Annotated in this window: 50 protein-coding genes and 4 tRNA genes (2 of these 54 cut by a window edge); 43 read left to right on the top strand and 11 right to left on the bottom strand. The window is 68.6% G+C overall.

Annotated elements, in window-relative coordinates; translation table 11 throughout:
• A protein-coding gene (locus EV140_RS06505; RefSeq protein ID WP_130282231.1) for a LacI family DNA-binding transcriptional regulator crosses the window boundary here: on the bottom strand, window positions 1-709 show its 5' portion. The gene continues 344 nt to the left of window position 1, outside the view; only the first 709 of its 1,053 coding nucleotides appear in the window; the start codon lies at window positions 707-709; its stop codon lies beyond the left edge, outside the window.
• Window positions 710-860: 151 nt separating this feature from the next.
• Here EV140_RS06505 and EV140_RS06500 point away from each other — a divergent pair.
• The 3 genes from EV140_RS06500 (at window position 861) to EV140_RS06490 (ending at window position 3,113) form a co-directional block, all read left to right on the top strand.
• A tRNA-Tyr gene (locus tag EV140_RS06500) sits at window positions 861-942 on the top strand.
• A gap of 89 nt (window positions 943-1,031) precedes the next feature.
• Entirely contained in the window at window positions 1,032-1,856 is an 825-nt protein-coding gene (locus EV140_RS06495) for an inositol monophosphatase family protein (protein WP_130282229.1), read from the top strand.
• Between the two features lie 192 nt (window positions 1,857-2,048).
• Window positions 2,049-3,113, top strand: coding sequence for a M23 family metallopeptidase (locus EV140_RS06490; protein WP_130282227.1), 1,065 nt, complete (start codon window positions 2,049-2,051; stop codon window positions 3,111-3,113).
• A gap of 72 nt (window positions 3,114-3,185) precedes the next feature.
• Here EV140_RS06490 and EV140_RS06485 read toward each other — a convergent pair whose 3' ends face one another.
• Window positions 3,186-4,898 carry a glycoside hydrolase family 13 protein gene (locus EV140_RS06485; protein WP_130282225.1) on the bottom strand — a complete coding sequence of 571 codons (1,713 nt, stop codon included), beginning with the start codon at window positions 4,896-4,898 and terminating at the stop codon, window positions 3,186-3,188.
• A gap of 303 nt (window positions 4,899-5,201) precedes the next feature.
• Between EV140_RS06485 and EV140_RS06480 the strand changes: the two genes are divergently transcribed.
• The 6 genes from EV140_RS06480 (at window position 5,202) to EV140_RS06455 (ending at window position 11,303) form a co-directional block, all read left to right on the top strand.
• Window positions 5,202-6,308 (top strand): sugar ABC transporter substrate-binding protein, encoded by a 1,107-nt coding sequence (locus EV140_RS06480; protein WP_241971329.1) that lies wholly within the window; start codon window positions 5,202-5,204, stop codon window positions 6,306-6,308.
• 131 nt (window positions 6,309-6,439) lie between these two features.
• On the top strand, window positions 6,440-8,071 hold the full coding sequence (locus EV140_RS06475; protein WP_198674367.1) for an ABC transporter permease subunit: 1,632 nt from the start codon (window positions 6,440-6,442) through the stop codon (window positions 8,069-8,071).
• Window position 8,072: 1 nt separating this feature from the next.
• The gene (locus tag EV140_RS06470) at window positions 8,073-9,065 is read left to right on the top strand and encodes a sugar ABC transporter permease (RefSeq protein WP_096423131.1); all 993 of its coding nucleotides are present in this window, start codon (window positions 8,073-8,075) and stop codon (window positions 9,063-9,065) included.
• Window positions 9,066-9,102: 37 nt separating this feature from the next.
• Window positions 9,103-11,046 (top strand): glycoside hydrolase family 13 protein, encoded by a 1,944-nt coding sequence (locus EV140_RS06465; RefSeq protein WP_241971328.1) that lies wholly within the window; start codon window positions 9,103-9,105, stop codon window positions 11,044-11,046.
• A gap of 77 nt (window positions 11,047-11,123) precedes the next feature.
• Window positions 11,124-11,195: transfer RNA gene (locus EV140_RS06460), tRNA-Thr, on the top strand.
• A gap of 31 nt (window positions 11,196-11,226) precedes the next feature.
• A tRNA-Met gene (locus EV140_RS06455) sits at window positions 11,227-11,303 on the top strand.
• Window positions 11,304-11,406: 103 nt separating this feature from the next.
• On the opposite strand, the gene EV140_RS06450 is transcribed toward EV140_RS06455, so the two are convergent.
• Entirely contained in the window at window positions 11,407-12,090 is a 684-nt protein-coding gene (locus EV140_RS06450; RefSeq protein WP_130282221.1) for a hypothetical protein, read from the bottom strand.
• Window positions 12,091-12,469: 379 nt separating this feature from the next.
• Between EV140_RS06450 and EV140_RS06440 the strand changes: the two genes are divergently transcribed.
• Genes EV140_RS06440 through EV140_RS06425 form a run of 4 tightly spaced genes read left to right on the top strand, consistent with a single transcriptional unit; the run spans window position 12,470 to window position 15,442 of the window.
• Window positions 12,470-13,411, top strand: a complete 942-nt coding sequence (locus tag EV140_RS06440; protein ID WP_130282219.1) for an aminoglycoside phosphotransferase family protein — start codon at window positions 12,470-12,472, stop codon at window positions 13,409-13,411.
• Between the two features lie 32 nt (window positions 13,412-13,443).
• On the top strand, window positions 13,444-13,893 hold the full coding sequence (locus EV140_RS06435; protein WP_130282217.1) for an FAS1-like dehydratase domain-containing protein: 450 nt from the start codon (window positions 13,444-13,446) through the stop codon (window positions 13,891-13,893).
• On the top strand, window positions 13,890-14,309 hold the full coding sequence (locus EV140_RS06430; protein ID WP_130282215.1) for a MaoC/PaaZ C-terminal domain-containing protein: 420 nt from the start codon (window positions 13,890-13,892) through the stop codon (window positions 14,307-14,309). The genes EV140_RS06435 and EV140_RS06430 overlap by 4 nt, the downstream gene beginning before the upstream one ends.
• Window positions 14,306-15,442 (top strand): UDP-N-acetylmuramate dehydrogenase, encoded by a 1,137-nt coding sequence (locus EV140_RS06425; RefSeq protein ID WP_130282213.1) that lies wholly within the window; start codon window positions 14,306-14,308, stop codon window positions 15,440-15,442. The genes EV140_RS06430 and EV140_RS06425 overlap by 4 nt, the downstream gene beginning before the upstream one ends.
• A gap of 3 nt (window positions 15,443-15,445) precedes the next feature.
• On the opposite strand, the gene EV140_RS06420 is transcribed toward EV140_RS06425, so the two are convergent.
• The 3 genes from EV140_RS06420 to EV140_RS06410 are packed head-to-tail and all read right to left on the bottom strand — an operon-like array spanning window position 15,446 to window position 18,347.
• Window positions 15,446-16,255 (bottom strand): ABC transporter permease, encoded by an 810-nt coding sequence (locus EV140_RS06420; protein ID WP_130282211.1) that lies wholly within the window; start codon window positions 16,253-16,255, stop codon window positions 15,446-15,448.
• Window positions 16,252-17,133, bottom strand: coding sequence for an ABC transporter ATP-binding protein (locus EV140_RS06415; RefSeq protein WP_130282209.1), 882 nt, complete (start codon window positions 17,131-17,133; stop codon window positions 16,252-16,254). The genes EV140_RS06420 and EV140_RS06415 overlap by 4 nt, the downstream gene beginning before the upstream one ends.
• A gap of 5 nt (window positions 17,134-17,138) precedes the next feature.
• Entirely contained in the window at window positions 17,139-18,347 is a 1,209-nt protein-coding gene (locus EV140_RS06410; RefSeq protein ID WP_130282207.1) for a pyridoxal phosphate-dependent aminotransferase, read from the bottom strand.
• Window positions 18,348-18,498: 151 nt separating this feature from the next.
• On the opposite strand from EV140_RS06410, the gene EV140_RS06405 reads away from it, so the two are divergent.
• From EV140_RS06405 to rplA, 5 genes are all read left to right on the top strand, one after another.
• Window positions 18,499-18,571: transfer RNA gene (locus EV140_RS06405), tRNA-Trp, on the top strand.
• 44 nt (window positions 18,572-18,615) lie between these two features.
• A complete protein-coding gene (gene secE, locus EV140_RS06400) occupies window positions 18,616-18,888 on the top strand; it encodes a preprotein translocase subunit SecE (RefSeq protein WP_130282205.1) in 273 nt (90 codons plus the stop codon).
• Between the two features lie 43 nt (window positions 18,889-18,931).
• Window positions 18,932-19,867: a transcription termination/antitermination protein NusG gene (gene nusG, locus EV140_RS06395; RefSeq protein ID WP_130282203.1), complete on the top strand. Its 936-nt coding sequence runs from the start codon at window positions 18,932-18,934 to the stop codon at window positions 19,865-19,867.
• A 96-nt stretch (window positions 19,868-19,963) separates the two neighbouring features.
• Window positions 19,964-20,392 (top strand): 50S ribosomal protein L11, encoded by a 429-nt coding sequence (gene rplK / locus EV140_RS06390; RefSeq protein WP_096423120.1) that lies wholly within the window; start codon window positions 19,964-19,966, stop codon window positions 20,390-20,392.
• Window positions 20,393-20,472: 80 nt separating this feature from the next.
• Window positions 20,473-21,162, top strand: a complete 690-nt coding sequence (gene rplA / locus EV140_RS06385; protein ID WP_130282201.1) for a 50S ribosomal protein L1 — start codon at window positions 20,473-20,475, stop codon at window positions 21,160-21,162.
• A gap of 577 nt (window positions 21,163-21,739) precedes the next feature.
• Here the strand turns inward: rplA and EV140_RS06380 are convergent.
• Window positions 21,740-22,702: an NADP-dependent oxidoreductase gene (locus tag EV140_RS06380; protein WP_338418541.1), complete on the bottom strand. Its 963-nt coding sequence runs from the start codon at window positions 22,700-22,702 to the stop codon at window positions 21,740-21,742.
• A gap of 232 nt (window positions 22,703-22,934) precedes the next feature.
• Between EV140_RS06380 and EV140_RS06375 the strand changes: the two genes are divergently transcribed.
• The 3 genes from EV140_RS06375 to EV140_RS06365 are packed head-to-tail and all read left to right on the top strand — an operon-like array spanning window position 22,935 to window position 25,961.
• Window positions 22,935-23,678, top strand: coding sequence for a response regulator transcription factor (locus EV140_RS06375; RefSeq protein ID WP_130282199.1), 744 nt, complete (start codon window positions 22,935-22,937; stop codon window positions 23,676-23,678).
• Window positions 23,678-25,105: a sensor histidine kinase gene (locus EV140_RS06370; protein ID WP_130282197.1), complete on the top strand. Its 1,428-nt coding sequence runs from the start codon at window positions 23,678-23,680 to the stop codon at window positions 25,103-25,105. Before EV140_RS06375 ends, EV140_RS06370 begins: the two co-directional genes overlap by 1 nt.
• A gap of 10 nt (window positions 25,106-25,115) precedes the next feature.
• Window positions 25,116-25,961, top strand: coding sequence for an NAD-dependent epimerase/dehydratase family protein (locus EV140_RS06365; protein WP_130282195.1), 846 nt, complete (start codon window positions 25,116-25,118; stop codon window positions 25,959-25,961).
• A 32-nt stretch (window positions 25,962-25,993) separates the two neighbouring features.
• Here the strand turns inward: EV140_RS06365 and EV140_RS06360 are convergent, their stop codons facing one another.
• Window positions 25,994-27,430: an NADP-dependent isocitrate dehydrogenase gene (locus tag EV140_RS06360; RefSeq protein ID WP_198674366.1), complete on the bottom strand. Its 1,437-nt coding sequence runs from the start codon at window positions 27,428-27,430 to the stop codon at window positions 25,994-25,996.
• Window positions 27,431-27,778: 348 nt separating this feature from the next.
• Here EV140_RS06360 and rplJ point away from each other — a divergent pair, with 348 nt between their 5' ends.
• Window positions 27,779-28,294, top strand: a complete 516-nt coding sequence (rplJ, locus tag EV140_RS06355) for a 50S ribosomal protein L10 (RefSeq protein WP_096423107.1) — start codon at window positions 27,779-27,781, stop codon at window positions 28,292-28,294.
• Window positions 28,295-28,346: 52 nt separating this feature from the next.
• The gene (rplL, locus tag EV140_RS06350) at window positions 28,347-28,739 is read left to right on the top strand and encodes a 50S ribosomal protein L7/L12 (protein WP_096423106.1); all 393 of its coding nucleotides are present in this window, start codon (window positions 28,347-28,349) and stop codon (window positions 28,737-28,739) included.
• Between the two features lie 71 nt (window positions 28,740-28,810).
• Here the strand turns inward: rplL and EV140_RS06345 are convergent, their stop codons facing one another.
• The gene (locus EV140_RS06345; protein ID WP_130282191.1) at window positions 28,811-29,827 is read right to left on the bottom strand and encodes a LacI family DNA-binding transcriptional regulator; all 1,017 of its coding nucleotides are present in this window, start codon (window positions 29,825-29,827) and stop codon (window positions 28,811-28,813) included.
• Between the two features lie 358 nt (window positions 29,828-30,185).
• Here EV140_RS06345 and EV140_RS06340 point away from each other — a divergent pair, with 358 nt between their 5' ends.
• The 4 genes from EV140_RS06340 (at window position 30,186) to EV140_RS06325 (ending at window position 35,521) form a co-directional block, all read left to right on the top strand.
• Window positions 30,186-31,562 carry an ABC transporter substrate-binding protein gene (locus EV140_RS06340; RefSeq protein ID WP_130282189.1) on the top strand — a complete coding sequence of 459 codons (1,377 nt, stop codon included), beginning with the start codon at window positions 30,186-30,188 and terminating at the stop codon, window positions 31,560-31,562.
• 104 nt (window positions 31,563-31,666) lie between these two features.
• Window positions 31,667-32,650, top strand: coding sequence for a carbohydrate ABC transporter permease (locus EV140_RS06335; RefSeq protein WP_130282187.1), 984 nt, complete (start codon window positions 31,667-31,669; stop codon window positions 32,648-32,650).
• Window positions 32,647-33,603, top strand: a complete 957-nt coding sequence (locus EV140_RS06330) for a carbohydrate ABC transporter permease (protein ID WP_130282185.1) — start codon at window positions 32,647-32,649, stop codon at window positions 33,601-33,603. The genes EV140_RS06335 and EV140_RS06330 overlap by 4 nt, the downstream gene beginning before the upstream one ends.
• Before the next feature lie 46 nt (window positions 33,604-33,649).
• The gene (locus tag EV140_RS06325) at window positions 33,650-35,521 is read left to right on the top strand and encodes an ABC transporter ATP-binding protein (RefSeq protein ID WP_130282183.1); all 1,872 of its coding nucleotides are present in this window, start codon (window positions 33,650-33,652) and stop codon (window positions 35,519-35,521) included.
• Here EV140_RS06325 and EV140_RS06320 read toward each other — a convergent pair.
• Together EV140_RS06320 and EV140_RS06315 are read right to left on the bottom strand one after the other, a co-directional pair.
• Window positions 35,518-36,216 (bottom strand): DUF305 domain-containing protein, encoded by a 699-nt coding sequence (locus tag EV140_RS06320; protein ID WP_130282181.1) that lies wholly within the window; start codon window positions 36,214-36,216, stop codon window positions 35,518-35,520. The genes EV140_RS06325 and EV140_RS06320 overlap by 4 nt on opposite strands.
• A gap of 2 nt (window positions 36,217-36,218) precedes the next feature.
• Window positions 36,219-36,965 (bottom strand): DUF3105 domain-containing protein, encoded by a 747-nt coding sequence (locus EV140_RS06315; RefSeq protein WP_130282179.1) that lies wholly within the window; start codon window positions 36,963-36,965, stop codon window positions 36,219-36,221.
• 77 nt (window positions 36,966-37,042) lie between these two features.
• Between EV140_RS06315 and EV140_RS06310 the strand changes: the two genes are divergently transcribed.
• From EV140_RS06310 to EV140_RS06235, 16 genes are all read left to right on the top strand, one after another.
• Window positions 37,043-38,431, top strand: coding sequence for a cystathionine beta-synthase (locus EV140_RS06310; RefSeq protein ID WP_130282177.1), 1,389 nt, complete (start codon window positions 37,043-37,045; stop codon window positions 38,429-38,431).
• Between the two features lie 8 nt (window positions 38,432-38,439).
• A complete protein-coding gene (locus EV140_RS06305; protein WP_130282175.1) occupies window positions 38,440-39,600 on the top strand; it encodes a cystathionine gamma-synthase in 1,161 nt (386 codons plus the stop codon).
• A gap of 112 nt (window positions 39,601-39,712) precedes the next feature.
• A complete protein-coding gene (locus tag EV140_RS06300) occupies window positions 39,713-40,747 on the top strand; it encodes a LacI family DNA-binding transcriptional regulator (protein ID WP_130282173.1) in 1,035 nt (344 codons plus the stop codon).
• A 368-nt stretch (window positions 40,748-41,115) separates the two neighbouring features.
• Window positions 41,116-41,829, top strand: coding sequence for an L-ribulose-5-phosphate 4-epimerase (locus tag EV140_RS06295; RefSeq protein WP_130282171.1), 714 nt, complete (start codon window positions 41,116-41,118; stop codon window positions 41,827-41,829).
• The gene (locus EV140_RS06290; protein WP_130282169.1) at window positions 41,826-43,499 is read left to right on the top strand and encodes an FGGY-family carbohydrate kinase; all 1,674 of its coding nucleotides are present in this window, start codon (window positions 41,826-41,828) and stop codon (window positions 43,497-43,499) included. The genes EV140_RS06295 and EV140_RS06290 overlap by 4 nt, the downstream gene beginning before the upstream one ends.
• 3 nt (window positions 43,500-43,502) lie before the next feature.
• Window positions 43,503-45,038, top strand: a complete 1,536-nt coding sequence (gene araA, locus EV140_RS06285; RefSeq protein ID WP_130282167.1) for an L-arabinose isomerase — start codon at window positions 43,503-43,505, stop codon at window positions 45,036-45,038.
• Window positions 45,039-45,198: 160 nt separating this feature from the next.
• Entirely contained in the window at window positions 45,199-46,266 is a 1,068-nt protein-coding gene (gene chvE / locus EV140_RS06280) for a multiple monosaccharide ABC transporter substrate-binding protein (RefSeq protein ID WP_130282488.1), read from the top strand.
• Window positions 46,267-46,378: 112 nt separating this feature from the next.
• Window positions 46,379-47,908, top strand: coding sequence for a multiple monosaccharide ABC transporter ATP-binding protein (gene mmsA, locus EV140_RS06275; protein WP_096423681.1), 1,530 nt, complete (start codon window positions 46,379-46,381; stop codon window positions 47,906-47,908).
• A gap of 71 nt (window positions 47,909-47,979) precedes the next feature.
• A complete protein-coding gene (mmsB, locus tag EV140_RS06270) occupies window positions 47,980-49,155 on the top strand; it encodes a multiple monosaccharide ABC transporter permease (RefSeq protein WP_241971349.1) in 1,176 nt (391 codons plus the stop codon).
• A 131-nt stretch (window positions 49,156-49,286) separates the two neighbouring features.
• Window positions 49,287-50,705 (top strand): GH1 family beta-glucosidase, encoded by a 1,419-nt coding sequence (locus EV140_RS06265; RefSeq protein ID WP_130282163.1) that lies wholly within the window; start codon window positions 49,287-49,289, stop codon window positions 50,703-50,705.
• Window positions 50,706-50,960: 255 nt separating this feature from the next.
• Complete coding sequence (locus tag EV140_RS06260) at window positions 50,961-51,539, top strand: HhH-GPD-type base excision DNA repair protein (RefSeq protein WP_130282161.1); 579 nt, start codon at window positions 50,961-50,963, stop codon at window positions 51,537-51,539.
• A 526-nt stretch (window positions 51,540-52,065) separates the two neighbouring features.
• Window positions 52,066-53,295, top strand: a complete 1,230-nt coding sequence (locus EV140_RS06255) for a multidrug effflux MFS transporter (RefSeq protein WP_130282486.1) — start codon at window positions 52,066-52,068, stop codon at window positions 53,293-53,295.
• A gap of 43 nt (window positions 53,296-53,338) precedes the next feature.
• Window positions 53,339-54,004: a phosphatase PAP2 family protein gene (locus EV140_RS06250; RefSeq protein WP_241971327.1), complete on the top strand. Its 666-nt coding sequence runs from the start codon at window positions 53,339-53,341 to the stop codon at window positions 54,002-54,004.
• A gap of 96 nt (window positions 54,005-54,100) precedes the next feature.
• Window positions 54,101-55,381: a saccharopine dehydrogenase family protein gene (locus tag EV140_RS06245; protein WP_130282159.1), complete on the top strand. Its 1,281-nt coding sequence runs from the start codon at window positions 54,101-54,103 to the stop codon at window positions 55,379-55,381.
• 10 nt (window positions 55,382-55,391) lie between these two features.
• Window positions 55,392-56,645, top strand: a complete 1,254-nt coding sequence (locus EV140_RS06240; protein WP_130282157.1) for a D-arabinono-1,4-lactone oxidase — start codon at window positions 55,392-55,394, stop codon at window positions 56,643-56,645.
• Window positions 56,646-56,725: 80 nt separating this feature from the next.
• On the top strand, window positions 56,726-57,499 hold the 5' portion of the coding sequence (locus EV140_RS06235; RefSeq protein WP_130282155.1) for an ABC transporter ATP-binding protein. The gene runs 1,029 nt beyond the window's last position; only the first 774 of its 1,803 coding nucleotides appear in the window; the start codon lies at window positions 56,726-56,728; the stop codon falls past the right edge of the window.

Genomic DNA, 57,499 nt, shown 5'->3' with positions numbered 1-57,499 from the left:
CACCCAGCAACTGCTTGGCCGCCTGATACCCGCTCTCCATCGTGAACACGGCCGGATAGTAGAGCGCGGGGTCGGGTTCGATGCCCGCTTCGCGCAGGGCGAGTTCGTAGCCGTGCCGACGGTTCGTCGGCAGGTGGAACGACAGCTCGCGCTCGACGTCACCGCCGATGTGGCCGATGACACGGTGGCCGAGCGACAGCAGGTGCTCGGTGGCGAGCTTCGTGACGGCGACATCGTCGATGCTCAACGTGGGCACCCCGGGGATCGGCCCGCCCACGCCGACGAGCGGCCGGCCGAGCGCGTGCAGCGAGTCGACCTCCTGCTCGGTGAGTTCCAGGCTGACGGCGAGCACGGCGTCGACGCGTTTGCGCAGCAGGAAGTGCTCGAACACGCTCGAACGCTCGTCGTCGTGGCCCGACAGGTTGTACAGGGTGAGGTCGTAGCCGTACTGCATGAGCCGGCGTTGCGCCCCCTCGATCACCGCGGTGTAGAACCACCGATTGAGAAAGGGCACAACGACACCGACGTTGCGGGTGCGCCCGGTGGCGAGGCTCGAGGCGTCGGCGTTGACGACGTACCCCAGCTGACTGGCCGCGGCTGCGACCTTCTCGCGCGTGCGGGGCGCGACGTGCCCGCGGCCGCTGAGCGCGCGTGACACCGTGGCCGTGGACACGCCTGCGAGTTTGGCGACGTCGTCAATACCGGTCATGGCTGCGCTCTTTTCGAAGGTTTGGGCTCAGACTAACGCGCCCACCCCAGTTTGCAAGCGCTTGCACTCAACTGGTCGTCGCGGACCCTCGCGACCGTATAAACTCATTGCGCGCACCCGGTCGCTGAATACAGCGGACGGGCGCGCGTACGGCGAGTTACCCAAGCGGCCAAAGGGATCTGACTGTAAATCAGCCGGCGTAGCCTTCGGGGGTTCGAATCCCTCACTCGCCACCCTGTGACGGCCCCGCCGCTCGAGACCATCGAGCGCGGGGCCGTTTTCGTGTTGAGCGACGTGGTGCGGTGCCTGGAAGACTGGGCACATGACGTCGCCCGCTCTCGCCCGCCCGTCCGACACTGAGCTGCTTACACTCGCGCTCGACATCGCCTCGGAGGCAGGGCGGATGATCGCTACGGCCCGCGAGGGCACGGTCACCGTCGCCGACCGCAAGTCGTCGTCGACCGACGTCGTTACCCAGGTCGATCGTGACGCCGAGGCGCTCATTCGTCACCGAATCGCGGAGGCGAGGCCTGATGACGCGTTCTTCGGTGAGGAGAGCGGCGGGGGCGAGGGGTCCAGCGGCCTGACCTGGGTCGTCGATCCGATCGACGGCACCGTTAACTATCTGTACGGCATCCCGCACTACGCGGTGAGCATCGCCGTCGTCGAGGGCCCCGCTGATCCGGCGCACTGGATCGAGCGCGTCGGTGTTGTGCTGAACCCGGCCACCGGCGAGACCTTTACGGCGGTGCGCGGGGGTGGCGCGTTCCTCGGCGACCGGGCCCTCAGCATCCCTACGCCGCCCGCGCTCGATCAGGCGCTCATCGCGACCGGCTTTGCGTATGACGCGGAGTTGCGCGGTCGTCAGGGGGCCGCCGTGGCCGCCATGCTGCCGCGCGTGCGCGACATTCGTCGCCTGGGCACGGCGTCGCTCGATCTGTGCAACCTCGCCGCGGGTCGGGTCGATGCGTACTTCGAGCGCACCCTCAACCCGTGGGATCACGCGGCCGGAGGTCTCGTCGTCCAGGAGGCCGGTGGGGTCGTGGTCGGCCGGGGAGGGAACGCGCCGAGCCGCGAGTTTCTGATCGCCGTGCATCCCGACTTGCTCGCGTCTGTGGAAGATCTGCTCGACGAGATCCGGGCCTGATGTTTACTGTCCGGACCCCCAGGTCGCTTCGTAGGCAACCTATGAATCAGGTTCGCGGACTTTTCGTTTCCCGCACAAGCGGTTAGCCTTTACCAGTTCGTGATAAATGGATGCGGTTCTCCGCGCCGTCACGAGCGCCCAGACCCGATCGACACTGACCCGAACGACGCAGAGAAACACCCCACCACCCCCATGACCGATGACCTCACACGGCTGAACGCCTCCCTTGGCGACCCCGCGGCCGCATCGGACGGCGGTTCGGTGCAGCCCTTGACGCGTCGGGAGGCGCGCGCAGCCGAGGGGCACCAGTCGCGTCGGGCACTGCGTGAGGTCGAGGCCGCACAGTCCGCGTTGCGTGGTTCGCGTCGCGCGAGCACGAGCCCCTCTCCGGCGGTGTCGTCATCGGCCCGCCGAGGCGTCGTACCGCGCCCCCCGGCTGGGCCCGTCGCCACGACGACCTCGGCCGTTCCCGGAGCGTCCGCGGTGCCGCTGCGCAAGCGCGTGGCCCGCAAGGTCTTCCCGCCGATCGTCATGGCAGCGGCCGCGGCACTCATCATCGGCACGTCGGTTCCTTCCAGCGTTCTCGGCGACCCGAACGCCCCCGCGGCGACCGCGTCGCTCGGAGAGGTCGCGAGCGCCCTCGACGCCGGTGCCGTTATCGAGACGGGTGCCAGCCGGGCCGCCACCGACGCCCCCGAGGCTCAGGTGCTCTCGGCCGCGTCTGACGATGCCAGCGCTCTGCCCGTCGCCAGCCGCGACGACTGGAGCGTCACCTCCTACGCCGAGATGATGCGCCTGCGGTACGGCAACCGCACCTTCGCCTACGCGACGACCGGTGCGGGCGCCGTGCGCTGGCCCTTCCCGTTCGCCGCCCCGATCAGCTCGGGCTTCGGCAGCCGCGCCGCTCCCTGCTGGGGCTGCTCGAGTTACCACCAGGGCCTCGACTTCGTCCCCGGCTATGGCACCGCAATTCAGGCCATCGCCGGCGGCACGGTCACCCTCTCGCAGCAGGGTGGCGGCTTCGGCAACCACGTATACATCGACCACGTGATCAACGGGCAGCGCGTCACGAGCGTCTACGCCCACATGGTGTGGGACTCCTCCCCGCTGCGCGTCGGTGACACCATCGAGGCGGGCGATTTCGTCGGACTCGTCGGATCGAGCGGCATCTCGACCGCTCCCCACCTGCACTTCGAGCTGCACCTCGACGGCGTCCCCGTCGACCCGTACGCCTGGCTCATCACCAACGCCTCGTAGCGCACCAGAACGAACAAGCCCCGGATGCGCGCTCAGCGCTTCCGGGGCTCGTTGCGTCGCTGCGCGGTCGCGCTAGCTCGCCGCCCGCAGCCAGACGGTGGTGTCGGTCGGCACAGCACGGCAGTCAAGTGGACCGCTGGTGAGCAGCACCTCGCCGGCCGGAAGCTCGATCGCGCCCTCACTGAGGTTGGCGATCACAACGACGTCGCCGGTGCGGAACGCTACCGCGTCGTCGCCGAGGTCGATCCACGAGACCGACCCTTCGCCGAGGCGCAGTTCCGCCCGCAGGGCCAGAGCGCGACGGTAGAGCTCGAGCGTCGAGCTGGGGTCGCCCTCCTGCGCGTCGCGCGCGATGGCGCTCCACTCGGTGGGCTGGGGCAGCCAGCTTTCGCCGGTCGCGTTGAAGCCGAACGCGGGGGCGTCGGCCTCCCACGGCAGCGGAACGCGGCACCCGTCACGGCCGTAGACCTCGCCGTTCGTGCGGTGGAACGTCGGGTCTTCGCGCACGTGGTCGTCCAGCTCGATGACCTCGGGCAGGCCCAGCTCCTCACCCTGGTACAGGTACGCGCTGCCGGGCAGGCTCAGCATGAGCGCCGTCGCGGCACGCGCTCGCTTGAGGCCGAGCACCTCGTCTGGCTTGTCCTCCGACGCCGGGCCGATGCCGCTCGCGGGGGCGGCCGCGTGCACGGTCAGGCCGAGGCGGCTCGCGTGGCGCACGACGTCGTGGTTGGACAGCACCCACGTGCTCGGGGCGCCGACATCACCGAACGCGGCAATCGACTCGTCGATGACGGTGCGAAGCTTCGGAGCCTCCCACGGCGTCGAGAGGTAGCTGAAGTTGAACGCCTGGTGCATCTCGTCGTCGCGCACCCACAGGGCGGCACGGCTGAGCGGCTCGACCCACGCCTCGGCGCACAGAACGCGGTCGCCGTCGTACTCGGCGAGAACCTTGTGCCAGTCGCGATAGACGTCGTGCACGGGAGGCTGAGCCCAGTAGGGCACCTCGTCGGGCTTCATCATGGCCTCGGCGAGGCTCTCGCCCTCCTCCGGCTCGGGCACGTCGGGCAGTCCGTCTGCCTTCATGAGGCCGTGGGCGACGTCGACGCGGAAGCCGTCGGCCCCGCGGTCAAGCCAGAACCGCAGAATCTCGCGGAAGCGCTCCCAGACCCACTCGTTCTTCCAGTTGAAGTCGGGCTGCGTCGAGTCGAACAGGTGGAGGTACCACTGGCCGGGCTCGCCGTTCGCCTCGGTCACCCGCGTCCAGGCGGGGCCTCCGAAGATCGACTGCCAGTTGTTCGGGGGCAGCTCGCCGTTCTCACCCTTGCCCTCGCGGAACATGAAGCGGTCGCGCTCGGCGGAGCCGGGGCCGGCGGCCAGTGCCTCCTGGAACCACACGTGCTCGCTCGAGCAGTGGTTCGGAACGAGGTCGACAATGACCCGCAGGCCAAGCTCGTGAGCCCGTTCGCGCATCCGATCGAAGTCAGCGAGGGTGCCGAACAGCGGGTCCACGTCGCAGTAGTCGCTGACGTCGTACCCCGCGTCGTTCTGCGGCGAGCGGAAGAAGGGAGACAGCCAGACCGCGTCGACGCCGAGAGCGGCAAGTGAGTCGAGACGCTCGGTGATTCCGGCGAGGTCGCCGATGCCGTCGCCGTTCGCATCGGCGAACGAGCGCGGATAGATCTGGTAGATGACGGCGGTGCGCCACCACTCTTTACCCGGCTGGGATGCACGGGCGTGCGACACGCGCTCGGGCGCGCCAGTAGGGCTCAAGGTTTCATTGGGCATGCGGCCACGATACGCGAAAACGCTGACTGTGGAAACGGTTCCACGTGGTGGAAGCGTTTCCAGGCTTCCAGCATTCTTTCAGCGAGTGGTCGCGGAGCGTCCGCAAAAATCCATGGTTGTGGGGATTCAGCGGAAGTGCTATAACTGTAAGCGCTTGCAATCCGCGAGCGCATCAAGAGAATGGCCTCTTGGCGACGGTGACCGTCTGCCACAGGCAGACAGCACCGGCAGCGCGCCGGCGAGGCCGAGCCCGCCGACCCCACGACCGCCCCCGAAACCCCCGCGGCGTCGAGCACGCTGACCGTGTGGGTCGACGCTGACCGCGCCGGAGTCCTGGAGGACATCGCCGCTCAGTTCGAAGCCGACCGCGGTGTTGCGGTCGAGCTCGTGACGAAGGACTTCGGCGCGATCCGCGACGACTTCATCACCCAGGCCCCCACCGGCAACGGCCCCGACGTCATCGTCGGTGCGCACGACTGGCTGGGCAAGCTCGTGCAGAACGGTGTTGTTGCGCCGCTCGAGCTGGGCGACGCCGCCGGCGACTTCCAGGACGTCGCGATCACGGCCATGAGCTACGAGGGCCAGACCTACGGTCTGCCCTACTCGGTCGAGAACATCGCGCTCATCCGCAATGTCGACCTCGCCGCGGAGGCTCCCGCCACCTTCGACGAGATGATTGCCGCCGGCGAGGCCTCCGGCGCCGAGTACCGCTTCCTCGTGGGTCTCGACCCGAACGCGGCCGACCCGTACCACCTGTACCCCTTCCAGGCGTCGTTCGGTGCTCCGGTGTTCGAGATCACCGCTGACGGCACCTACGACCCGACGACGCTCGCCCTCGGCAACGAGGGTGGCGAGCAGTTCGCCACCGCGCTCGCCGCGTGGGGTGCCGACGGCATCCTCAACACGAACATCTCGGGTGACATCGCCCGCGAAGAGTTCGTCGCCGGCAAGTCGCCGTTCTTCCTCACCGGGCCCTGGAACCTTCCGGCCGTGAAGGAAGCAGGCATCAACTACGCGATCGACGCGATCCCGTCGGCCGGTGGCGAGACCGCCTCGCCGTTCGTCGGCGTGCAGGGCTTCTTCGTCTCGTCGCGCAGCGAGAACACCATCGCCGCCACCGAGTTCCTCGTGAACTACATCGGTAGCGAAGAGGTGCAGACCGCGCTGTACGAGGTCGGTGGCCGCGCCCCGGCGCTGCTGAGCGCCTTCGAGGCCGCGCAGGGTGACGCTGACGTTGCCGCGTTCGGTGCCGTCGGTGCCGACGGCGTCCCGATGCCGAACGTTCCCGCGATGGACGTCGTGTGGAGTGACTGGGGCTCGACCCAGGTCGCCATCATCAACGGCCAGGGTGACCCGGTTGAGCTGTGGCGCGCGATGGTTGCGAGCATCCAGGAGAAGGTCGACGGCTAAACCCCGAGACCGCAGGTGACAAGCGAGGCCCTTCGCGAGCATCCGCATCGCGGAGGGCCTCGCTGCACCGTCGCGGTGCCGACCGCGGTCGGCACCGCGCCACACCCTCCTGTGCAGTGAGACGAGGAACGATGAGCAACACCACTCCCGGGACGGACCAGCCGGTCGTCACGCCCCCACCCCGTACCCGCGGCGGCGGAATCCCCGCCCGCGTCATGGCGACCAACTCGAGCAACAGCCTGCGCGGCTGGGCGTTCAAGATCGTGTTGCTCGGCCTCGTCGACTCGCTCGCCGTGTTCGCCATGTTCGTCCTGTTCATGCAGGAGTCGTGGCTCATCTTCGGCATCACGCTCGCCGTGACCCTCGTCATCAACTGGATCTACCTGCGGCCTGGGGGCCTGCCCGCCAAGTACCTGGCGCCGGGCCTGCTGTTCCTCGCCGTGTTCCAGATCTTCGTCGTCGTGTACTCGGGCTACATCGCCTTCACGAACTACGGCGACGGGCGGAACGGCACGAAAGAGGATGCGATCGCAAACATCCAGCTCACGTCCCTGAACCGCGTGCCCGACTCTCCGACCTTCCGCCTCCAGGTGCTGGAGCAGGGCGGCGACTACGCCTTCCTCGTGACTACCCCGACCGGCGAGGTGTTCCTCGGCAGCCCCGATGAGCCGCTCGCACCGGCCGGCGGCGCCGAACTCGACTCGACCGGCAAGGCCGTCGCCGTCGACGGCTACACCTCACTGAGCTTTGCCGACCTGCTCGCCAACCAACGCGCCATCACGACCCTCTCGGTGCCGTTCAGCGATGACCCGGCCGACGGGGCGCTACGCACCCCGGACGGTTCGAACGCCTACCTCTATCTGTCGGCCCTCGAATACGACGAGGCCACCGACACCTTCACCGACGCGGCCGGAGTCATCTACCGCGACGGAGGCAACGGCGCTTTCGTCAACGACGATGGCCGCGAGCTGATCCCCGGCTGGACGATCAATGTCGGTTTCGACAACTTCGTGAAGGCGTTCACGAGTGACAACATTCGCGGGCCGCTCATCAGCGTCACCATCTGGACCTTCGCCTTCGCGATCCTCTCCGTCGCGACCACGTTCGCGCTCGGACTGTTCCTCGCGATCGTGTTCAACAAGCCCGGCATGAAGGGCAAGAAGGCCTACCGGCTCATCATGATCCTCCCGTACGCCTTCCCCGGCTTCCTCTCGGGGCTCGTCTGGCTCGGGTTGTTCAACCAGGACTTCGGGTACATCAACCAGGTCTTGTTTGGCGGGGCGAGCATCCCGTGGCTGACCGATCCGTGGCTGGCGAAGATCAGCGTCTTGACGGTGAACCTGTGGCTCGGCTTCCCCTACATGTTCCTCATCTGCACGGGGGCGCTGCAGTCGATTCCGGAGGAGCTGACGGAGGCCGCCACCGTCGACGGTGCCAAACCCTGGGCCGTGTTCCGACTCATCAAGTTCCCGCTGCTGCTCGTATCGGTCGCGCCGCTGCTCATCTCGAGCTTCGCGTTCAACTTCAACAACTTCAACATCATCTACATGCTGACGGGAGGCGGTCCGCGCGACGTCACCGCCGGCGTGGATGCGGGTGCCACCGACATCCTCATCACGCTCGTCTACAAGGTGGCGTTCGGCGCCGGAACCGGCCGCGACTACGGCCTCGCAAGCGCCTTCGCGATCCTGATCTTCATCATCGTCGCGACGGTGTCGATCATCAGCTTCCGCCAGACCAAGGCCCTCGAGGAGTTGAACTGACATGACGAACCCCTTCAACCCGTCCGATGGCCAACAGATCGGCGCGCGCCTCAACCCGGCAGTCGCCGGGGCGGCGACCACCGTCGCGACCGCGCCGTCCGCTGACCGGCCGCACACGAGCATCCCGGAGCGCCGCAAGCGCGGCTTCCTCTTCTGGGCCCGTGACACCGGGTGGCGGCACCTCATCGGCATCGTCATGCTCGTCTTCGCGGCGTTCCCGCTGCTGTACGTGCTGTCGGCCTCGCTCAACCCCACGGGAACGCTGGTCGGCTCGAACGTGCTGTTCCGCACGATCGACTTCGGCAACTACGTCGAGCTGTTCCAGCTGCCGCAGCAGCCGTACGCCGCGTGGTTCCTGAACACGATGATCATCGGGCTCACGACCGCGGTCGGCACCGTCTTCCTCGGGGCGCTCGCCGCGTACGCCTTTTCGCGGATGCGCTTCACCGGCCGCCGGGTCGGCCTGCTGACCCTGCTGCTCGTGCAGATGTTCCCGCAGCTGCTCGGCGTCGTCGCCATCTTCTTGCTGCTGAGCGGAATCGGCGACATCTTCCCGCAGATCGGAATCGGCACCCAGGCCGGCCTGATCCTCGTCTACCTCGGCGGCGCGCTCGGCGTGAACACCTATCTCATGTACGGGTTCTTCAACACCGTGCCGGTCTCGATCGACGAAGCGGCGAAGATCGACGGCGCGAGTCACGCGCGCATCTTCTTCACGATCATCCTGCGCCTCGTCGCGCCGATCCTCGCCGTGGTCGGGCTACTGTCGTTCATCGCGACCACCAGCGAGTTCGTCATCGCCTCGGTCGTACTCACGAGCCCGCAGACGCAGACCCTCGCGGTCGGGCTGTATCAGTTCATCAGTCAGGAGACGTCCACGAACTGGACGATCTTCTCGGCGGGAGCGGTGCTCGCGGCAATCCCCGTGATGGCGCTGTTCCTCTACCTGCAGAAGTACATCATCGGCGGGCTCACCGCCGGCAGCGTCAAGTAAGACGACGCGCGCGCCACCGCGAAGGACCACCCTGCCCGTGCTGCCTGACATCGATGCCCGTCCGCACCACGACGGGTCGCCCCTCTACGTCTCGACCCAAGAGCCCGCTCTCGGTGATGCCGTGCGCGTGCGCCTGCGCGTGCCTCACCGCTACGGCCACGTAGCCGGGGTGAAGACGCGCTCGAACCCCAACCATGAGCCGCGGTTCACCCCGGCGGTCGTCGTCCACCACGACGACGATGCGAGTTGGTGGGAGGCCGAGCTGCTGATCGAGAATCCGGTCCACGGCTACCGCTTCATCATCACCCGGGCGAGCGGCGAGACGCACTTCCTCTCGCAGGCCGGACTCAGCGACATCGAGACCCGCGACGACGACGACTTCCGCCTCGTCACCTTCGCGCCGCCGCCGGCGTGGGGGGCCGAGGCAGTCATGTACCAGGTGTTCCCCGATCGCTTCGCCCGATCATCCGCCGCCGACGATCGCGAGCTGCCCGAGTGGGCAGAGCCGGCCGAGTGGCATGACGAGCCGATCTACCAGGGTCCGTCGACGCCGCGGCAGTTCTACGGGGGAGACCTCGACGGAATCACCGAGCATCTCGACCATCTCGAGCGGCTCGGCGCGACCGTGTTGTACCTGACCCCGGTGTTTCCTGGCCGGTCGAACCACCGCTACGACGCCCACAGCTTCGACCAGGTCGACCCGCTTCTCGGCGGTGACAAGGCGCTTGTGCGGCTCGTTGAGGCGGCCCACGCGCGCGGAATCAAGGTGATGGGCGACCTGACGCTCAACCACTCGGGCGACGCCCACGAGTGGTTCGTCGCGGCCCGGGCGAGCGCCGACGCGCCTGAGCGCGCCTTCTACTACCTCGACGACGACGGCCGCTACGTGTCGTGGCTCGGCGTCGAGAGCCTGCCGAAGCTCAACTGGGCGAGCGACGAGCTGCGCCGCCGCTTCATTGACGGTCCCGACTCCGTCGTCGGCCGCTGGCTGCAGCAGCCGTACGGCCTCGACGGCTGGCGCATCGACGTCGCCAACATGACCGGCCGCCTCGACGACCACGACCTCAACGCCGAGGTGCGCCAGCTCACCCAGGCGACCATGCGCAGCGTCAACCCCGACACCCTGCTCCTCGCCGAGAGCACCAACGACGCGCAGAGCGACATGCAGGGTGACGGCTGGCACGGCGCCATGACCTACGCCAGCTTCACCCGACCCGTCTGGGCGTGGCTCAGCGAGCCGGGCCCCATCAGCTGGTTCTTCGGCCTGCCGTACCCGGTCATGCCCCAGTACACGGGTCACCAGGTCGCCGACGCGAACACCCGCTTCACCGCGGCGATGCCCTGGCGCTCGCGCCTGAACTCGATGAACGCCCTCGACACGCACGACACCTCCCGCTTCGTCACGCGGGCCCGCCCCGGCGCCGTGCCGGTGGCGCTCGGCCTGTCCCTGTCGCTACCGGGAATCCCCGTCGTCTTCGCCGGCGACGAGTTCGGCTTCACCGGCGAGAACGGCGAACACTCGCGCACACCGATCCCGTGGGACCGCGTCGACGACTACGCCCCCACCATCGACCTCTACGCCGAACACCTACGTCTGCGGCGCGAGCACCGCGCGCTCGGCACCGGCTCGCTGCGCTGGCTGCACGTCGGCGACGATGCGCTCCTCTTCGTGCGCGAACTCGCCGACGAGACCGTGCTCGTACTCGCGGCGCGCGACGACGCCGACATCGCGCTCGGCGGCATCGACGGGGGCGCGGCCGTGCGGCTCATCGGCGACGCCGAACTTGCTGTGGATGCACGGGGCGAGGCCGTCGCGGACGGCACCGTCCAGGCCGGGCCCGCCGCGCGCATCCGGTCGACCGGGATGTCGTTCACGGCGTGGGCGCTACCCGGAATCGACGCCCCCGCCTTCCCCGGACACGGGGTGCCCGTGGCCGCCGACAGCCCCCAGTGGAGCGTCGTCTCCCGCTCCGACGCGTGAGCAGAACGGCGGTCTGACACGCCCCGCGACAGGTGCTAATCTTCTCTGGTGCCGAAATCGGGTAACCGATCGGTCGCGCCCCGATAGCTCAGTGGTAGAGCACTTCCATGGTAAGGAAGGGGTCGTCAGTTCAATCCTGACTCGGGGCTCTGAAGCGGGGGTGTAGCCCCGGTTTCGCCCGGCGGGGTAGCTCAGGTGGTTAGAGCACACGGCTCATAATCGTGGTGTCGCGGGTTCGAGTCCCGCCCTCGCTACCAATTCTCGAGACGGTTGCGTCTGGCTTGCGCCGCGAACGCTGGTTCGCGTTCGCGGGGTTCGAGTCCCGCTTCTCTGCCACCAATTCTCGAGACGGTTGTGCCGTCAGCGGGTCTGGCGCAGGCGCTTCCACCACGGGCGACCCGGCGTACCCGACGCGCTCCGGGCGCCTCTCGCGCCGACGACCAGGGGTCGACCCTCCGCCTTGGCGAGCATCACCTGCAGCTCGTCCTCGATCGCGCGGATCGCGCGGCGCTGCTGCTCGGGGTCGAGCGCGTCATCCGATCGCGGCTCGAACGGCAGCGGAGCCGCCGAGACGATCTCCATCAGGTTGTCGTGCTTGACACCGGCCCCCACGGCGTCGACGGCCGCATCGTCGTCACCCAACTCGATGAGTTTCTGCGCCACGGCGCGGTTCGTGTTCTCGCGCTGCCGCAAGAGGTACACGTCTTCCTGGCCGTAGTCGTACTGGTGCTGCGAGCGGCCGATCCGGCGGGCCGCCTTCGGGCGCAGCTCCGCGAGGCGCTCCGCCTCGCGTTCCAGCTCGTCCGCGAGCCCCGCGAGCTCTTCACGCACCATGGTGCGCACGACGGCGTCGTCCCACGGATTCCCGTCGCGCAGCATCCACACGATCGTGCGGTTCTTCACCTTCATGCGCAGTGCCGCCATGGCGACGAGGATGCCCTCCTCGATCAGCTCGTCGCGGCGCCTCTCAGCGCGGGTGCGTGAGTCGGTTTCGGGCTCGGGTGCGGGCGCCTCTTCGCCCGTCTCGCCCCGTTCATCCGCCACGGATGCAGTCTATTGAGGGCCCCCTCACAGCCGCCCCAGAAAAAATCGCGCGACACGCCGAACCACTACATCTAGGGGAATGACACGAGTGTCATTCCGTGTATATAGTGGAACTCCACCGCCGGACGGCGGGATTCCATCAGACACAGGAGGCCCGACATGGACAACGAAAACGACACCGTCGGTGGCTACGCAGTGCCCGTCGACCCGATGGACCTGCTGCAGTGCGAGAGCTGCCAGTAGTCCCCACATGACTTCTGTCTCGGCGCTGCATCGCTGAGACCTCACCCGAAACCCCGGCTTCCACCGCAGGAAGACCGGGGTTTCGTGGTCCAATGGCGAAAAGCCCGCACCCTCCGGCCGGAAGGGGAGCATCGCGATGACCGCAATTGCTGGTGCCAATGCGCCCGAGACGCGCCCCGCCGCGCGCATCGCGAGTGACGCCGAGGTGCTCGACCGCGTGCACCGCACCCTCGGCCCCGTCGATGTCGTCGTCGAGCACTGGGGCAGGCACAAGACGTCCCGCGTGCTGCACGTCGTCACCCGCGGCGGCGAACAGGCGGTCGTCAAATGGCATCGCGATGACGGCCCCTACCGCAGCGAGAGCGAGTCGCTGCAGCAGTATGCGGTGGCCCTTCACGGGGATGCCCCGCGCATCGTCACGCTCGACGACGGGCTGCGCTTGCTCGTGCTCTCACGCCTGCTCGGCGAGCCCGCCGCGGGCACGCCCCACGAGACCGACCCCGACATCCACTATCGGCTCGGTGAACTGGTGCGAAAGCTTCACGACGCGGAGCCGCCGCGCCGTCACGACCGGTTCGGCAGACTCATCGCCGCCGAGTTCGAGCGCTGGAGCCTCGAGGCCGAGCGCGTCTTCGGCGTCGGCGATGACCCGGCCGACGAGCGCGCATGGCGGCTTGCCGACGAGCGCCACCTGGCGCGGCAGCACGTCGCCACCGCGCTCGACCTCGGAGTCTTCGATCACGTGCCCGCCCACCGGGCACTACGCCCCGAGCACTGGATCATCGACCCGGGCGGCCACGTGCGCCTCATCGACTTCTCGCAGGCCGAGCACGAGCCCCGCATCGTCGACTTGCTGTGGCTCGAGTACGGACCGTGGCGCGATGCCCCGTGGCTGCGCGCAGCGTTCCTGCACGGGTACGGGCGCACGCCGACCGATCGAGACCAGTCCGCGCTGAACGCCGTGGCGGCGACACGCGGTCTCGAGTTGCTGGTGCGCGGCACGCGCACGCGCAACGCTGCCGAGAAGCGGCTCGGCCGGGCGATGCTCGACCGGCTGCTCGGCGCCACGCTCTTCTGACCGGGTTTGCCGCCCCGTCCTAGACTGGCCGGGTGCCCGTGAATCCTGACCTGCCCGAGCGCACCTTTCCGCCCGTCGCCCCGTATCTCGTGGGGCGTGAGAAGGTGCGCGAATTCGCCCGCGCGACCCGAGCATCCGCCGCCGTGCACCACGACGTCGAGGCCGCGCGCTCCGCGGGCTTCGCCGATGTGGTGGCGCCTCCGACCTTTCCGATCGTCGTGGCCGAGGCGACGCTGCAGCAGCTGCTCGCCGAGCCCGACGCCGGCATTGACTTCAGCCGCGTCGTGCACGGCGACCAGCGTTTCACCTACACGCGGCCGGTCGTCGCCGGCGACGAACTCACCGCGACGCTGCGCGTGACGGGCGTGAAGACGCTCGGCGGCAACGCAATGGTCACGAGCGAAACCGACATGGTCGACGCCGCCGGCCAGCACGTCGTCACGAGCGTGTCGACCCTCGTCGTGCGGGGGGATGGCGCATGAGCATCGCCGACACCCTCAGCCTTGAGGTCGGCCAGGTCGTGGCCGACGAGACCCTCACCCTCACCCGTGACTCGCTCGTGCGCTACGCCGGCGCGAGCGGCGACTTCAACCCCATCCACTACCGCGACGACGTCGCCGCACAGGTCGGGCTGCCGGGCGTGCTCGCCCACGGCATGCTGACGATGGGCGTCGCGATCGGCACCGTGACCGACTGGCTGGATGCGCGGGGCTGGGTTTCCGACTACCAGGTGCGCTTCACGCGCCCCGTCGTCGTCGACCCGGTCGATGGTGCCGTGGTGCAGGTCGTCGCCACGGTCGGCGCGCTCGACGACGACGAGGCTCGCATCGACCTGACCGTCTCGTACGGCGGCCAGACGGTCCTCGGCAAGGCGCAGGCGCGCATCCGCACGCTGTGACGCCGCACGCCGAGGGCGCAGCCGACGCCGCGACGGCGCTCGCCGACCTGACGACGCTGCGCGTCGGCGGGCCCGCCGCCCGCCTGGTGGAGGCGACGACGGTCGACGAGCTGGTCGAGGCGGTGCTCGACGCGCAGGCGCACGACGACGAATGGCTCGTGCTCGGTGGCGGCTCGAACGTGCTCGTCGGCGACGCCGGCATCGACGGCACGGTCATTCGGGTGGCCATGCGCGGCATCGAGCGCCTGCCCGACGCCGAAGGTTCGCGCCGACCCGTGCGGCTGCGCGTGGCGGCGGGCGAACCGTGGGACGACCTCGTCGCCCACACCGTCGCCGAGGGTTTTGCAGGGCTCGAAGCCTTGAGTGGCATCCCCGGTTCGACGGGCGCCGCCCCCATTCAGAACATCGGCGCCTACGGACAAGAACTGTCTGAAAGCCTTGTGGCCGTCGAGATCCTCGACCTCGTGACGGGGGAGCGTCGCCGCGCGCCCGCCCCCGAGCTCGAGCTCGGCTACCGCGCGAGCGTCATCAAGGCCGGTCGCCCCTGGATCGTCCTCTCGGTCGACCTCGCCCTGGAACGCAACGAGGATGCCCGCAGCCGGCCGGTCGCGTACGCTCAGCTCGCCGACGCGCTCGGCGTCGATGTCGGTGACCGCGCCCCCGTTGCGGGCGTGCGGTCCGCCGTAGTGCGCTTGCGTGCATCCAAGGGAATGGTGCTTGACGAGAACGATCCCGATTCGGTGAGCGCCGGCTCGTTCTTCACGAACCCGATCGTGAGCGCCGCCTTCGCCCGCACCTTGCCGTCGAATGCGCCGCGCTGGTCGACCGTACCCGAGCCGCCCGCGATGGCGGTGCCGCTCGGCCACGAGCCCGTGCCGCCGCCCGAACCGGTCGACGCCCCGGTGAAGCTCAGCGCCGCCTGGCTGATCGAGCACGCCGGCATTACGCGCGGATTCCGGCTGGGCGCCTCGCGCGCCGCGGTGTCGAAGAAGCACACGCTCGCGCTCACCAACACGGGTGGGGCGACGGCAGCCGAGATCGCCGAGTTGGCGCGGTACATCCAAACCCGGGTGCTCAGCGAGTTCGGGGTCATGCTGCACCCCGAGCCGGTGTTCGTCGGCCTCGAGCTGTAGCGACTACTGGTTCTTCCGCACCCAGCGGAACGTGAGCACGGTCAGCACGAGCCCGACGACGAACCAGATGCCGAGCGCGAGCGCGATGCCGGGCAGGTTCCACGTCTCGTTCGGTTCGAGCACGACCAATTCGTCGGGCAGGAAGACGCTGCGCATGCCCTGCGCCATCCACTTGACGGGGAAGATCGCGGCGACCTGCTGCAGCCACTCGGGCAGGTCGCTGAAGCGCAGGAAGATGCCCGAGATGAACTGCAGCACGAGCACGATTGGGATCACGACCGCCGTCGCCGAGGCGCCGCTGCGCGGCACGCTCGACAGCGCGATGCCGAGGATCGCCGAGGTGGTCACGCCGAGCAGGAAGATCCAGGCGAACTGCCCCCACAGCGCCGGATCCTCCGGCAGCGGCACCCGGAAGACGGTGAACGCGAGGATGAGCAGCACGAACGCCTGAAGGATGCCCGTGGCGAGCGCCTGCCCGATCTTGCCGATGAAGTAGCTCGTCACGGGCAGCGGCGAGCCGGCCAGTCGCTTGAGCGTGCCGTTCGATTTTTCGACCGCGATGTCGATCGCGAGGTTCTGCAGGCCGCTCAGCAGCACGCCCGCGGCGAGCATCGCCGGCAGGAAGAACCAGGCGGCCGTGATCTCGTCGCCGTCGGCGGTCTGGCCGAAGTTCGCCTCGCTGAACGAGACCGAGAAGATCGTCAGCAGCACGACGGGGAACAGGAACGTGAAGAACACCGTGTCGCCCTGGCGGAAGTACGCCCGCACCTCGTAGCCGACGCGCAGCGCGCCGAGCCGCAGCGCCCGCGTCACGACGCCACCTCCTGGCCCAGGTCGGCGGCGTGCTCGTGGCCGACGAGGTCGAGGTAGACGTCCTCCAGACTCGGGCGGAACACTTCGAGGTTCTCCGGCTCCGGTCCCAGCCGGGCGATGAGCGACGCGACGAACGCGCCCGGCGTCGCCGTGCGCTCCTCGCGCGCCTCGCCACCCTCGACCCACCGCACAATGGGGATGCGCGCATCTGCCCCGCCGAGGGAATCGATCGGTGCGATGTCCACCATTCTTCCCCCGGCGATCACGCCGGCCCGGTCGCCGAGCTGGGCCGCTTCGTCGAGGTAGTGGGTGGTGAGCACGATGGTCGTGCCCTCCGACTGCAGCGTGCGCACGAGCTGCCAGAAGCTGCGGCGCGCTTCGGGGTCGAAGCCGGTGGTCGGCTCGTCCAAGAACAGCAGTTCGGGGCGGCCGATGATGCCAACCGCCACGTCGACGCGGCGGCGCTGGCCGCCCGACAGCTTGCGAATGAGCGAGTTCGCCTTGTGCTCGAGCCCGACGGCCGCGATCACCTCGTCGACATCGCGGGGGTTTGGGTACAGGGCGGCGAAGTGGCTGAGCTGCTCGCGCACCGTGACGGCGCCCGTCTCGCCGCTCGACTGCAAGACGATGCCGAGCCGCGCCTTCCAGTCGAGGCTCGCCCGCCACGGGTCGGTGCCGAGCACGCGCACCTCGCCGGAGGTGCGCTCCCGGTAGCCCTCGAGAATCTCGATCGTGGTTGACTTGCCGGCGCCGTTCGGGCCGAGCAGGGCGAAGGTCTCGCCGCGGTGGATTTCGAAGCTGATGCCGTCGACGGCGGCGACGTCACCGTAGGTTTTGCGCAGGTCGCGCACCTCGACGACGTTCTCGTGCGCGGACACGATGCCTACTCTGCGCCGAACAGGCGCTGCAGGCGCTGGATGCCCTCACGCAGCTCGTCGTCGCCGAGCGCGTAGCTGAAGCGCAGGTAGCCGCTCGGGCCGAACGCCTCGCCGGGAACCGCCGCGACCTCCGCCTTCTCGAGAATCAGGTCGGCGAGCTCGAGCGAGGTCGTCGGTGTGACGCCCTTCCACTCGCGGTGTAGTAGCTCCGTCACATCGGGGTACACGTAGAACGCACCCGTCGGCGTCGGTGTGACCATTCCCGGGATGCGGTTCAGCTCCGCAACCGCCACCTTCCGTCGCCGGTCGAATGCCTCGCGCATGGTCGCCACCGCATCCTGTGGGCCGGTCAGGGCCGCAATCGCCGCGCGCTGCGACACGTTCGCGACGTTCGACGACAGGTGCGACTGCAGGTTTGCGGCGGCCGCGATCGCATCCTGCGGCCCGACCATCCAGCCCACCCGCCATCCGGTCATCGCGTACGTTTTCGCGACCCCGTTGACGAGGATGCACGTGTCGGCGAGCGCGGGGACCGCCTCGACGATCGACACCGCCTTCTCGCCGTCGTAAGTGAGCGCCTGGTAGATCTCGTCGGTGATCACCCAGATGCCGTGTTCGAGCGCCCACTCGCCGATGGCGCGGGTCTGCTCGGGGCTGTAGACCGAACCGGTCGGGTTCGAGGGGCTGACGAACAGCAGCACCTTGGTGCGCTCGGTGCGCGCGGCCTCGAGCTGCTCGACCGTCACGAGGTAGTTCTGGTCGGCACCCGCGAACACCTCGACGGGTACTCCGCCGGCCAGCCGCACGACCTCGGGGTAGGTGGTCCAGTACGGCGCGGGCAGCAGCACCTCGTCGCCGTTGTCGACGATGGTCTGGAAGGCCTGGTACACGGCCTGCTTTCCGCCGTTCGTGACGATCACCTGGCCGGGGCTGACCTCGAGGCCGGAGTCGCGCAGCGTCTTCTCGGCGATCGCCTCGCGCAAATCGGGGAGGCCCGCGGCCGGCGTGTAGCGGTGGTTCTTGACGTCGTGCGTCGCGGCGGCGGCGGCCTCGACGATGTGCTCGGGGGTGGCGAAGTCGGGCTCCCCCGCCGCGTAACTGATGACGGGGCGGCCGGCGGCCTTCAGCGCCTTGGCCTTCGCATCGACCTTGAGAGTGGCCGATTCGCGGATGGCGGCGATACGACGGGCGATTCGGGAGTGGGTCGGAGCCATGACGGAAGTCTAGTGAGCGGCCGGTTGGACGCGCCCCGATCGGTCGCCTACACTGGGGCACGGTAGTTGAACTCTGCCAAGCTTTGTCGTGCCGTCGACCGAATCCCCGGTCGAGTCGCATGCAGACCAGGTTCAGGTTCAACCCCCGCAAAGGGCGGTGGCTCAATTGGTAGAGCAGCGGTCTCCAAAACCGCAGGTTGCAGGTTCGAGTCCTGTCCGCCCTGCAAAGCACGAATGTCGTGCACACCGAGGAAGGGTGAACTAACACGTGGCCAGGAACGCCGTCGACGAACCCAATGAGGACATCGTCGCCAATGCCAAGAAGGAGCGCGCCGAAAAGCGCGGACCCTTCGGCCGTCTGGCGCTGTTCATCCGCCAGGTCTTCAACGAACTGAGCAAGGTCGTCACCCCGACCCGCCGCGAGCTGATCACGTTCACGCTCGTCGTGCTCGTGTTTGTCATCATCATGATGGCGATCGTTTCGGGCCTCGACCTTGTCTTCGGTACCCTCGTGGGCTTTGTGTTCGGCGGCGCGGTCTAGCACCGCCCCGGCCACCACCCACCCGCCAACGGAAAGAGAACTTGTGAGCGACAAACTGCCGCGCGACATCGACCTCGCGACCGCAGCCGAGCAGTCGAGCGAGGAAGACGAGGCCCAAGAGGGCAACGTCCTCAACTCGCAGATTCACTCGGCTGACCCGGCCGAGCACAACGCGATGCACATCGTCGACGAGTCGGCCGAGCCCGACCTCGATGGCCTGCTCGATGCTCTCGAGAACGCCGCCGACCCCGAGGCCGACGCCGTCGTCGACGACGCCCTCGACATCGACTCGGCCCAGGAGGCCGACGCCGCCTACGAAGCAACGCACGACGAGTCCGAAGAGGACGCGGCTGAGGTCGAGATCGACCCCTACGAAGACTTCAAGCTCGAGCTGCGCATGAAGCCCGGCAAGTGGTACGTCGTGCACTCGTACGCCGGGTTCGAAAAGCGCGTGAAGTCGAACATCGAGTCGCGCCGCATCTCGATGAACATGGAGGAGAGCATCTACGAGGTGCAGGTCCCCATGGAGGACGTCGTCGAGATCAAGAACGGCCAGCGCAAGCTCGTCAACCGCGTGCGCATCCCCAGCTACGTGCTCGTGCGCATGGACCTGAACGAAGACAGCTGGTCGGTCGTTCGCCACACGCCGGGTGTCACCGGGTTCGTCGGCAACGCCCACAACCCGACCCCGCTGCGCTTCGACGAGGCGTTCAACATGCTGAAGTCGACCGTGCAGGTCGCGGAGGCCCCGGCCAAGCCCGGCACGCAGAAGACCGGCGGTCAGGCCGCCCGCGTCATCCCCGCCGAGGTCGACTTCGAGATCGGCGAGACCATCACGATCAAGGAGGGCTCGTTCGCCGGGCTCCCCGGCACGATCAACGAGATCAAGCCCGAGAGCGGCAAGCTCACCGTGCTCGTCTCGCTCTTCGAGCGCGAAACCCCGGTCGAGCTCTCGTTCGACCAGGTCACCAAGCTCTAGTACCCCGACCACCGCGGCGCGCAATGGGCGCGTATGCGGGAGCGCAGCATCCATCGATTCAGTCGGGGGATGCAGCACGACAGTAAGGAAAGAAACATGGCACCGAAGAAGAAGGTTTCGGGTCTCATCAAGCTGCAGATCCAGGCCGGCGCCGCCAACCCTGCCCCGCCGATTGGTCCGGCGCTCGGTCAGCACGGCGTCAACATCATGGAGTTCTGCAAGGCGTACAACGCGGCGACCGAGTCGCAGCGCGGCAACGTCATTCCGGTTGAGATCACCGTGTACGAGGACCGCTCGTTCACGTTCATCCTGAAGACCCCGCCGGCGGCGGAGCTCATCAAGAAGGCGGCGGGCGTGAACAAGGGCTCGTCGACCCCCCACACCGTGAAGGTGGCCAAGATCACCCGCGACCAGGTTCGCGCGATCGCCGAGCAGAAGCAGGCTGACCTCAACGCGAACGACATCGACGCGGCCGAGAAGATCATCGCCGGCACCGCCCGCAGCATGGGCATCACCGTCGAGTAATCGACGCCTCACACACCTTCACTCAGCGGGAGAGCCAGCCAGGCTCGTCAACCGCGTTCTTCACCTACAGGAGACACAACATGGCACAGAAGTCCAAGGCCTACCGGGCCGCGGCCGAGAAGATCGAGCCCGGCAAGTACTACACCCCGGCCGAGGCCGTCGCGGTTGCCCGCGAAACCGGCTCAAAGAAGATGGATTCGACCGTCGAGGTTGCGCTGAAGCTCGGCGTCGACCCCCGCAAGGCCGACCAGATGGTGCGCGGCACCGTCAACCTGCCCCACGGCACCGGCAAGACCGCTCGCGTCATCGTGTTCGCCACCGGCCCCGCGGCCGAAGCGGCGATCGCGGCCGGCGCTGACGAGGTCGGCGGCACCGAGCTCATCGAGAAGGTCGCCGGTGGCTACACCGCCTTCGACTCGGCCGTCTCGACGCCCGAGCTCATGGGCCAGGTCGGACGCCTCGGTAAGGTTCTCGGCCCCCGTGGCCTCATGCCGAACCCCAAGACCGGCACCGTGACCCCCGACGTCGCGAAGGCCGTGACCGACATCAAGGGCGGAAAGATCGAGTTCCGCGTCGACAAGCACTCGAACGTGCACTTCGTCGTGGGCAAGACCGGCTTCACCGCCGAGCAGCTCACCGAGAACATCACGGCGGCGCTCGACGAGGTCGTTCGCCTCAAGCCGTCGAGCTCGAAGGGTCGCTACATCCAGAAGGGGTCTGTTTCGACCACCTTCGGACCGGGCATCCCGCTCGACGTCAACATTTTCTAGTCCCGCGCGCGGGTGACCGCGCTGCGTGACTCGCGAAGGCCCCGCCCCGGCGGGGCCTTCGTCGTTTCCGGGTGTTTCTCGGTGCAGGCGGGGCGTTTTGGGGCGTCGGCGACGCGTTTTGGGGCGTCGACGACAGGCAGGGCGATCTGGTGCGCGAGTGTGCAGTTGTGGCTCCCAAACCCGCAAGCGCAGAGCCACAACTGCGAACTCGGCCGCGTGCCTAGCGCGTGGTGGCTGTTCGATGGCGTGCTTGGCGCGCGGGCTGTTCGGTGGCGCGCCCGGCGCACGGGGTTGCTCGGTGGTGCGCCCCGGTTTTACGGTCGTGGCGGGTCGGCGATGTCCGCGACGTGAGCAGGATGCGGTGACACGCCGTCGGAAACCGTCGCGTCTCGGTGCGTCCGCGCATCCTGCTCACCTGGCGGACGCGAGCGCGTGACGCGGAATCCGCCGCGCGAGTAACGGAGGGGTGACGGTCTGTGCGGCGCGCAGCGCCCGTGCAACAACGAACAGTGGGACCGCGCGGTGGGCGGCGCGCAGTGTCCCGGCGCAAACCAGTGGCAGGGCCGGGCGACCGCGGCTACTCGGCGACGGTGAGGACGAGCTTTCCGCGCACGTGGCCGCCCTCGAGCAGTCGGTGGGCGTCGGCCGCCTCGGCGAGCGGGAAGGTGCGGTCGACGTGCACGCGCAGGTCGCCCGAGTCGATGAGCCGCGCGATGACGGCGAGCGTCGACCCCGAGGGGGCGACGCGGTACCCCGTAGCGCGCACACCGGCGGCGGAAGCCTCCTCGTCCATGGTGCTCCAGCTGCCGGTGGGCGCGTTGACCAGCAGCCCGCCCGGCCGCAGGACGCGCAGCGACCGCGACCCGGTGTCGTCGTGCACGTTGCCGATGAGGTCGATGACGACGTCGACCTCGTCGATCGCATCCTCGAACCGCTCGGCGGTGTAGTCGATGACCCGTGAGGCCCCAAGTTCGTGCAGCCAGCCGACGTTGCGTTGCGACGCGGTGGCGGTGACACGCGCGCCGAAGTAGGCGGCGAGCTGCACCGCGAAGTGACCGACGCCTCCGGCGCCCGCGTGGATGAGCATCCGCTGGCCGTCGTGCGCGCGCGCGACGTCGACGACCATGCCCCACGCGGTGAGCGCGGCGAGCGGCACGGCGGCTGCCTCGACGGGGCTCAGCGTGGTCGGCGCCGGGGTGAGGAACGCCTCGGGCACGACGGCGTACTCGGCGTACGTTCCGTCGAGTCGGGGCACCATGGTCATGCCGTACACGCGCCGCCCCGGCTGGAGGGGATGCGCCTGATAGGGCGATTCGACGACCTCGCCGCACAGGTCGTAGCCGAGGATCGTCGGGTACTGCCGGATCGCTCGCGACACTCCGCGCCCGGACCGTGTCTTCGCGTCGATCGGGTTGACCCCGGCGGCGAGCACCTTGACGAGCACCTCGGCGTTGGCGCGCACCGGCATCGGCGCATCGATCGACTGCAGCACCTCCGGCCCGCCGATCTCGGTCATCGCCACCGCGCGCATCGTGGTCATCCCCGTACCTGCCGTTCCTGGTCGCCGCGTCGTTGCCTTCCCATTGTGTCGTGTACGTGTTTCGCGCGTGTCACGACGACGCGGCCCGGGGGTGAACAGGGGGGGGGGGGGGGGGGCGGGCGCAGACGTGACGTGCGTCGTGATCGCGGGCCAGCATCCCGTAAAGGATGCGCGTAGCCGGCTCATAGGATTGCCACAGTTTACGCATAGCCGGCTCCGCAGAATTGAGTCCATGACCGAGACCAATACCCTCCCCGAACCCCCGCGCCTGACCCGCCCTGACGGCTCGCCCGTGCGCGCGCTCGTCGTCGACGACGAACCCTCGCTCGCCGACCTCGTGTCGATGGCGCTGCGCTACGAGGGCTGGGATGTTCGCACCGCGTTGACGGGGGAGGACGCGGTCGCCGAGGGGCGCACCTTCGCCCCCGACATCGTCGTTCTCGACATCATGCTGCCCGACATCGACGGCATCGAGGTGATGAAGCGGATGCGCACCGACGGCCGCGACGTGCCCGTGCTGTTCCTCACGGCGAAGGACGCGGTCGACGATAGGGTTGCCGGCCTCACCGCCGGCGGCGACGACTACGTCACGAAGCCGTTCAGCCTCGAAGAGCTGGTGGCCCGCCTGCGCGGGCTCATCCGCCGCAGCGCGAGCGTCGTGAGCGAGAAGGCCGACCCCGAGATTCGCGTCGGCGACCTGGTCTTGAACGAGGAGAGCTACGAGGTCCGCCGCGGCGACACCGAGATCGAGCTCACCGCGACCGAGTTCGAGCTCCTGCGCTACCTCATGCGAAACCCTCGCCGCGTGCTGTCGAAGGCGCAGATTCTCGACCGGGTCTGGAGCTACGACTTCGGCGGCCGCTCGAGCATCGTCGAGATCTACATCTCGTACTTGCGCAAAAAGATCGACACCCTGGGCCCGCCCATGATCCATACGGTGCGCGGGGTCGGCTACCTGATCAAGCCGGTCTCGTAATGCTGGGCCGGTGGTCGCTGCAGCGCCGCCTCATTGCGGGGATCCTCGCGCTGCTGGCGCTCGCCACCCTCGGCATCGGCCTCATCAGCACCGTCGCGGTGCGCTCGGCCCTCGTCGCCCAGCTGGATGACGAATTGCGCGAAGTCTCCAGTCGCGTGCAGTTCGTCGTCGGCACTCGCCCGGCCGACCCCCGGCTCGGCTTCACGCCCGGGTTGCCGGTCGGCAGCCTCATCGCGTTCGTCTCGCCGGGCGGGCGAGTCAGCGCCGCCTATCTCGACGAGGCCGCGCGCGTGCAAGAGCTGTCACCGCTGCAGCTGCGGGTTCTCGCCGACACGACGCTCGACCGCCCCCGCACGGTGCGCTTTCCGGGCATCAGCGGCGAGTTCCGCGTGCTGGCGACCGAGCTGCCGAGCGGGTCGACCCTGCTTGTGGGCCTCTCGACGCGCGAGGTGGTCGTGACGACCAGCCGTCTCGGGGCCGTGATCACGATCATCCTGGTCGGAACCCTCACCGTTGCCGCGGTGCTGGGTCGCGAGGTGGTGCGCCTCGGGCTCGGTCCTCTCACGCGAATCCGCGAGACGGCGACGCAGATTTCGCGCCAACCTCTCGACCGGGGTGCCGTCGATCTGCGCGACCGCATCGCCCAGATCGATACCGATCCCGAAACAGAGGTCGGTCAACTGGGCGGCGCGTTCGCCCGGATGCTTGTGCACGTTCAGCGCTCGCTGGACGCCCGCGAGGCGAGCGAGCAGAAGGTGCGTCGGTTCGTCGCGGATGCGAGCCACGAGTTGCGCACGCCGCTGGCGGCCATTCGCGGCTACAGCGAATTGACGCGACGCGGCGGGCACGAGCTGCCCGATGACGTCCGGCACGCGCTCAGTCGCATCGAAAGCGAGTCGGTGCGCATGTCGGGGCTCGTCGACGACCTGCTGCTGCTTGCCCGGCTCGACGAGGGGCGGCAGCTGGCGCGCGATCGCGTCGACCTGAGCCGGCTGCTCGTCGACGCCGTCGCGGATGCGCGCGCCACCTCGCCCGATCACGCCTGGATCGTGCGCGTGCCGGAGGAGCCGGTGACGGTGCTCGGTGACCAACCGCGCCTGCACCAGGCTGTCGCGAACTTGCTCGCCAATGCCCGCGTCCACACTCCGCCGGGAACAGAGGTGACGGCAGCACTCGGCACGCTCGAAGGCCGGGCGATCGTCACCGTCACCGACACGGGCCCTGGCATTCCCGACGAGGTACAGCCGGTGCTGTTCGAACGCTTCGCGCGCGCCGATACCTCGCGCTCTCGTGCCACCGGATCCACGGGGCTGGGCCTCGCCATTACGGCCGCTATCGTGCGCGCTCACGACGGCGTCGTCGATGCCGTCTCGGAGCCGGGCCAGACCGTGTTCCGCGTACGGCTGCCTCTCGCGCCGGACGCCTAGGCTCGAGCGCATGCAGATCATCGTCACCGGTTCTCGCGGCAAGCTCGGAGTCGGCGTTGTCGCGGCGCTCCGCGAGGCCGGCCACCGCGTCATCGAGTTCGACGCGCGCGGCGAGCGCGGCCCCGACAGCGTGCAGATTGACCTCACCGACTACGGCCAGGTTGCCGACGCGATCGCGGGTGTCGAGGAGCGTCACTCCGGCGTCGACGCCGTCGTGCACCTCGCCGCCGTGCCGGCCCCCGGCATCGTGCCGGACACCGCGCTCATCACGCAGAACCTCACGATGACGATCAACGTGTTTCAGGCCGCGCGCCGCGCCGGCATCTCGCGCATCGTTCACGCCTCCAGCGAGACCCTGCTGGGCATCCCGATGGCGATCGACCCGCCGTACGTGCTGCTCGATGAGGCCGCGCCGACGCGCCCGGAGTTCATGTACGCGGTCGGCAAGCACCTCGAGGAGGAACTCGCCCGCAAGCTCGTGCGGTGGGACCCTGCGCTGCGCATCACCGGCCTGCGCTTCAGCAACGTCATGGCGGAAGAGGATTACGCCGAGTTCCCGTCATGGCAGCACGACACGAGCGTCAGACGCTGGAACCTGTTCGGCTACATCGACCGCCGAGATGGCGGGCAAGCCGTGCTGCGCGCGCTCGAGAACGCGGCACCGGGCTATGACACCTTCATCATCGCGGCGGCCGACACCGTGATGGAGCGCCCGTCGGTCGAACTCCTCGACGCCGAATTCCCGACCGTGCCGCGCTCACGCGACATCGTCGGCCGCGTGACGTTGCTCGACATCACGCGTGCCCGCGACGTGCTCGGCTACGCGCCGCAACATTCCTGGCGCGACTATGTGTAGCCCCCAGCGGGCACGCGTGACGTCGAGTCGGCTCAGTCTTCGCCCTGCGCCTTTGTGAACGACGGCTCGCCGTCGAATTCTTGAAGCAGTTCGACGTGCATCCACGTGACGCGTGATTCGACCCGCGCAAGCAGGTCGCGAATGGCCGCTCGATCGAGGTCGCCGTCACCGCGCTGCATGAACCGGCAGCGGTAGTGATCGACCATGTCGATGTTGGTGTTGCCGTCGGGGTACACCTTGGTGCCGCGGTTGGAGATCATCTTCAGGTACACGGCAGCGTCGCTCGTGGCGGCCTCCAGCTCGGGGCCGAGCTCGTGGGGGAGCATGCCCGACTCGATGAAGACGTCGACGCCCACGACGCGGCGCGACGTCGGGGTGACCGTGACGGGGTTCTCGACCGGGCTTGGCAGCGCGAGCGGCCGACCACGGCGAACGGGGTAGCCCTCGGCCGATCGGCCGAAGTTGTCGATGATCGCCGAGGCGAAGTCGGTCGTCGAGACCCCCGAGTCGTAGCCGACGACGTCGCCGGTCAGAGTGCCGGCGCCGACCGTTGCGAACAGGGCGTTCTCGATGGTCTCGGCCTCGTCCACGTGCCCCAGGTGCTTCAGCATCATGACGGAGGACAGAATCACCGCGGTCGGGTTGATCACGTTCTGACCGGCGTACTTCGGCGCCGATCCGTGCACGGCCTCAAAGATCGCGACGCCGGAGCCAAGGTTGGCCGACGGCGCGAAGCCGAGCCCGCCGACGAGGGCGGAGGTGAGGTCGCTCAGGATGTCGCCGTTCATGTTGGTCGTGACGATGACATCGAACTGCTCGGGACGCTTCACCAGCTGGTGAGCGGCGTTGTCGATGATGATGTGACGCGCCTCGATGTCGGGATACTCGGGGGCGATGCGCTCGAAGGTGCGCTTGAGCTCACCCTCGGTGAGCTTCATGATGTTCGACTTGGTCGCGCAGGCGACCGAGTGGCGACCCTCGCTGCGCGCGTACTCGAACGCGGTACGCACGATCTTCTCGGAGCCCTTGCGCGAGATCAGCTTCAGACACTGGGCGACGCCCGGCGTCTGCATGTGCTCGATGCCCGCGTACAGGTCTTCAACGTTCTCGCGCACGACGACGAGATCGATGCCTGAGCCGGAGTACCGGGTCGTCACCCCGGGCAACTCGCGCACGGGGCGAATATTGGCGTAGGTCTCGAACAGCTTGCGCAGGGTCACGTTCGCCGACTTCTCGCCGAAGCCCACGGGCGTGCCCAGCGGGCCCTTCAAGACGGTGCGGGTGCGGGTGATCGAGTCGATCGTCTCCTGGGGCACGCCGCTGGCGATGCCGCGCCGGAAGACGGTTTCTCCCGCTTCCTGCTCGTCCCACTCGATGGGGGCGCCGCTGGCGTCGATGATTCGACGTGCCGCGGCGACGCATTCGGGTCCGACACCATCGCCGGGGATCAGGGTGACCTGCGAGGCCATGAATTCTCCTTTACGGGGGATGAACGACGACAACAGCAGAATCATATTGCATGTATCGCAAATCCTCAATAGGGGGCGGTGACGAGAATTTGGTCGCCGGGGGGTGCATCCCGTAGGCTGATCGAGCCCAAGACCGCTGGTCATCGGCGTGTCCGCGTGCGGACACAGCGATTGAAAGCTCGCAGACGCTCCCCGGAGCGCGTGTGACGGCCCGCGCAGGTGATTCGAGAACTTCGCACGCGAGCGAAAGCCGCGCGTGCATCCATGAGGCTCCGAGCGCTTGCGCCGGAGCCTTCGCCATTTCTGCGGTGCGGTCGGCGGGCACACACCCACGACACAAGGAGCACCATGGCGAACAAGGAAGCAACGGTCGCCGAGCTGAAGGAGATCATCTCCGGCTCGTCCGCCGTCCTGCTCACCGAGTACCGCGGCCTCACGGTGGCGCAGCTGAAGACGCTGCGTAACACCCTCCGTGAGAACGCGTCCTACGCCGTGGTGAAGAACACGCTGACCAAGATCGCGGCCAACGAGGCTGGCATCGACTCGCTCGATGACATGCTCGCCGGACCCACCGCGATCGCGTTCGTTCACGGGGACCCCGTGACGGTCGCCAAGGCTCTGCGCGACTTCGCCAAGGCCAACCCGGCCCTGGTGGTGAAGGGCGGTTACTTCGACGGTAACCCGCTCACCGCCGCCGAGGTCACCAAGCTGGCCGAGCTCGAGACCCGAGAGGTGCTGCTGGCGAAGTTCGCCGGTGCCGCCAAGGCCTCGCTGTTCGGTGCGGCATACATGTTCAATGCGCCGCTCGCGCAGGCCGCTCGCGCGGTCGACGCCCTGCGGCAGAAGCAGGAATCGGCCGGCTAAGAACGCCGCTCGACCCACGATCCACACACACCCCGCATAACAAGGAGAAATCATGGCCAAGCTCACCACTGACGAGCTCATCGAGGCGTTCAAGGAGCTGTCGCTCATCGAGCTCAGCGAGTTCGTGAAGAAGTTCGAAGAGGTCTTCGAGGTCACCGCTGCTGCCCCCGTCGCCGTTGCCGCTGCTCCGGCCGCCGGTGGTGCCGGTGGCGCCGCCGAGGAGGTCGAGGAGAAGGACTCGTTCGACGTCGTTCTCGAGGCCGCTGGCGACAAGAAGATCCAGGTCATCAAGGAGGTCCGCGCGCTCACGAGCCTCGGCCTCGGCGAGGCCAAGGCCGTTGTCGACGGTGCGCCCAGCACCGTCCTCGAGGGCGCCAACAAGGAGACCGCCGAGAAGGCCAAGGCTCAGCTCGAAGAGGCTGGCGCCACCGTCACGCTCAAGTAGTCACCTCCCCCGCATCGGGGGATTCGCCACGACGCCCCGCATCGACTTCGGTCGGCGCGGGGCGTCGTGCGTTAAGGCTCGCGGCGCGCCGCCGTCGACTGGCGCACGATCAGCCGCGTCGGCAGCACGACGTGCTCGTCGGGGGTCGGGGCGTCGAGGTTCTCGATCTGGTGGATGAGGAACTCGACGGCGCGGTCACCCTGCGAACCGGGCTGCTGGGCGAGGGTCGTCAGCCCGAACATCTCGGCCATGGGGTGGTTGTCGATGCCGATGATCGAGAGGTCCTGCGGAACGGAGATGCCGAGTTGGCGCGCCGCAATCATGATGCCGATGGCGATCTCGTCGCAGCCGGCGAAGATCGCTGTGGGGCGCTGGCGGGGGTCGCCGAGCAGCGACAGCCCCACCTGGTAGCCGCCCGGCACCGAGAACTCGGCCTCGCGGAAGTCGTCATCGAGGGTCAGCCCCGCGTCGGCGACGGCGCGCGTGAAGCCGTCGTACCGGCTGCTGTGCACCCGGAAGTCCATCTGCTCGCTCTGATCGCCGCCCACGTGCATGATGCGGGTGTGACCGAGGCTGATGAGGTGTTCGGTTGCAAGGCGCGCGGTCTCGACGTCGTCGATCGAGAGCGACGGGATGCCGGCGATGCGGCCGCCGATCCCGGCGAGCGGCTTACCCAGCGCCTGCAGCATCTGCACCTCGTGCGAGCTGAGGGCGATGGCCACGGCGATGACGGCGTCGACGCGCTTGCGCACCAGGAAGTAGTCGAACACGCGCCGGCGCAGCTCGGTGTCCATGCTGAGGCGGTACAGGGTCAGGTCGTAGCCCGAGCGAATGAGCGCCTTCTCGATGCCCTCGAGCACCTCAGCGAAGTACCAGCGGTTGATGTACGGGATGACCACACCGACGTTGCGCGTACGCCCCGTGACGAGGCTCGCCGCGGTGGAGGAGACGACGTAACCAAGCTCGGCCGCGGCCGTTTCGACCCGCCGACGGGTCTCGGTCGAGACGTAGCCGCGCCCGCTGAGCGCGCGAGACGCCGTCGACTTCGACACCCCCGCGATGCGGGCCACGTCGGCCAGGATGCTCATGCCTCGTCGGTCCTCCATTGGACGCCGGTTGCGCGCGGCTCGCCTCGCCGCGTCACGTATGCATCCGGAGTGTAGCCAAAATCTGGGCGGTCTGGAACCGGTGCCAGAAATTCCGGTGCGTGTCGGGGGCTCAGCCCTGTGCATCCGTCTGGATGCTCGATGAGCGTTCCACAACGGATCGATAACGGCGCGCGAATAGGCGGTTGCGCGGCCGTGGTTGCTGACGTAACGTTCCACCTGGAACCGGTTCCCTACGACGACGTGAAACGGCGAAGAGGGGGCCTGGGCCCGTCACCTGCACCAACCCACGTGCGGCGCACTCGACGCCGACGTCCGACCCTCAATGAGGAGGAAACACATGAGTTCCACCCTCCGACGCCGGCTCCTTCTGCCGGCAGCGGCGATCGGCGCTTTCAGCCTGGTTCTTGCCGGCTGTGCCGCCGACTCCGAGACCCCGGCGCCCGGCGGCAACGGCGGCACCGGTGGCGGCGACGCCAACTGTGCCGAGTACGAGCAGTACGGCGAGTTCTCGGGCCAGACGGTCGAGATCTACGCGACCATCATCGACGTCGAGGCCGACAACCTCGTGACGAGCTGGTCCGACTTCGAAGACTGCACCGGCATCACGATCAACTACGTCGGAACGCAGGAGGCCGAGACGCAGATCAACGTGCGTGCGGCCGCCGGCGACGCGCCCGACCTGATGATCATCCCGCAGCCGGGCCTTCTGCAGCGCCTGATCGAAGACGGCTACGTCGTGCCGGCCCCCGAGGCCGTCGAGGCGAACGTCGACGAGTTCTGGAGCGAGTCGTGGAAGGGCTACGGCACCGTCGACGGCACCTTCTACGCCGCCCCCCTCATGGCGAGCGTCAAGGGCTACGTCTGGTACTCGCCGAGCGACTTCGCTGAGAACGGCTACGAAGTTCCCACCACGTGGGACGAGATGGTCGCCCTGACCGAGCAGATGACCGAGCGCAACGAGGGCGCATACCGCCCCTGGTGTGTCGGCTTCGGCTCGGGTGACGCGACCGGCTGGGTTGGCACCGACTGGGTCGAGGACGCCGTGCTGCGTCTCGCCGGCCCCGAGACCTACGACGCGTGGGTCGCCGGTGACACCCTGTTCGCCGACCCCGAGATCGTCGACTCGATCAACCTCGTGGGCGACATCATGCTCAACCCTGAATTCGTCAACGGCGGTTTCGGTGGCGTGAGCTCGATCGTCTCGACCACCTTCCAGGACGCTGGTCTCCAGATCCTCGACGGCAACTGCTCGCTGCACCGCCAGGCATCGTTCTACGAGGCCCAGTGGGGTGACGACGTGACCGTCGCGCCGGATGGTGACGTCTGGGCCTTCCTGACCCCGCCGATCAACGCCGAGGACGGCTTCGCCGTCACCGGTGGTGGCGAGTTCGTGGCCGCCTTCAACAGCGACGACGCCACGGCGGCCGTGCAGGCCTACCTGTCGAGCGACACCTGGGCGAACAACCGCATTGCCCTCGGCGGTGTGATCTCGGCAAACCAGGGTCTTGACCCGCAGCTCGCCAGCTCGCCGCTCGCGGTGCAGTCGATCGAGATCCTGCAGGACCCGAACACGGTGTTCCGCTTCGACGGCTCTGACCTCATGCCCGCCGCCGTCGGCACCAGCTCGTTCTGGACCGGCATGACGGACTGGGTGCTCGGAGAGCTCACCACCGACCAGCTTGTCACCTTCATCGACGGGACTTTCCCCCGCTGATCTGACCCGCTGATCACCACCTGAACTCGGCCCACCGGGAAACACTTCTCGGTGGGCCGAGTCGTCAGGTAGCGTGGCCTCAAACCAATGGAGGTTTACCCGGCATGACTGCTTTCTGGGCTGACTTATTCGACAAATTCGGCGTCATGGTCGTCGGCCTTGTGGCCTTCGCCGCAGTCGTCGGAATCGTCCTCTTCCTCGCCGACCGGGCCCCGAAAAAGGGCCGAGACTTCTGGCAGCTTCTCGCCTTCGTGTCGCCGGCGATGATCCTGCTCGCGATCGGTCTCATCTACCCCGCGATCCGCACGATCTACCTCTCGTTCACGAACCGCTCCGGTCGTGAGTGGGTGGGCCTCACGAACTACGAGTGGATGTTCACGCAGCCCGAGATCATCACGGTGCTCGTCAACACCCTCATCTGGGTGGCCCTCGTTCCCACCCTGTCGACCATTTTCGGCCTCGCCTACGCGATCTTCATCGACAAGTCGCACGGCGAAAAGATCCTGAAGTCGCTCGTGTTCATGCCGATGGCGATCTCGTTCGTCGGTGCCGGCATCATCTGGCGCTTCGTGTACGAGTACCGCGAGCAAGGCTTCGGTGAACAGATCGGCATCCTGAACCAGCTCATCGTCTGGTTCGGCGGCGAACCGCAGCAGTTCTTGCAGAACTCGCCGTGGAACACGTTCTTCCTGATCGTCGTGATGGTCTGGATCCAGACCGGTTTCGCGATGGTGCTGCTCTCGGCCGCGATCAAGGGCGTTCCGGTCGAGATCACCGAAGCCGCCCGTCTCGACGGCGCCAACGCGTGGCAGCAGTTCCTCAACGTGACGCTCCCGGGTATCCGCGGCACCCTCGTGGTCGTCATCACGACGATTTCGATCGCCACCCTGAAGGTGTTCGACATCGTCCGGGCGATGACCGGTGGCCAGTTCGGCACCTCGGTCGTCGCCAACGAGATGTACACGCAGGCGTTCAACCGCGGTGAGATCGGTCAGGGTTCGGCGCTCGCGTTGATCCTGTTCGTGATGGTCCTCCCGATCGTCATCTACAACGTTCGCGTCATGCGCAAGCAGAAGGAGATCCGATGACCGAGGCAGTGGAGAAGGCTGAGGCGAAGCTCGACCGCCCGCTTGGTCAGCGCAACGACTACACCGCCGAGGGTGCGGTCGCTCGCCAGTTCCGCAAGTCGAAAGAGAAGCTGACGAGCCCCTGGGCGACGGCGGCGGCGATCGTCATCGCGGTGATCTGGACGATCCCGACGTTCGGCCTCCTGGTCTCGTCGATTCGTACCCCGACCGAGATCCGCACGACCGGCTGGTGGACCTGGTTCGTGAACCCGTCGTTCACGTTCGACAACTACGCCGACGTGCTGTTCGCATCCGGCGCATCCAGCGCCAACCTCGGGCAGTACTTCGTCAACTCGCTCGTGATCGCCATCCCGGCCGCGATCTTCCCGATCGCGATCGCGACGATGGCCGCGTACGCGTTCGCGTGGATCAAGTTCAAGGGCGCCGGCGCGATGTTCGTGCTCGTCTTCGCGTTGCAGATCGTTCCCCTGCAGATGGCGCTCGTGCCCCTGCTGCAGATCTTCTCGCAGGTGCTCGGCATCTCAGGCACCTTCCCGGCGGTGTGGATCGCGCACACGATCTTCGGTCTGCCGTTGTGTATTTTCCTGCTGCACAACTTCATCTCTGAGATCCCCGGCGAGGTGATCGAGGCGGCGCGCGTGGACGGTGCGAACCACACGCAGATCTTCTTCCGCATCATCATCCCGCTGTCGCTTCCGGCGCTCGCGTCGATCGGCATCTTCCAGTTCCTCTGGGTCTGGAACGATCTGCTGGTGGCGCTCGTGTTCTCGGGCGGCACGGTCGACGTCGCGCCACTGACGCAACGCCTGGCCGAGCTGGTCGGTAACTTCGGCCGCAACCAGGAGCGCCTGCCCGCCGCGGCATTCATCTCGCTGGTGGTGCCGTTGATCGTGTTCTTCAGCCTGCAGCGCTACTTCGTGCGCGGCCTGCTGGCGGGCTCGACGAAGGGCTAGTCCGAACCTCAGCAGAAACCCCGGTGGCCCCACTTAGGCTCAGCGCATGAGCATGGGTGGTGGCCGCCGGGGTTTCCGTGTGTCGAGCGGCGACGTCGACGCGCAGCGGGCCGAGAACGCGGCCGCCCCGCGCATCCCGAACCTGCTCGGGCGGATCGCCGAGCTGTTTCGCCCGCACCGGGTGACGCTCGCCGTCACGATCGCGCTCGTGCTCGTCAGCGCGGGGCTCAGCGTGCTGCCGCCGCTGCTCACCCAGCGCGCCTTCGACGAGGGGCTGTTCCCTCCGGAGGGCGCGCCGAACATCCCCCTGCTCGTGCAGCTGGTCGGCCTCATGGTGCTGTTGTGGATGCTCAGCGCCGGTCTCGGAATCGGCCAGACGTATCTGACGGCGACCGTCGGCAACAGCGTCATGGCCGAGCTGCGCGTGAAGCTGTTCGCGCACTTGCAGCAAATGGAGTTGGCGTTCTTCACCCGCACGAAGACGGGCGTCATCCAGTCGCGCCTGCAGAATGACGTCGGCGGTGTCGCGAGCGTGTTGTCGAACACGGTCTCGAGCGTCATCGGCAACACCGTTACCGTGATCGCGGCGTTCGTCGCCATGCTGCTGCTGTCGTGGCAGCTCACCCTCGTCGCGGTCGTGCTGCTGCCCGCACTCGTCGCCGCCCAGCGCCGGGTCGGCATCGTGCGCGCCAAGATCGCGGGGAGGACGCAGGAGTCGCTGAGCGACATGACCGCGATCACGCAGGAAGCCCTGAGCGTCTCGGGCATCCTGCTCGCCAAGAGCTTCGACCGGCAGCAGGCCGAGGTCGACCGCTACCGCGACGAGAACGCCGTGCAGCGCCGTCTGCAGGTGCAGCTGCAGATGTCGGGGCAGTGGTTCTTCGCGCTCGTCAACGTCTTTCTGAGCGTGATCCCCGCGGTCGTGTACCTCGCGGCGGCGTTCCTCATCGAGGCGGATATCGCCGTCACCGCGGGCACGCTCGTCGCCTTCACGACGGTGCAGGCCCGCCTCACGTTCCCGCTGCTCGGCCTCATGCGGGTCGCGCTCGACCTGCAAACCTCCGCCGCGCTGTTCGCCCGCATTTTCGAGTACCTCGACCTGGTTCCGTCGATCACGGAGACGGACCGCGCGGTGGATGCTCCGCGCGATTCCGTCGGCAGCATCCGGTTCGAGTCGGTCACCTTCCGCTACCCCGACGCCGAGGCCGGCGACGGGCCGCCCACACTCGACACTGTGTCGTTCGCCGTCGAGCCCGGGCAGTTCGTGGCGTTCGTCGGCCCGTCGGGGGCGGGCAAGACCACCATCTCGTACCTGATCCCGCGGCTGTACGAGGCGAGCGAAGGGAGGGTGCTGTTCGCCGGGGTCGACGTGCGGGAGCTGCGCCGCGCATCCCTGATTGCGGAGGTCGGCATCGTGAGCCAGGAGACCTACCTGTTCCACGCCTCCATCGCCGAGAACCTGCGCTACGCGAAGCCGGAGGCGAGCGAGGCGGAGCTGGAGGCGGCCTGCCGTGCGGCGAACATCCACGACACGATTCACTCGTTCCCCGAGGGGTACGACACCGTCGTCGGCGAGCGCGGCTACCGGCTGTCGGGCGGCGAGAAGCAGCGCATCGCCATCGCGCGCGTGCTGTTGAAGGACCCGCCGGTGCTGGTGCTCGACGAGGCGACGAGCGCGCTCGACTCGACGTCGGAGCGCATCGTGCAGCGGGCGCTGGATGCCGCCGCGCGCGGCCGCACGACCGTCGCGATCGCGCACCGGCTGCCGACCGTGGTGGGGGCAGACGTGATTCACGTGCTCGACGCGGGGCGCATCGTCGAGAGCGGCACGCACGCCGAACTGTTGGCGCTCGGCGGGCTCTACGCCACCCTCGTCGAGCAGCAGCGCACCGACCAGGCGCCGCTCACCGAGGATTAGCGGCGGGCCTCGAGCAGCTCGGTCATGTAGTCGAGTTCGCTCTGCTGCACGCGCACCATTCCGCCCGCGAGGTCGAGAACGACGGGATGCTCGCTGCGCTCGATCACGGCGGCCGCCATCTCGACGCCCCCCTGATGGTGGGCGATCATCAGCTCAAGGAAGAGGCGCTCGGCTTCGACGCCGTCGGCGTCGCGCAGCTGCTGCATCTGCTCGGGGGTCGCGAGCCCCGGCATCGGCTCGCCGGGCACGTGCGAGTGCTCGGCCGTGCCGTCGTGCGACTCGTGGCTTCCGCCGTCGAAGGCGGGGCGGGTCATCCACGTCATGCTCGGCTCGGGCGACGCGGCCGGCAGCCCCCACAGCTGCAGCCACGCGGCCATCTGGCCGATCTGCTGCATCTGCGCGGTCGCCATGTCGAGCGCGAGGAGGCGAATGTCGTCGCTGTCGGAACGGTCGCGCACGAGCAGCGCCATCTCGACGGCCTGCGTGTGGTGCGTCTGCATGTCGCGCGAGAAGCCGGCTTCGGCGCTCGTGTTCGACGGGATCGGCCCGCCCGCGGTCGGCGCCGTCACGCGGCCGAGCAGCACGCCCGCCACGAGCGCGACCAGCACCAGCACGGCGCCGCCCAGCAGCAGCCGCAGCCGTGCCGACTGACCGCCGTTCGCGGTCGTCTCGCCTGACGCGCCCGCCTCACTCATGGCTAGCTGACCCGTCCGGGGCCGTCGAGGGCGTTCGAGCACAGCGCGCCCGGCTCGGGGGCGGCGGGCGACAGCCAGTACTTGTCGATGAACTGGCCGATGCGCTCGTCGCCCGGCTCGTCGACCTGCACGCGCGCACCCCAGGCGCTCGCGATGATCGGCGACTCGAGGCCCGCGATCGGCGAGACGATCGCGTGGCGGTCCGGGGCGAGGCGGCGCAGTTCGGTCAGCTGCTCGTCCGAGATCTGGTCGGGGTCGTAGGCGAGCCACACGGCGCCGTGCTCGAGCGAGTGCACGGCGTACTCGACGGGCTGCTCCTCCTCGTAGACGCCGCAGTTCAGCCACGATGGGTTGTGCGGTCCGCCGGCGGGCGGCATGACGTCGTACTGCACCGGGTCGGTGGTGTGCGTCGGGTCGAGGCCGGGGAACAGCTCTTCCCCCTCGATCTCGATCGCCGCGCGCTCGGCCGCGGTTAACGGAACCTGCGGCTCGGGCCGCGTGGCGTTCGACACGACGACGGTGATGACGATGCCGAGGACGGCCACGACGGCGGTGGCCGAGAGCACGATGGCGATCAGCCGCCCGCGCTTCTCTTTCTTCTGCTTCGCCTTCAGGGCGGCCACCTTCTCGGCACGGCGCTTCTCGCGCTGCTGCTTGACGGTGAGGCTCTCGTCGTTCGTCACGGACGTCTCCAACGGGTACAGGATGCTCGGGGCGGGGTGCTGCGCGCACCACGCGATGGCACGCACTCTCTTATTCTCCCACCAGACGTTGGCAGACGCTGGGACGGGCCGCGTGCATCCGGGCCGCCGGTAGGCTCGTGTGCATGAAATACGCCGCCGCGATCACCGACCTGATCGGCGACACGCCCCTCCTCCGCCTCAACAGGGTCACCGAGGGAATCAGCGCCACCGTGCTCGCGAAGGTCGAGTATCTGAACCCCGGAGGGTCGTCGAAAGACCGCATCGCGATCCGCATCATCGACGCGGCCGAGCGCGACGGGCTGTTGAAGCCCGGCGGCACGATCGTCGAGCCGACGAGCGGCAACACGGGCGTCGGCCTTGCCCTTGTCGCTCAGCAGCGCGGCTACAAGTGCGTGTTCGTGCTGCCCGACAAGGTGGGCGAAGACAAGCGCAACGTCTTGACCGCCTACGGCGCCGAGATCGTCGTGACGCCGACGGCCGTCGCACCCGACGACCCCGAGTCGTACTACTCGGTGAGCGACCGGCTCGCGCGCGAGATTCCGGGCGCCTTCAAGCCGAACCAGTACGCGAACCCGAACGGGCCGCGCAGCCACTACGAGACCACCGGCCCCGAGATCTGGCGCGACACCGACGGCCGGGTGACGCACTTCGTCACCGGCGTCGGCACGGGCGGCACCATCACCGGCACCGGGCGCTACCTGCGCGAGATCAGCGCCGACCGTGAGGGCGGCCGCGTGCAGATCGTCGGCGTCGACCCCGTCGGCAGCGTCTACTCGGGCGGCACCGGGCGCCCCTACCTCGTCGAGGGCGTCGGCGAAGACTTCTGGCCGGGCGCCTACGACCCGTCCGTCACCGACCGCATCGTGGCCGTCAGCGACCAGGACTCGTTCGACATGACCGTGCGGCTTGCTCGCGAAGAGGGGCTGCTCGTCGGCGGTTCGTGCGGCATGGCGGCCGTCGGCGCCCTCGAGGTCGCCCGCGAGCTCGGCCCCGACGACGTTGTCGTCGTGCTGCTTCCCGACGGCGGGCGTGGCTACCTCGGCAAGATCTTCAACGACCGGTGGATGCGCGCGCACGGCTTCGCGGCGCCCGCAGGCACACCGACGGTGCGCGACCTGCTCGGCGAGCCGCTGCGCGCGCTCGCCCACGTGCGGCGCGAGCACACCGTCGCCGACGCGGTCGCGGCGCTCGAGGCGCACGGCGGCGCAGTGACGCTGCCGGTACTCACGGGCGAGCTGCCGCCCGTGCTCGGCGAGGTTGCGGGCTCGGTGTCGACCGCCGGGCTGTTGCGTGCGCTCGCCTCGGGCGACGTAACACCGGGCGACCCGGTGACCGCGGCCATGGGCCCGGTTATGCCCGTCATCGGAGCCGGCGAAAGCCTCGAGAAGGCCCGCGAACGCTTCGGCGAGCGTGGCGCAGGAGGTCTTCCGCCCGAAACCCTGCTCGTGCTCGACGGGGGCAACCCGATCGGGCTCGTGACCCGCGCCGACCTGCTGCACGCGCTCGCCTGAGGACATCGATGACCACGAACGACAACCACGGATTCTCGACCCGCGCGATTCACGCGGGGCAAACCCCCGACGAGACGACGGGCGCGGTCATCCCTCCCGTGCACTTCTCGACGACGTTTGCGCAAGACGGCATCGGGGGCTTGCGCAATGGCTACGAGTACGGTCGTGGCACCAACCCGACGCGCGACAGCCTGCAGCAGCAGCTCGCCGCGCTCGAGGGCGGAGCGCACGCCTTCAGCTTCGCGTCGGGGCTCGCCGCCGAAGACGCCCTGCTGCGCGCGGTGCTTCAGCCCGGCGACCACGTGCTGATGGGCGACGACGTCTACGGCGGCACCCACCGGCTCGTGCGCCGCATCTTCGGGCAGTGGGGCATCGGCCTCACCACGATGGACTTCAGCGACCTCGACGGCGTGCGCACCATGATCGGCCAGCTCGCGCCGAAGGTGCTCTGGCTCGAGACCCCGTCGAACCCGCTCATGAAGGTCACCGACGTGACGGCGCTCGCCGAGATCGCGCACGACGCGGGCATCCTCGTCGTGGTCGACAATACGTTCGCCACGCCCTACCTGCAGACCCCGCTCGCGCTTGGCGCCGACGTGGTCGTGCACTCCACGACCAAGTACCTGGGTGGCCACTCCGACGTCGTGGGCGGCGCTCTGGTGCTGAACGACGACGAGCTCGCGTCGCAGGTTGGCTTCCAGCAGTTCGCGGCCGGCGCCGTCTCCGGCCCCATGGATGCGTGGCTCACGACCCGGGGAATCAAGACCCTCGCCGTGCGCATGGACCGCCACTGCCACAACGCCCAGGCCGTCGCCGAGGCGATGGTGGGGCACGCCGGGGTCGCGCGGGTGCTCTACCCGGGGCTCGATTCGCACCCGGGGCATGAGTTGGCGGCGAGGCAGATGCGCGGTTTCGGCGGCATGGTGTCGCTCGACCTCACGGGCGGGGAGGGCGCTGCGCGCCGCTTCTGCGAGAGCCTCGAGGTGTTCACGCTCGCCGAGTCGCTCGGCGGCGTCGAGTCGCTCGTCAACTACCCGAGCGAGATGACGCACGCGTCCGTGCGGGGTACGGCGCTGGAGGTTCCGGCCTCGATCGTGCGGCTGTCGGTCGGCATCGAGGACGCGGCCGACCTCGTTGCCGATGTCGAGCAGGCGCTCGCGCGTCTGTAGCTCGACGAGACACGGCCGTGCCGGCGCATCCGACCCCCGAGAAACGTTCGGGGTGCATAATGGCGCCAGCGCAATGTGAACGTACACATCGCGCGCACCCGAACGGACGACGATGACCACCGACACCACCACGGCGGAACCGGAGCGCACGCGCGCGCCCAACATCCGCGACGTGGCCCGCGTGGCCGGGGTGTCGTACCAGACCGTCTCGCGGGTACTCAACGACAGCCCCAACATTCGTCCAGAGACCTTGGCGCGGGTGCGCGCGGCCATCGACGAGCTGGGGTATCGCCCCAACCAGGCCGCACGCGCGCTCGTCACCAGTCGCTCGCGCACCATCGGGGTGCTCGCATCGCAGACGGTGCATTACGGGCCTGCCACGAGCATCCAGGCGATTGAGACGGCGGCGCGCGAAGCGGGCTACCGCCTGTCGATCACGAACATCAGCTCGAGCGAGTACGCGTCGATCAAGTCGGGGCTCGACTACCTGATGTCGCAGTCGGTCGAGGCGCTCATCGTGATCGCCCCGCAGGTGCGCGTGTTCGAGGCGATCACCGACCTGCAGGTGGGGGTGCCCTATGTCACCCTCGAGTCGACCGGGTCAGACGCCAAGCACTCGCTCTGGGTCGACCAGGTCACCGGCGCGCGCATGGCGACGAGGCACCTCATCGACCTCGGGCACGAAGAAATCATGCACATCTCGGGCCCGCAGGACTGGATCGAAGCCGAGGCGCGCATGCAGGGATTCCTGCGCGAGCTGGACGACGCGGACCTGCGCACTCGGGCGCCGATCCTCGGCGACTGGACGGCGCACTTCGGGTACTACGCCGGACTCGAACTGCTGCGGTACCGCGACTTCACGGCCGTGTTCTGCGGCAACGACCAGATGGCGCTCGGCTTCATCCACGCGTGCCGCGAGTCGGGGCTCGACGTGCCGGGCGACATCTCGGTGGTCGGGTTCGACGACATTCCCGAGGCGGCGCACTTCGCGCCGCCGTTGACAACGGTGCGGCAGAACTTCGCCGAGATCGGGCGGCGGTCGATCGAGCTGCTGCTCGGGGAGCTGCGCGGCGACACCGACCTCAGCCACGAGCCGGTGCGGCCCGAGCTGATCGTGCGCCACTCGACGGCGGCGCGGCGCTCGTAGCGCGTAGCGCGGGGCGTGCGCGTCTCCCCGTGCCCCCGCGCGCTCCCGCCTGTGCCCCCGCCCCCGCGCAACGCACGCCGAATGGTGCGCTACACATGCAACGTTGCGCGTGCGCTGCACCATTCGGCGTGCATTGCGGCGTGCGCGCGCTGGTGGGGCCTCGGCGGGCCCCAGTCCGCGGCGCGGCCGGGATGCGCGGGGCCGGCACCGCGCATCCGCCCCGTTACCGAAGTGTGACCGTTTCGCACGGGCGTCCCACTTGACAGATGTGACCGTTTCGTCTGTAGAGTGCACTCACGCAATGTGAACGGTCACATCGGACGGTCACAGCGCCACCCACCCCCGTACCACCCCGACAACGGAGTCACATGAGCCCCGCCCCCCTGAGCCCTGAGGTGCAGGTCGCCATCGCCCGCGTGCGCGAAGACGTCGCTGCCCTGCACGGCGAGCTGGTGCGGTACGGCCTCGTGGTGTGGACGGGCGGCAACGTCTCGGGTCGGGTACCCGGCGCCGACCTTTTCGTCATCAAGCCGTCGGGCGTCGACTACGACGACCTCGACCCGGCCAACATGATCCTCTGCACGCTCGACGGCGAGGTGGTGCCGAACACCCCGGGTAGCGACCGCAGCCCCTCGAGCGACACGGCGGCGCACGCCTACGTGTACCGGAACATGCCCGAGGTCGGCGGCGTCGTGCACACCCACTCGACCTACGCGACGGCGTGGGCCGCCCGCGGCGAGGCGATCCCCTGCGTCATCACGGCGATGGCCGACGAGTTCGGCGGGGAGATCCCCGTCGGCCCGTTCGCGATCATCGGCGACGACTCGATCGGCCGCGGCATCGTCGAGACGCTGACCGGACACCGCTCGCGCGCGGTGCTCATGCAGAACCACGGCCCGTTCACGATCGGCACGGATGCGCGTGATGCGGTCAAGGCCGCCGTCATGCTCGAAGACGTCGCCCGCACGATCCACATCGCCCGCCAACTCGGCGAGCCACTGCCGATCGCGCCCGACGCGATCGACTCCCTCTTCGACCGCTACCAGAACGTGTACGGCCAGCCCGCGGGGGAGGCGCGATGAGCGCGTCCGCGACCCGCGAGCCCGCCGACGTGATCGCCGCTGGCCGCGCCGCGCTCGGCATCGAGCTCGGCTCGACCCGCATCAAGGCCTGCCTGGTCGACGCCGACAACCCCGCCCGCGTGCTCGCCACTGGCAGCCACGAGTGGGAGAACCAGCTCGTCGACGGCCTCTGGACCTACTCGCTCGAGGCCGTGCACGAGGGCCTTGCGGCTGCGTATTCCGCCCTCCTCGCCGAGACCCGCACCCGCTTCGGCGTCGCGCCGACGGCGCTCGCGGGCGTCGGCGTCTCGGCGATGATGCACGGCTACCTCGCCTTCGACGCCGACGGCGCCCTGCTCACCCCCTTCCGCACGTGGCGCAACACGAACACGGGCCCCGCCGCTGCCGAGCTGTCGGCGCTGTTCGGTACGAACATCCCGCTGCGCTGGTCGATCGCGCACCTGCACCAGGCCGTCACCAACGCCGAGGCGCACGTGCCGCACATCGCCCACGTCACGACGCTCGCCGGCTACGTGCACGAGCAGCTCACCGGCGAACGGATGCTCGGAGTCGGCGACGCGTCCGGCATGTTCCCGGTCTCCCGCGACTCCGCCGGCCGACCCCAGTACGACCCCGAACTTATGGCCCGCTACGACGCCCTGCTGGCCGAGCGCTACCCGGCCGCGCGCGCCGCCCTGCCGGGCCTTGGGGAGGTGCTGCCGAGCATCCGGGTGGCGGGCGAGACCGCCGGTCACCTCATCGAAGCGGGCGCCCGCCTGCTCGACCCCGCGGGCACCCTCGCCGCGGGCGCACCCGCCGCGCCGCCGGAGGGCGACGCCGGCACCGGCATGGTCGCGACGAACGCCGTCGCCCCGCGCACGGGCAACGTGAGCGTCGGCACGAGCATCTTTGCGATGGTGGTGCTCGACCGCCCGCTCGCCTCGCAGCACGCCGAGCTCGACCTCGTCACCACCCCGGCCGGCGACCCGGTCGCGATGGTGCACTGCAACAACGGCACGAGCGAGCTGAACGCCTGGGTGGGAACGTACCGCCGCTTCGCCGAGCTCGCTGGCACCCCCATCGACGCCGACGCCGCCTACGCGCTGCTGTTCGCCGAGGCGCTGGAGGGCGCGGCCGACGCCGACGGCGTGCTCGCCTACAACCAACTGTCCGGTGAGCCCGTTGCCCACCTCGACGCCGGGCGCCCCGCCGTCGTACGCACCCCCGACAGCCGGCTGACGCTCGCGAACGTCATGCGCGCGCAGGTCTACGGCGTCTTCGCGACGCTCGCGATCGGGATGCGCGCCCTCCACTCCGAGAACGTCGCCATCGACGCGCTCTATGCGCACGGCGGCATGTTCCGCACGCCGGGCGTCGCCCAGCGCTTCCTCGCCGCCGCGCTGGATGCCCCCGTCGGCGTCGCCGCGAGCGCCGCCGAGGGTGGGGCGTGGGGCATTGCCGTCCTGGCTGCGTTCACCGCGCAGCGCGCTGCCGACGCGCACACCGACGCCAACGCAGCGACGCTCGACCTCGGCGCCTACCTCGGCGCCTACCTCGATTCCGCCGTGTTCGCCGGCGCCGACACCCACCTGACCGCCCCGCTCGCCGACGACGTCGCGGGCTTTTCCGCCTACCTCGACCGCTACGAGCCGGGCCTCGCCATCGAGCGCACGGCAGCCGAGGTGATCTGACCCATGACAAGGAGTTCCGTGTCCCGCAGCATCGTTCCCGACCTCAGCACGTACGAAGTCTGGTTCCTCACCGGCAGCCAGAACCTGTACGGAGACGAGACGCTGCGGCAGGTCGCCGAGCAGTCGAAGGAGGTCGTGGCGGGCCTCGAGGCGGCCACGAGCATCCCGGTGCGCGTGGTCTGGAAGCCGACGCTCGTCGACCCGGCGAGCATCGCGCGCGTCATGCGCGAGGCGAACGCCGCCGAGAACGTGATCGGTGTCATCACCTGGATGCACACCTTCAGCCCCGCGAAGATGTGGATCTCAGGGCTCGACCAGCTCACGAAGCCGCTGCTGCACCTGCACACGCAGGCCAACGTCGAGCTGCCGTGGGCCGACATCGACTTCGACTTCATGAACCTGAACCAGGCCGCCCACGGCGACCGCGAGTTCGGGTACATCGCCTCGCGCCTGTCGGTCGCCCGCACGACGGTCGTCGGCCACGTGTCGAACCCGGCCGTCACCGACCGCATCGGGGTGTGGGCCCGCGCCGCCGCCGGGCGCCACGCCACGCAGAACCTGAAGCTCGCGCGCTTCGGCGACAACATGCGCTTCGTCGCCGTCACCGAGGGCGACAAGACCGAGGCCGAGCTGCGCTTCGGCGTGCAGGTCAACACGTGGGGTGTCACCGAGCTCGCCGACGCCGTGCACGCCGTCTCCGACAGCGACGTGGATGCACTGGTCGCCGAATACGCGGACCTCTACGACGTCGACGCGGCCCTCCTGCCGGGCGGCGACCGGGCCGACTCGCTGCGCTACGGCGCCGCGATCGAGCTGGGCCTGCGCTCGTTCCTGGAGGCCGGCGACTTCGGCGCCTTCACCACGAGCTTCGAAGACCTCGGAAGCTTGCGCCAGCTGCCCGGCCTCGCCGTGCAGCGCCTCATGGCCGACGGCTACGGCTTCGGAGCGGAGGGCGACTGGAAGACCGCCGTGATGGTGCGCGCCGCGGCTGTCATGGGCGCAGGCCTTCCCGGTGGCGCGAGTCTCATGGAGGACTACACCTACCACCTGGTCCCCGGTGAGGAACTGATTCTGGGCGCGCACATGCTCGAGGTCAGCCCGTCGCTCACCAGCCAGCAGCCGCACCTCGAGGTTCACCCGCTCGGCATCGGCGGTAAGGATGACCCCGTGCGCCTCGTCTTCACCGCCGACGCCGGCCCCGCCGTCGTCTGCGCGCTCAGCGACATGCGCGACCGGTTCCGACTCGTTGCGAACGTCGTCGAGAACGTGGCCCTGCCCGCGCCGATGCCGAAGCTGCCCGTCGGCCACGCGGTGTGGAAGCCGGCGCCCGACTTCGCCACCTCAGCCGCCGCATGGCTCACTGCGGGCGCCGCCCACCACACCGTTATGTCGACCCAGATCGACGTCGACGTGCTGCGCGACTTCGCCGCGATGAGCGGCGTCGAGCTGCTCGTGATCGACCACGACACGACGCTGCCCGCCTTCGAGCAGCAGCTGCGGTCGAACGCGGCGTACTACCGACTGGCGCAGGGGTTGTAGATATGCCGCCCCGAGCATCCACAAGCTTCCCGGGTTTCCCCGGGATCCGTCCGAGCCTCTCAGTGATGAGAGACGCGGTCGACTGCACCACCCCCATTCCCACTCGAAAGGACACACAGTGAAGAAGAGGACTCTTCTCTCGATCGTGGCCGCCGGCGCGATGACCCTCGGTCTCGGCGCCTGCGCCGCGGACGCTGGCGGCGACGGCGACGGCGGCCTCATCGGCGTTGCCATGCCGACCCGCTCGTCGGAGCGCTGGATCGCCGACGGAAACGCCGTTCAGGCCGAGCTGGAGGCCGCGGGCTACCGCGTCGACCTGCAGTACGCCGAAGACGACATCCCCACCCAGGTCAGCCAGATTGAGAACATGATCACCCAGGGTGCCGAGGCCCTGATCATCGCCTCGATCGACGGCACGACGCTGACCCAGGTGCTGCAGGACGCGGCCGACGCGGGCATCCCCGTCATCGCGTACGACCGTCTGATCCGCGACAGCGAGAACGTCGACTACTACGCCACGTTCGACAACTTCCTCGTCGGCCAGCAGCAGGCCCGGACCCTGCTGCACGGCCTGGGGCTCACTGACCTCGATGGCAACCCCGTCGATGGCGCCCCCGAGGGACCGTTCAACATCGAGCTGTTCGCCGGCTCGCTCGACGACAACAACGCCTTCTTCTTCTGGGACGGCGCGATGGATGTCCTCCAGCCGCTGATCGACGACGGCACGCTCGTCGTTCGCTCGGGCCAGACGAGCATCGAGCAGGCCGCCACGCTGCGCTGGGACGGCCAGGTCGCCCAGAGCCGCATGGAGAACCTCCTCACGGCGAACTACTCGGACGGCACCACGGTTGACGCCGTGCTCTCGCCCTACGACGGCCTGAGCCGCGGCATCATCTCGGCCCTGACCGACGCTGGCTACACCGTGGGCAGCGACTTCCCGATCATCTCGGGTCAGGACGCGGAGCTCGACTCGGTGCGCGCCATCCTCGCGGGTGAGCAGCACGCGACGATCTTCAAGGACACCCGTGAGCTGGCGAAGGTTGCCGCGGGCATGGCGCAGGCCCTGCTCGAGGGCGGCGAGCCCCAGATCAACGACACCGAGACGTACGACAACGGCGTGAAGATCGTGCCGTCGTTCCTGCTCGGCCCGGTGCCCGTGATCGCGGACAACGTGCAGTCGGCTCTGATCGACACCGGCTACTGGACGGCGGAGGACGTCGGCCTGTAACGGGTCGACACCTCTGACCGATTCGGTCGTCACATCGGCCGGTGGTGGGGTTATGCTCCCCACCACCGGCCACCCCCAGAACAACGACGTACGAAAGGGATCGGGTACTGACGTGACCCAGAACATCCTCGAGATGCGCGGCATCACGAAGACCTTCCCGGGTGTGAAGGCCCTGTCTGACGTGACCCTGCAGGTTCAGCGCGGCGAAGTCCACGCGATCTGCGGCGAGAACGGCGCGGGCAAGTCCACCCTCATGAAGGTGCTCTCGGGCGTGTACCCGCACGGCACCTACGACGGTGAGATCGTCTTCGAAAATGAGACGGTCGAGTTCTCCGACATCCGCGACAGCGAGTCGAAGGGCATCGTCATCATTCACCAGGAGCTGGCCCTCAGCCAGTACCTGTCGATCGCCGAGAACATCTTCCTCGGCAACGAGGTCAAGGGACCCTTCGGCCTCATCGACTGGAACAAGACCAACTTCGAGGCCGCGAAGCTTCTCGCCCGCGTGGGCTTGAGCGAGAAGCCGACCACGAAGGTCATGGACATTGGTGTCGGCAAGCAGCAGCTGGTCGAGATCGCGAAGGCGCTGTCGAAGGAAGTGAAGCTGCTCATCCTCGACGAGCCGACCGCCGCGCTCAACGACGCTGACTCCGACCACCTGCTCGACCTGATCCTGCACCTGAAGCAGCAGGGCATCACGTCGATCATCATCAGTCACAAGCTCAACGAGATTCGCAAGATCGCCGACAACGTCACCGTCATCCGCGACGGCAAGACCATCGAGACGATCACCCGCACCGAGGTCAGTGAAGACCGCATCATCAAGGGGATGGTCGGCCGCGACCTCGAGCACCGGTACCCCGACCACACGTCGCACATCGGTGAGGAGGTGCTGCGCGTCGAGAACTGGACGGCCCACCACCCGCAAGACAACCAGCGGGTCATCGTCGACAACGTGTCGATCACCGCGAATGCAGGCGAGATCGTCGGCATCGCGGGCCTCATGGGCGCCGGCCGCACCGAGTTCGCGATGAGCCTGTTCGGGCGCGCGTACGGCTCGCGCATCTCGGGCACGGTCTACAAGCGCGGCAAAGAGATCAAGGTGCGCTCTGTCGCCGAAGCGATCCAGAACGGGCTCGCGTACGCGACGGAGGACCGCAAGACGTACGGCTTGAACCTCATCGAAGACGTGAAGCGCAACATCTCTGTTGCCTCCCTCGACAAGCTCGTGACGATGGGCCTCGTGAACGACAACGAGGAGTACCGCATCGCGAACGAGTACAAGAAGTCGATGAACATCAAGACGCCGAGCGTGATGAACAAGACCGGCCAGCTGTCGGGCGGTAACCAGCAGAAGGTTGTCCTGTCGAAGTGGATCCAGTCGGACCCCGATGTGCTCATCCTCGATGAGCCCACCCGCGGCATCGACGTGGGGGCGAAGTACGAGATCTACACGATCATCAACCGCCTCGCCGACGAGGGGAAGGCGATCATCGTCATCTCCTCCGAGCTGCCCGAGCTGCTCGGCATCTGTGATCGCATCTACACCCTGTCCGAAGGTCGCATCACCGGCGAGCTGCCGACCGAAGACGCCACCCCTGAAGCTCTGCTCAAGCTCATGACCCTGGAGAAGCAGCGATAATGACCAGCCAGACCACGAACCCCGCTCCGCTCGGGCCCGCTGACACCGGCCGCCAGAACAAGATCACGGCGATGCTGTCGCACGCCGCGGCCGACCTCGGCAAGAACGGCATCTTCCTGGCCCTGCTCGCCGTCGTCGTGTTCTTCTCGATCACGACCAACGGCATCCTCTTGCGGCCGCAGAACATCTCGAACCTGATCGTGCAGAACGGATACATCCTCGTCCTTGCGATCGGCATGGTCCTCGTGATCGTCGCTGGCCACATCGACCTCTCCGTCGGCTCGGTCGCGGCCTTCATCGGCGCCGTGTCCGGAGTCTTCGCGGTCACCTGGGGCCTGCCATGGTGGCTCGCGATCATCCTCTCGCTCGCCGTCGGCGCGCTCGTCGGTGCATGGCAGGGGTTCTGGATCGCCTACGTCGGGATACCCGCGTTCATCGTCACATTGGCGGGCATGCTGATATTCCGCGGTGCCGCCCTCATCACCCTCGGGAACTCGAACATCGGTTCGTTCCCGCAGGAGTACCGCAACCTCGGCAACGGCTTCATCAACTTCCCGGTCGAGCTGTTCGGCACCACGGTCGATCCGCTGACCCTCGCGATCGGGGCGTTTGCTATCGCGGGGCTCATCGTGCAGCAGCTGCGCACCCGCGCAGGCCGCCTGAAGTACGGCCAGGAGGTCGAGCCGACCCCGTGGTTCATCGGAAAGCTCGGCCTGTTCGTCGTCGGTATCGGCGCGGTCTCGTTTGCGCTGAGCTCGTACAAGGGCATCCCGGTCACGCTCGTCGTCCTTGCCGCTCTCGTGCTCACGTACGGCGTCGTCGCGAACCGCACCACGTTCGGCCGCCACGTCTACGCGATCGGCGGCAACCGCCGCGCTGCGGAGCTCTCGGGCATCAAGACGCGCTGGGTCGACTTCTACCTGTTCGTCAACATGGGTGTCCTCGCCGCGCTCGCCGGCCTCATCTTCACCGCCCGCCTCAACCTGGCGGGCCCGAAGGCCGGTGAGGGCTTCGAGCTCGAGGCCATCTCTGCCGCGTTCATCGGTGGTGCCGCAGTGCAAGGCGGCATCGGAACGGTGACTGGCGCCATTATTGGTGGCTTCATCATCGGTGTGCTGAACAACGGCATGTCGATCATGGGCATCGGTATCGAGTGGCAGCAGGCGGTGAAGGGACTCGTGCTCCTCCTGGCGGTCGCCTTCGACGTCTACAACAAGAACCGGGCCGGGGTGCGCACCCGCCGGTAAGAATTCCGAGAACCCGGATGCGCGCATCCGGCCCACGAGGGAACTCGCGTCACGAGGCCCCGCGGCGAGATCGCCGCGGGGCCTCGTTGCGTGGGAGCGGTTCCACACGGTTTCCGCTTAGGCTCGGAGGCATGAGTGACGACTACCGCCAGCACGGGGTGCAGTTCCCGGACACCTTCCTGTTTGGCTCGGCCACCGCCAGCTACCAGATCGAGGGGGCGGCGACCGAGGACGGGCGCGGAGCGTCAATCTGGGACACGTTCAGCCGCAAGCCCGGAGCCGTGCTGCACGGGCACACCGGCGACGTCGCGTGCGACCATTACCACCGCCTCGACGACGACCTCGACCTGATGACCTCGCTCGGTCTTCAGGCGTACCGATTCTCGATCGCGTGGCCGCGCATCCAGGCTGACGGGAAAGGTTCCGCGAACGACCGCGGCGTCGCGTTTTACAGCCGCCTCGTCGACGGGCTGCTCGCCCGCGGCATCACTCCCATAGCGACGCTCTACCACTGGGACCTGCCCCAGACCCTCGAAGATGCGGGGGGGTGGGCGGCGCGCGACACCGCGCTGCGCTTCGGCGACTACGCGCACCACATGGGTGAGGCTCTCGGCGACCGGGTCGCCGTGTGGACGACCCTCAACGAGCCGTGGTGCAGCGCCTACCTCGGGTACGGGGCGGGCGTGCACGCTCCGGGCGTGACCGACCGGCTCGCGACGCTGCGCGCCGTGCACCACCTGAACCTCGCGCACGGGCTCGGCATTCAGGCGCTGCGGGCGAGCGTGACGAAGCCCGACGTGCAGTACTCGGCGACCCTCAACCCGCAGGTCGCGCGCGGCGTCGACGACACGTCGGCCGAAGCAATTCGGCGCATCGACGCGCTCGGCAACCGCGCCTTCACCGGCCCAATGCTGCGGGGCGAGTACCCCGCCGACCTGCTCGCCGACACCGCGTCGATCACCGACTGGTCGTTCGTCGAACCGGGCGACCTCGAGCAGATCCACCAGCCGCTCGACGTACTCGGCGTCAACTACTACTCGACCATGCGGGTGCGGCTGTGGGACGGCGTGGGTGAGCGGCAGTCGGCCGACGGGCACGGCGCGTCGCGCGGCACGGCCTGGCCAGGGGCTGCGGAAGAGATCGAGTTTCTGCCGACCGACGGGCCGCACACCGACATGGGCTGGAACATCGACCCGGCCGCGTTCGAAGACCTGCTCGTCGAGTTGCACGAGTCGTATGGGCTGCCGCTCATGATCACCGAGAACGGGGCGGCGTTCCCCGATGTGGCCGACGAGTCGGAGCGGGTGCGCGATGCCGACCGTATCGACTACCTGCGCCAGCACTTCACAGCCGTGCACCGCGCCATGGAGCGCGGCGCCGACATCGTCGGCTGCCAGGTGTGGAGCCTCATGGACAACTACGAGTGGGCCTACGGCTACACGAAGCGCTTCGGCATCGTGCGCGTCAACTACGACACGCTCGAGCGCACGCCGAAAGACTCGGCGCACTGGTACGCGCAACTGATCCGCGAGCGCGCGATCCCCGCGTAGGGGGCGCGGGCGCGTCGCGCGGGGCCGCGCCGCCGCCTCGCCACCTCGCCGCCGCCTCGCCGCCTCGCCACCTTCCCGCCGCCCCCAACGCTGCGAGCTTGGTGCAACACCGCACGTTCGTACGTGCGGTGTTGCACCGATCGTCCAGTGTTGGGGCTGAGCACCCTGGCGTGCGGCGTGCGGGGTGCGGCGTGCGCGACGCCGGGACGGGATGCGCGCATCCCGTCGTTCAGGAACAGTCGCCAGAATGGGCGTATGGCTCTGAATATCACGGGGGATGCCCGCGCCGACCAACTGCTCACCGACGACCCGTTCGCCCTGCTCGTCGGCATGCTGCTCGACCAGCAGGTCACGATGGAGACCGCGTTCGCGGGGCCGGCGAAGATCGCCGACCGGATGGGCTCACTCACTCCGGCCGCGGTCGCCTCGGCCGACCCGGAGGAGTTCGTCGAGGTGTTTCGGCAGACTCCGGCGGTGCACCGGTTCCCCGGCTCGATGGCCGGGCGGGTGCAGGCGCTTGCCGAGGTCGTGCGTGATGAGTGGGGTGGCGACGCGGCCGCGATCTGGACCGCGCCCACCGATGACGGTCACGCTCCGACGGGGGCCGACGTGCTGCGCCGGCTGAAGGGGCTGCCGGGCTTCGGTGAGCAGAAGGCGAAGATCTTCCTCGCGCTGCTGGGCAAGCAGTGCGGACTGGAGGCTGACGGCTGGCGCGAAGCCGCCGGAGACTATGGGGTCGAGGGCTCGTACCGATCGGTCGCCGACATCGTGGATGCCGACTCGCTCGCCCGCGTGCGCGAGGCCAAGAGGGCTGCCAAGGTGAAAGCGAAGTAGAGCGCCAGAACGGTCGATTCGTAGTGCGGTACAGCTGAGGCCTGACCGCGCGAGGATAAGGCTGCGCGAGGCGGCCCGGCGCTGCCGAGTGGACGGCGTACGGCGCGTCTTACCCAGCGCGTTTGTGGCAAGACCGGGCGAACGAACCTGCGGGTGTGCACCGAACTGCCGGGGTAGGGGCGGTGACGACCAGGGTAGGGGTGGCGATGGTCGGTGCTGACGCCTCGCTCACCCCCACCGCACGGCGCAGCGCACCCGAACACGCCGACTCGAATCGATTCGACACCGGGGCCTCTGCAGGCGTAGGCTGGCCCCGCTCGAGTGCGGAGGCCGGGGGTTTGTGAACGGCGATCCGTCCCGCCCGCGCGAGCTGCGCATCCGACCGCCTGCCGACGTCGACGCGACCGCCATCGCGTCGACGTCGCCCGCGAGCCACCGTGCGCGACCAGCACCGCCGCCCCAGACCGACCGCTCGCACCGACGCGCCGACGCCGCCCGCGCCGACGCGCCCAGAAAGGCAGCCCGCGTGACGACCGTCGTGCATCCCGGAGACTCGCTGACCCGCCGTCAGCGCCTCGTCTACGTCATAGTGCTGGGCGCACTCACGGCGCTCGGACCGTTCACGGTCGACCTGTACCTGCCGGCGTTCCCCGCGATCGAGGCCGAGCTCGACGTCAGCACGGCGACGATCCAACTCACGCTCACCGCCACGATGATCGGCTTCGCCCTCGGCCAGCTGCTCGTCGGCCCGTGGAGCGACAAGGTGGGCCGCCGCCTGCCGCTCATCGTTGCGACAACCGTGCACGTCGCCGCGAGCATCGGCGTGGTGCTCGCCCCCGACATCACCTGGCTGATGGTCGCCCGCGTGCTGCAGGGCGCGGGCGCGGCGGCCGGTGCCGTCGTCGCGATGGCGACCGTGCGCGACCTGTTCGGTGGCTACCCGCTCGTGCGCATGCTGTCGCGCCTCGCCCTCGTGAACGGCCTCGCGCCGATCGCCGCTCCCATCATCGGCTCGCAGCTGCTGCTGGTGACAGAGTGGCGGGGGCTCTTCGTCTTCCTCGCCATCTACGGCGTCGTCATCGTGCTGGCGTCGTGGCTGTTCATCGTTGAGACGCTGCCTCCCGCGCGCCGCGTCGACCCGGGCCACTCGACGATCGGGCAGCGCTACCGGTCGCTGTTCGGCGACCGCATCTTCGTCGGCGTCGCGCTGGTGGGCGGCTTCACCTTCTCGGGCCTGTTCGTCTACCTGTCGGCGTCGTCGTTCCTGTTTCAAGGCGTCTACGGCCTGGATGCACAGGGCTACGGCCTGCTGTTCGCCATCAACTCGGTCGGCGTGGTCGCGGGCGTGCAGATCGCCTCGAGGCTGGCGAAGTTTGTCGGCCCGCAGTGGATCCTTGGCGTTTCGACCGCCGTCCTCGTCCTCAGCGCGACCGCGATCGTCGTGCTCGACTCGGCCGGCGCTGGCCTCCTCGGCACGATCGTGCCGCTGTGGTTCTTCATCACGGCGTGCGGCTTCGGCTTCCCCTGCGTGCAGGTGCTGGCGCTTGCGAACCACGGCAAGGAGGCCGGCACGGCCGCGTCTCTGCTCGGCGCCCTCAACTTCGGACTCGCCGGCACACTCTCGCCGATCGTTGGCCTCTTCGGCATCACGAACTCGGTGCCGATGGGCGCGATGATGGCCGTCTGCGGCGCCCTCGCGGTCGTGTCGCTGTGGGCGGTCGTGCGCCCGTGGACGGTTCCGCCGCTCAGTCGCTGAGCGTTTCCGCGGTCGACAGGGATGCTGCGCTAGCGTCGCGCGCATGTCTACTGTTCGCGAGGCCCGAAAGATTCGTCGCCGCTGGCCGGTGATCAGCGCCGGCGTCGGCATGGGGGTCGCCGTGCTGCTCGGCGCGTTGATCGCGCTGCGCGGGTCGCCGCTCGGGGCCGACGAGGAGTTCATGAGCGAGCTGCTCGAGGAGCGCGGCCCCTGGTTCGACGTTCCGGCGCTGTTCCTTGACTGGATCGGCGGGCACCTGGTGGGCGTCGTGATCGTGCCGCTCGCGATGGTGATCTGGCTGCTCGCTCTGCGTCGCCCGTGGGCGGCGGGGTTCTCGATCGTGGCGGCGGCGGTCAGCGCTGGGCTCGTGCAGCTGCTGAAAGCGCTGTTCGATCGCGCCCGCCCCGAGTTCATGCTGGTGGCGAGCGACGAGGGGTCGTTCCCGTCGGGTCACGTGGCGAACGCGGCGACGATCGCGGTGGTGCTCGCCCTCGTCTTCGGTCTCGAGCGCTCGCGCTGGTGGGTGTGGCTGGCCGGGGCCGCGTACGTGGTCGCGATGGCGCTCGCGCGCACCTACCTCGGCGTGCACTGGGTCACCGACACGATCGGTGGCGCGCTCCTCGGCGCGGGGGTCGCGGTGGTGCTGTGGGCTCCGATCGCCGACCGGCTGGCGGCTGAGCCGCGGGCGCGCGCGTCCCTCGGCGGCTGACGCGAGAGGAGTGCCCGCGCGTGACGGGCATCCGTCGAGTATTAGGGATGCGCATCCCTCTTGCGCGTTATTGTCCATCTGGATAAAATGGCCCGCATGAAGATTCTCCTTGTCGGCGCCGGAGGCGTCGGAGACGCCATCGCCAAGATCGCCGCCCGCCGCTCGTTCTTCGAGCAGATGATCGTGAGTGACTACGACATCAGCCGCGCCGAGCGAACCATCGCGTGGATCGCCGCGAAGCACGGTGACCAGGGCGACCGCTTCGTTGCCGCGCAGATCGACGCCTCGGATGCGGCTGTCGTCGAGAAGGTAGCGCGCGAGCACGGCGCCACCCACGTGATGAACGCCGTCGAGCCGAAGTTCGTCATGCCGATCTTCCGCGGTGCGATCGCCGCTGGTGCCGACTACATGGACATGGCGATGAGCCTGTCGGTTCCGCACCCGTCGAACCCCTACGCCGAAACCGGCGTGAAGCTCGGCGACGAGCAGTTCGCGGGCGCCGACGAGTGGGAGGCCGCCGGCCGCCTGGCGCTCGTCGGCATGGGCGTTGAGCCCGGCCTGTCGGACGTGTTCGCCCGCTACGCCGTCGACCACCTCTTCAGCGAGGTCGACGAGCTCGGCACGCGCGACGGCGCCAACCTGGTCGTGTGCGACGACGAGGGCAACGAGATCTTCGCCCCGTCGTTCTCAATCTGGACCACCATCGAAGAGTGCCTGAACCCGCCCGTGATCTTCGAGAAGGACAAGGGCTGGTTCACGACGCCGCCGTTCAGCGAGCCGGAGGTCTTCGACTTTCCTGAGGGCATCGGCCCGGTCGAGTGCGTCAACGTCGAGCACGAAGAGGTGCTGCTCATGCCGCGCTGGCTCGACGCGAAGCGCGTCACCTTTAAGTACGGGCTCGGCGACGAGTTCATTGGCATTCTGAAGGCCCTCAACCAGTTGGGGCTCGACAAGACAGAGCCGATTCGCGTGCGCAGCGCGAACGGGCCCGTCGAGGTCAGCCCGCGCGACGTCGTCGCGGCCAGCCTGCCCGACCCCGCAACCCTCGGCCCGCGCATGACCGGCAAGACCTGCGCCGGCCTCTGGGCGACGGGCACGGGGAAGGACGGCCAGCCGCGCGAGGTGTACCTCTACCACGTGAGCGACAACGAGTGGACGATGGCCGAGTACGAGGCCCAGTGCGTCGTCTGGCAGACCGCCCTCAACCCGGTCGTCGCGCTCGAGCTGCTCGCGACCGGCGCCTGGAGCGGCGCCGGCGTGCTCGGCCCGGAGGCGTTCGACGCGAAGCCCTTCCTCGACCTGATGGCGAAGCCTGAGAGCGAAGGCGGCTACGGCCAGGCGTGGGGTCTCGAGGAGCGCACGCCGAGCCGCGCGTAGTCTTTCGCGGGTGACCGACACCACCACGGCGGGCCGCAACTGGGCCGGCAACATCTCATTCACCGCTCCCCGCCTTGCGCACCCGACGAGCATCGATGAGCTCGCCGACCTTGTCCGCACGGCCACGTCGGTGCGCGCCGTGGGCTCACGACACACCTTTACGGCGCTCGCCGACAGCGCCGACCTGATGGTGTCGACGGAGGCGCTTCCCGCCGAGGTGACGGTCGACGAGAACGCGCGCACCGCATCCGTGTCTGGCGGCATGCGCTACGCGGAGGTGGCGCGCGCACTCGACGCGTTGGGCTGGGCGCTCGGCGCGATGGCGTCGCTTCCGCACATCACGGTGGCCGGCGCGATCGCGACCGGAACCCACGGCTCGGGGGATGCGGCGGGCTCGCTCGCGAGCGCCGTCACCGCTCTCGACGTGGTGCGGGCCGACGGGTCTCTCGTCACGCTGCGCCGCGCAGACGCCGACTTCGCCGGCGCGGTCGTCGCACTCGGAGCGCTCGGGGTCGTGACGCGCGTCGAACTGGAGGTGGAGCCGAGCTACACCATGACCCAGGTGGTTGACCGGGGCCTGCCGTGGGAGACGGCGCTCGACAATCTCGACACCGTCATGGGGTCTGCCGACAGCGTCAGCATGTTCACGACGTGGGTCGATCCGGAACGAATCGACCAGGTGTGGCGAAAGGCTCGCGGGTCGCTCGCGCCGCCCGCTCTCGACGGCGCGACGCGGGCTGGGGCTCCCGGGCACCCGCTCGACGGCGAACCCGCCGAGAACTGCACCGACCAGACGGGAGCGCCGGGGCCGTGGCACGAGCGCTTGCCGCACTTCCGCGCCGAGTTCACCCCGTCGAACGGCGACGAGCTGCAGTCGGAGTACTTCGTTCCGCGTGACCGTGCGGTCGATGCGTTGAGGGCCATGCGGTCGCTCGGTCCGGAGCTCGCGAGCCTGCTTTTCGTCAGCGAGATTCGCAGCATCCGCGCCGACGACCTGTGGCTGTCGGGCGCGTACGGGCGCGACACCATCGGCATCCATTTCACGTGGCGCCCCGACGTGGCGGGCGTGCGCACTGTGCTGCCGCGGATCGAGGCGGCCCTCGCGCCATTCGACGCACGCCCGCACTGGGGGAAGGTCTTCACACTGGATGCGCACACGCTCGCGTCACGGTGGCCGCGGTTCGCCGACGCCGCCGATCTGCGCAGGCAGTTCGACCCTGACCGCGTCTTCCGCAACGCCCAGCTCGCCGCGTGGGGCATGTAGAGCCCGGGCCGGGCTTGGGAGGCTCGCGCATGGCCGGGCGACGCGCGCTCTGGGCGGGCCGCATACGGCAGACTGTACCCATGCGGCAAGCGTTTTCCCACGTGCGCGAGGTGCGCCCCGAGATCGTCGAGGGCGCGCATCCCGTGCGCAGTGTGCTGCGCCTGCTGGGCCTGCACCGCTGGCGCATGGCGGGCGCCGTTGCCGCCTTCGCGGTGAAAGAGACCCCCGTCTGGATGCTGCCGGTTGTCACGGCACAGATCATCGACATCGTGGTCGCCGGCGGTCCCGCAAGCTCGCTCTGGCTCTGGGCCGGCATCGCGCTTGCCACCCTCGCCCAGCACTACCCCAATCACGTGCTCTACACGAAGCTCTTCATGGGGGCCGTGCGCTCCCTCGGGGCGGGCCTGCGCAACGCGCTCGCCAACCGGCTGCAGCAGCTGTCGATCGGCTTCCACACGCGCGCGAACTCGTCTATCGTGCAGACGAAGGTCGTGCGTGACGTCGAAAACGTCGAGGTCATGCTGCAGCAGGTCACCCACCCGCTGCTGTCGGCAACCATGGTGCTGATTGGCGCGATCGTCATGACGGCCATCGAGGTGCCGCAGTTCTTGCCCGTGTACGCGCTGGCGATTCCGCTCGCCGTGCTCTTGCGCGCGATCCTGATGCGGCGCAGCCGCGAACGCAACGAGCTGTTCCGCCGCGAGGTCGAGCACTTCTCGGCCCGCGTCGGCGAGATGGCGAGCCTCATGCCCATCACCCGCGCCCACGGCCTCGAGCACATCGCCACCGACCGCGTCGCGGCGGGCGCTGAGGGCGTGCGCACCGCGGGCTACCGCCTCGACCTCTTGAACGGA

The organism is Microcella alkaliphila (genome assembly GCF_004216855.1).
Taxonomy (GTDB): domain Bacteria; phylum Actinomycetota; class Actinomycetes; order Actinomycetales; family Microbacteriaceae; genus Microcella; species Microcella alkaliphila.
The sequence above is the reverse complement of the archived record's forward strand: the minus strand, read 5'-3'. Positions and strand labels throughout refer to the sequence as shown.

What these genes read in the sequence shown, in the direction of transcription:
- rplL (WP_096423106.1), top strand. Translation starts at nt 28,347, where the DNA reads ATGGCCAAGCTCACCACTGACGAGCTCATCGAGGCGTTCAAGGAGCTG.
- EV140_RS06330 (WP_130282185.1), top strand. Translation starts at nt 32,647, where the DNA reads ATGACCGAGGCAGTGGAGAAGGCTGAGGCGAAGCTCGACCGCCCGCTT.
- EV140_RS06310 (WP_130282177.1), top strand. Translation starts at nt 37,043, where the DNA reads ATGAAATACGCCGCCGCGATCACCGACCTGATCGGCGACACGCCCCTC.
- araA (WP_130282167.1), top strand. Translation starts at nt 43,503, where the DNA reads ATGACAAGGAGTTCCGTGTCCCGCAGCATCGTTCCCGACCTCAGCACG.
- EV140_RS06365 (WP_130282195.1), top strand. Translation starts at nt 25,116, where the DNA reads ATGCAGATCATCGTCACCGGTTCTCGCGGCAAGCTCGGAGTCGGCGTT.
- chvE (WP_130282488.1), top strand. Translation starts at nt 45,199, where the DNA reads ATGACCCTCGGTCTCGGCGCCTGCGCCGCGGACGCTGGCGGCGACGGC.
- mmsB (WP_241971349.1), top strand. Translation starts at nt 47,980, where the DNA reads ATGCTGTCGCACGCCGCGGCCGACCTCGGCAAGAACGGCATCTTCCTG.
- rplJ (WP_096423107.1), top strand. Translation starts at nt 27,779, where the DNA reads ATGGCGAACAAGGAAGCAACGGTCGCCGAGCTGAAGGAGATCATCTCC.
- EV140_RS06335 (WP_130282187.1), top strand. Translation starts at nt 31,667, where the DNA reads ATGACTGCTTTCTGGGCTGACTTATTCGACAAATTCGGCGTCATGGTC.
- EV140_RS06375 (WP_130282199.1), top strand. Translation starts at nt 22,935, where the DNA reads ATGACCGAGACCAATACCCTCCCCGAACCCCCGCGCCTGACCCGCCCT.
- EV140_RS06245 (WP_130282159.1), top strand. Translation starts at nt 54,101, where the DNA reads ATGAAGATTCTCCTTGTCGGCGCCGGAGGCGTCGGAGACGCCATCGCC.
- EV140_RS06370 (WP_130282197.1), top strand. Translation starts at nt 23,678, where the DNA reads ATGCTGGGCCGGTGGTCGCTGCAGCGCCGCCTCATTGCGGGGATCCTC.
- EV140_RS06410 (WP_130282207.1), bottom strand. Translation starts at nt 18,347, where the DNA reads ATGGCTCCGACCCACTCCCGAATCGCCCGTCGTATCGCCGCCATCCGC.
- EV140_RS06340 (WP_130282189.1), top strand. Translation starts at nt 30,186, where the DNA reads ATGAGTTCCACCCTCCGACGCCGGCTCCTTCTGCCGGCAGCGGCGATC.
- EV140_RS06470 (WP_096423131.1), top strand. Translation starts at nt 8,073, where the DNA reads ATGACGAACCCCTTCAACCCGTCCGATGGCCAACAGATCGGCGCGCGC.
- EV140_RS06440 (WP_130282219.1), top strand. Translation starts at nt 12,470, where the DNA reads ATGACCGCAATTGCTGGTGCCAATGCGCCCGAGACGCGCCCCGCCGCG.
- EV140_RS06490 (WP_130282227.1), top strand. Translation starts at nt 2,049, where the DNA reads ATGACCGATGACCTCACACGGCTGAACGCCTCCCTTGGCGACCCCGCG.
- rplK (WP_096423120.1), top strand. Translation starts at nt 19,964, where the DNA reads ATGGCACCGAAGAAGAAGGTTTCGGGTCTCATCAAGCTGCAGATCCAG.
- EV140_RS06475 (WP_198674367.1), top strand. Translation starts at nt 6,440, where the DNA reads ATGAGCAACACCACTCCCGGGACGGACCAGCCGGTCGTCACGCCCCCA.
- EV140_RS06265 (WP_130282163.1), top strand. Translation starts at nt 49,287, where the DNA reads ATGAGTGACGACTACCGCCAGCACGGGGTGCAGTTCCCGGACACCTTC.
- EV140_RS06320 (WP_130282181.1), bottom strand. Translation starts at nt 36,216, where the DNA reads ATGAGTGAGGCGGGCGCGTCAGGCGAGACGACCGCGAACGGCGGTCAG.
- EV140_RS06485 (WP_130282225.1), bottom strand. Translation starts at nt 4,898, where the DNA reads ATGCCCAATGAAACCTTGAGCCCTACTGGCGCGCCCGAGCGCGTGTCG.
- EV140_RS06305 (WP_130282175.1), top strand. Translation starts at nt 38,440, where the DNA reads ATGACCACGAACGACAACCACGGATTCTCGACCCGCGCGATTCACGCG.
- EV140_RS06345 (WP_130282191.1), bottom strand. Translation starts at nt 29,827, where the DNA reads ATGAGCATCCTGGCCGACGTGGCCCGCATCGCGGGGGTGTCGAAGTCG.
- EV140_RS06260 (WP_130282161.1), top strand. Translation starts at nt 50,961, where the DNA reads ATGGCTCTGAATATCACGGGGGATGCCCGCGCCGACCAACTGCTCACC.
- EV140_RS06325 (WP_130282183.1), top strand. Translation starts at nt 33,650, where the DNA reads ATGAGCATGGGTGGTGGCCGCCGGGGTTTCCGTGTGTCGAGCGGCGAC.
- EV140_RS06495 (WP_130282229.1), top strand. Translation starts at nt 1,032, where the DNA reads ATGACGTCGCCCGCTCTCGCCCGCCCGTCCGACACTGAGCTGCTTACA.
- EV140_RS06430 (WP_130282215.1), top strand. Translation starts at nt 13,890, where the DNA reads ATGAGCATCGCCGACACCCTCAGCCTTGAGGTCGGCCAGGTCGTGGCC.
- EV140_RS06360 (WP_198674366.1), bottom strand. Translation starts at nt 27,430, where the DNA reads ATGGCCTCGCAGGTCACCCTGATCCCCGGCGATGGTGTCGGACCCGAA.
- EV140_RS06250 (WP_241971327.1), top strand. Translation starts at nt 53,339, where the DNA reads ATGTCTACTGTTCGCGAGGCCCGAAAGATTCGTCGCCGCTGGCCGGTG.
- EV140_RS06290 (WP_130282169.1), top strand. Translation starts at nt 41,826, where the DNA reads ATGAGCGCGTCCGCGACCCGCGAGCCCGCCGACGTGATCGCCGCTGGC.
- EV140_RS06380 (WP_338418541.1), bottom strand. Translation starts at nt 22,702, where the DNA reads ATGACCACGATGCGCGCGGTGGCGATGACCGAGATCGGCGGGCCGGAG.
- EV140_RS06300 (WP_130282173.1), top strand. Translation starts at nt 39,713, where the DNA reads ATGACCACCGACACCACCACGGCGGAACCGGAGCGCACGCGCGCGCCC.
- EV140_RS06295 (WP_130282171.1), top strand. Translation starts at nt 41,116, where the DNA reads ATGAGCCCCGCCCCCCTGAGCCCTGAGGTGCAGGTCGCCATCGCCCGC.
- rplA (WP_130282201.1), top strand. Translation starts at nt 20,473, where the DNA reads ATGGCACAGAAGTCCAAGGCCTACCGGGCCGCGGCCGAGAAGATCGAG.